This window comes from Pedococcus sp. P2_E4, assembly GCF_056403935.1.
In genome coordinates this window covers 1-56009 of sequence record NZ_JBFUEO010000001.1, presented here as the reverse complement: position 1 = coordinate 56009, position 56009 = coordinate 1, and the positions used below count along the sequence as shown (strand labels likewise).

Annotated in this window: 54 protein-coding genes (1 of these 54 running past the window's edge); 25 read left to right on the top strand and 29 right to left on the bottom strand. The window is 71.4% G+C overall.

Features of this window, described 5'->3' with window-relative positions; all coding sequences use genetic code 11:
* On the bottom strand, positions 1-291 hold the 5' portion of the coding sequence (gene hutU / locus AC1DV7_RS00270; RefSeq protein WP_477593407.1) for a urocanate hydratase. Its footprint begins 1368 nt before the window's first position; 291 of the gene's 1659 nt are visible here — the first part of the coding sequence; it begins with the start codon at positions 289-291; its stop codon lies off the left edge, out of view.
* Positions 292-351: 60 nt separating this feature from the next.
* Complete coding sequence (gene hutH / locus AC1DV7_RS00265; RefSeq protein ID WP_477593405.1) at positions 352-1917, bottom strand: histidine ammonia-lyase; 1566 nt, start codon at positions 1915-1917, stop codon at positions 352-354.
* A gap of 167 nt (positions 1918-2084) precedes the next feature.
* Between hutH and AC1DV7_RS00260 the strand changes: the two genes are divergently transcribed.
* Both AC1DV7_RS00260 and AC1DV7_RS00255 read left to right on the top strand, forming a co-directional pair.
* Positions 2085-2573, top strand: a complete 489-nt coding sequence (locus AC1DV7_RS00260) for an RNA polymerase sigma factor (RefSeq protein WP_477593403.1) — start codon at positions 2085-2087, stop codon at positions 2571-2573.
* Positions 2566-3627: a hypothetical protein gene (locus AC1DV7_RS00255; RefSeq protein ID WP_477593401.1), complete on the top strand. Its 1062-nt coding sequence runs from the start codon at positions 2566-2568 to the stop codon at positions 3625-3627. Before AC1DV7_RS00260 ends, AC1DV7_RS00255 begins: the two co-directional genes overlap by 8 nt.
* A gap of 30 nt (positions 3628-3657) precedes the next feature.
* Here AC1DV7_RS00255 and AC1DV7_RS00250 read toward each other — a convergent pair whose 3' ends face one another.
* The 5 genes from AC1DV7_RS00250 to AC1DV7_RS00230 are packed head-to-tail and all read right to left on the bottom strand — an operon-like array spanning position 3658 to position 7990.
* A complete protein-coding gene (locus AC1DV7_RS00250; protein ID WP_477593399.1) occupies positions 3658-5073 on the bottom strand; it encodes an aldehyde dehydrogenase family protein in 1416 nt (471 codons plus the stop codon).
* A complete protein-coding gene (locus AC1DV7_RS00245) occupies positions 5070-5504 on the bottom strand; it encodes a cupin domain-containing protein (RefSeq protein WP_477593397.1) in 435 nt (144 codons plus the stop codon). The genes AC1DV7_RS00250 and AC1DV7_RS00245 overlap by 4 nt, the downstream gene beginning before the upstream one ends.
* Positions 5497-6573, bottom strand: coding sequence for an isocitrate/isopropylmalate dehydrogenase family protein (locus AC1DV7_RS00240; RefSeq protein ID WP_477593395.1), 1077 nt, complete (start codon positions 6571-6573; stop codon positions 5497-5499). The genes AC1DV7_RS00245 and AC1DV7_RS00240 overlap by 8 nt, the downstream gene beginning before the upstream one ends.
* Positions 6570-6884, bottom strand: a complete 315-nt coding sequence (locus AC1DV7_RS00235) for a putative quinol monooxygenase (RefSeq protein ID WP_477593393.1) — start codon at positions 6882-6884, stop codon at positions 6570-6572. The genes AC1DV7_RS00240 and AC1DV7_RS00235 overlap by 4 nt, the downstream gene beginning before the upstream one ends.
* Positions 6881-7990, bottom strand: coding sequence for an Ldh family oxidoreductase (locus AC1DV7_RS00230; RefSeq protein WP_477593391.1), 1110 nt, complete (start codon positions 7988-7990; stop codon positions 6881-6883). Before AC1DV7_RS00230 ends, AC1DV7_RS00235 begins: the two co-directional genes overlap by 4 nt.
* Before the next feature lie 82 nt (positions 7991-8072).
* Between AC1DV7_RS00230 and AC1DV7_RS00225 the strand changes: the two genes are divergently transcribed.
* Entirely contained in the window at positions 8073-8738 is a 666-nt protein-coding gene (locus AC1DV7_RS00225) for a GntR family transcriptional regulator (RefSeq protein WP_477593389.1), read from the top strand.
* 16 nt (positions 8739-8754) lie between these two features.
* Here AC1DV7_RS00225 and AC1DV7_RS00220 read toward each other — a convergent pair whose 3' ends face one another.
* The gene (locus AC1DV7_RS00220; RefSeq protein ID WP_477593387.1) at positions 8755-9432 is read right to left on the bottom strand and encodes a response regulator; all 678 of its coding nucleotides are present in this window, start codon (positions 9430-9432) and stop codon (positions 8755-8757) included.
* Positions 9429-11063 (bottom strand): sensor histidine kinase, encoded by a 1635-nt coding sequence (locus AC1DV7_RS00215; protein ID WP_477593385.1) that lies wholly within the window; start codon positions 11061-11063, stop codon positions 9429-9431. The genes AC1DV7_RS00220 and AC1DV7_RS00215 overlap by 4 nt, the downstream gene beginning before the upstream one ends.
* A 145-nt stretch (positions 11064-11208) precedes the next feature.
* Here AC1DV7_RS00215 and AC1DV7_RS00210 point away from each other — a divergent pair, with 145 nt between their 5' ends.
* The 7 genes from AC1DV7_RS00210 to AC1DV7_RS00180 are packed head-to-tail and all read left to right on the top strand — an operon-like array spanning position 11209 to position 16797.
* Positions 11209-12213, top strand: a complete 1005-nt coding sequence (locus tag AC1DV7_RS00210) for a Bug family tripartite tricarboxylate transporter substrate binding protein (RefSeq protein WP_477593383.1) — start codon at positions 11209-11211, stop codon at positions 12211-12213.
* Positions 12213-12725: a tripartite tricarboxylate transporter TctB family protein gene (locus tag AC1DV7_RS00205; RefSeq protein ID WP_477593381.1), complete on the top strand. Its 513-nt coding sequence runs from the start codon at positions 12213-12215 to the stop codon at positions 12723-12725. Before AC1DV7_RS00210 ends, AC1DV7_RS00205 begins: the two co-directional genes overlap by 1 nt.
* Positions 12725-14290 carry a tripartite tricarboxylate transporter permease gene (locus AC1DV7_RS00200; protein ID WP_477593379.1) on the top strand — a complete coding sequence of 522 codons (1566 nt, stop codon included), beginning with the start codon at positions 12725-12727 and terminating at the stop codon, positions 14288-14290. The genes AC1DV7_RS00205 and AC1DV7_RS00200 overlap by 1 nt, the downstream gene beginning before the upstream one ends.
* A 2-nt stretch (positions 14291-14292) precedes the next feature.
* Positions 14293-14700 carry a universal stress protein gene (locus AC1DV7_RS00195; RefSeq protein WP_477593377.1) on the top strand — a complete coding sequence of 136 codons (408 nt, stop codon included), beginning with the start codon at positions 14293-14295 and terminating at the stop codon, positions 14698-14700.
* Positions 14697-15185, top strand: a complete 489-nt coding sequence (rraA, locus tag AC1DV7_RS00190) for a ribonuclease E activity regulator RraA (RefSeq protein WP_477593375.1) — start codon at positions 14697-14699, stop codon at positions 15183-15185. Before AC1DV7_RS00195 ends, rraA begins: the two co-directional genes overlap by 4 nt.
* Before the next feature lie 59 nt (positions 15186-15244).
* The gene (locus tag AC1DV7_RS00185) at positions 15245-16006 is read left to right on the top strand and encodes an IclR family transcriptional regulator (RefSeq protein ID WP_477593373.1); all 762 of its coding nucleotides are present in this window, start codon (positions 15245-15247) and stop codon (positions 16004-16006) included.
* Between the two features lie 53 nt (positions 16007-16059).
* Complete coding sequence (locus tag AC1DV7_RS00180) at positions 16060-16797, top strand: D-alanyl-D-alanine carboxypeptidase family protein (protein WP_477593371.1); 738 nt, start codon at positions 16060-16062, stop codon at positions 16795-16797.
* A gap of 30 nt (positions 16798-16827) precedes the next feature.
* Here the strand turns inward: AC1DV7_RS00180 and AC1DV7_RS00175 are convergent, their stop codons facing one another.
* A complete protein-coding gene (locus AC1DV7_RS00175) occupies positions 16828-18294 on the bottom strand; it encodes a PhoX family protein (protein WP_477593369.1) in 1467 nt (488 codons plus the stop codon).
* Positions 18295-18393: 99 nt separating this feature from the next.
* On the opposite strand from AC1DV7_RS00175, the gene mobA reads away from it, so the two are divergent.
* From mobA to AC1DV7_RS00140, 7 genes are all read left to right on the top strand, one after another.
* Positions 18394-18978, top strand: coding sequence for a molybdenum cofactor guanylyltransferase (gene mobA / locus AC1DV7_RS00170; protein WP_477593367.1), 585 nt, complete (start codon positions 18394-18396; stop codon positions 18976-18978).
* On the top strand, positions 18975-19952 hold the full coding sequence (locus AC1DV7_RS00165) for an NAD(P)H-quinone oxidoreductase (RefSeq protein WP_477593365.1): 978 nt from the start codon (positions 18975-18977) through the stop codon (positions 19950-19952). The genes mobA and AC1DV7_RS00165 overlap by 4 nt, the downstream gene beginning before the upstream one ends.
* A gap of 100 nt (positions 19953-20052) precedes the next feature.
* Positions 20053-20415: a DUF1304 domain-containing protein gene (locus AC1DV7_RS00160; RefSeq protein ID WP_477593363.1), complete on the top strand. Its 363-nt coding sequence runs from the start codon at positions 20053-20055 to the stop codon at positions 20413-20415.
* A 144-nt stretch (positions 20416-20559) separates the two neighbouring features.
* Positions 20560-21168 (top strand): PadR family transcriptional regulator, encoded by a 609-nt coding sequence (locus tag AC1DV7_RS00155; RefSeq protein ID WP_477593361.1) that lies wholly within the window; start codon positions 20560-20562, stop codon positions 21166-21168.
* Positions 21165-21890 carry an ABC transporter ATP-binding protein gene (locus AC1DV7_RS00150; protein WP_477593359.1) on the top strand — a complete coding sequence of 242 codons (726 nt, stop codon included), beginning with the start codon at positions 21165-21167 and terminating at the stop codon, positions 21888-21890. The genes AC1DV7_RS00155 and AC1DV7_RS00150 overlap by 4 nt, the downstream gene beginning before the upstream one ends.
* Before the next feature lie 8 nt (positions 21891-21898).
* Positions 21899-24739, top strand: a complete 2841-nt coding sequence (locus AC1DV7_RS00145) for an FtsX-like permease family protein (RefSeq protein ID WP_477593357.1) — start codon at positions 21899-21901, stop codon at positions 24737-24739.
* Between the two features lie 62 nt (positions 24740-24801).
* Complete coding sequence (locus tag AC1DV7_RS00140) at positions 24802-25410, top strand: bacterial proteasome activator family protein (protein ID WP_477593355.1); 609 nt, start codon at positions 24802-24804, stop codon at positions 25408-25410.
* A gap of 1 nt (position 25411) precedes the next feature.
* On the opposite strand, the gene AC1DV7_RS00135 is transcribed toward AC1DV7_RS00140, so the two are convergent.
* Complete coding sequence (locus tag AC1DV7_RS00135; RefSeq protein ID WP_477593353.1) at positions 25412-26050, bottom strand: RNA polymerase sigma factor; 639 nt, start codon at positions 26048-26050, stop codon at positions 25412-25414.
* Positions 26051-26327: 277 nt separating this feature from the next.
* Positions 26328-27971, bottom strand: coding sequence for a PucR family transcriptional regulator (locus AC1DV7_RS00130; RefSeq protein WP_477593351.1), 1644 nt, complete (start codon positions 27969-27971; stop codon positions 26328-26330).
* 115 nt (positions 27972-28086) lie between these two features.
* Here AC1DV7_RS00130 and AC1DV7_RS00125 point away from each other — a divergent pair, with 115 nt between their 5' ends.
* The 5 genes from AC1DV7_RS00125 (at position 28087) to AC1DV7_RS00105 (ending at position 32535) form a co-directional block, all read left to right on the top strand.
* Positions 28087-29406 (top strand): alpha-hydroxy acid oxidase, encoded by a 1320-nt coding sequence (locus tag AC1DV7_RS00125; protein WP_477593349.1) that lies wholly within the window; start codon positions 28087-28089, stop codon positions 29404-29406.
* Positions 29403-30329: an ABC transporter substrate-binding protein gene (locus AC1DV7_RS00120; RefSeq protein WP_477593347.1), complete on the top strand. Its 927-nt coding sequence runs from the start codon at positions 29403-29405 to the stop codon at positions 30327-30329. The genes AC1DV7_RS00125 and AC1DV7_RS00120 overlap by 4 nt, the downstream gene beginning before the upstream one ends.
* 11 nt (positions 30330-30340) lie before the next feature.
* The gene (locus AC1DV7_RS00115) at positions 30341-31258 is read left to right on the top strand and encodes an amino acid ABC transporter permease (protein WP_477593345.1); all 918 of its coding nucleotides are present in this window, start codon (positions 30341-30343) and stop codon (positions 31256-31258) included.
* Positions 31255-32019 (top strand): amino acid ABC transporter ATP-binding protein, encoded by a 765-nt coding sequence (locus AC1DV7_RS00110; RefSeq protein WP_477593343.1) that lies wholly within the window; start codon positions 31255-31257, stop codon positions 32017-32019. Before AC1DV7_RS00115 ends, AC1DV7_RS00110 begins: the two co-directional genes overlap by 4 nt.
* A gap of 135 nt (positions 32020-32154) precedes the next feature.
* The gene (locus tag AC1DV7_RS00105) at positions 32155-32535 is read left to right on the top strand and encodes a RidA family protein (RefSeq protein WP_477593341.1); all 381 of its coding nucleotides are present in this window, start codon (positions 32155-32157) and stop codon (positions 32533-32535) included.
* Here AC1DV7_RS00105 and AC1DV7_RS00100 read toward each other — a convergent pair.
* Positions 32532-33857, bottom strand: coding sequence for an MFS transporter (locus tag AC1DV7_RS00100; protein WP_477593339.1), 1326 nt, complete (start codon positions 33855-33857; stop codon positions 32532-32534). The two genes, AC1DV7_RS00105 and AC1DV7_RS00100, sit on opposite strands and share 4 nt — an antisense overlap.
* An 80-nt stretch (positions 33858-33937) precedes the next feature.
* Between AC1DV7_RS00100 and AC1DV7_RS00095 the strand changes: the two genes are divergently transcribed.
* Positions 33938-35590 (top strand): DUF885 domain-containing protein, encoded by a 1653-nt coding sequence (locus AC1DV7_RS00095; protein ID WP_477593337.1) that lies wholly within the window; start codon positions 33938-33940, stop codon positions 35588-35590.
* Positions 35591-35599: 9 nt separating this feature from the next.
* Here the strand turns inward: AC1DV7_RS00095 and AC1DV7_RS00090 are convergent, their stop codons facing one another.
* The 6 genes from AC1DV7_RS00090 to AC1DV7_RS00065 all read right to left on the bottom strand — a co-directional run bounded on the left by AC1DV7_RS00090 (position 35600) and on the right by AC1DV7_RS00065 (position 41971).
* Entirely contained in the window at positions 35600-37048 is a 1449-nt protein-coding gene (locus AC1DV7_RS00090; RefSeq protein ID WP_477593335.1) for an LVIVD repeat-containing protein, read from the bottom strand.
* Positions 37049-37198: 150 nt separating this feature from the next.
* Positions 37199-38854, bottom strand: a complete 1656-nt coding sequence (locus tag AC1DV7_RS00085) for an FAD-binding dehydrogenase (RefSeq protein ID WP_477593333.1) — start codon at positions 38852-38854, stop codon at positions 37199-37201.
* A gap of 38 nt (positions 38855-38892) precedes the next feature.
* Entirely contained in the window at positions 38893-39690 is a 798-nt protein-coding gene (locus AC1DV7_RS00080) for an amino acid ABC transporter ATP-binding protein (protein WP_477593331.1), read from the bottom strand.
* Positions 39687-40310, bottom strand: coding sequence for an amino acid ABC transporter permease (locus tag AC1DV7_RS00075; RefSeq protein ID WP_477593840.1), 624 nt, complete (start codon positions 40308-40310; stop codon positions 39687-39689). The genes AC1DV7_RS00080 and AC1DV7_RS00075 overlap by 4 nt, the downstream gene beginning before the upstream one ends.
* Before the next feature lie 52 nt (positions 40311-40362).
* Positions 40363-41154 carry an amino acid ABC transporter substrate-binding protein gene (locus AC1DV7_RS00070; protein ID WP_477593329.1) on the bottom strand — a complete coding sequence of 264 codons (792 nt, stop codon included), beginning with the start codon at positions 41152-41154 and terminating at the stop codon, positions 40363-40365.
* 136 nt (positions 41155-41290) lie between these two features.
* Positions 41291-41971 (bottom strand): HAD-IA family hydrolase, encoded by a 681-nt coding sequence (locus AC1DV7_RS00065; protein ID WP_477593327.1) that lies wholly within the window; start codon positions 41969-41971, stop codon positions 41291-41293.
* Positions 41972-42099: 128 nt separating this feature from the next.
* Between AC1DV7_RS00065 and AC1DV7_RS00060 the strand changes: the two genes are divergently transcribed.
* Positions 42100-43650: a metallophosphoesterase family protein gene (locus AC1DV7_RS00060; protein ID WP_477593325.1), complete on the top strand. Its 1551-nt coding sequence runs from the start codon at positions 42100-42102 to the stop codon at positions 43648-43650.
* A gap of 33 nt (positions 43651-43683) precedes the next feature.
* On the opposite strand, the gene AC1DV7_RS00055 is transcribed toward AC1DV7_RS00060, so the two are convergent.
* The 4 genes from AC1DV7_RS00055 to AC1DV7_RS00040 all read right to left on the bottom strand — a co-directional run bounded on the left by AC1DV7_RS00055 (position 43684) and on the right by AC1DV7_RS00040 (position 46748).
* Positions 43684-44625 (bottom strand): sucrase ferredoxin, encoded by a 942-nt coding sequence (locus AC1DV7_RS00055; protein ID WP_477593323.1) that lies wholly within the window; start codon positions 44623-44625, stop codon positions 43684-43686.
* Entirely contained in the window at positions 44622-45863 is a 1242-nt protein-coding gene (locus AC1DV7_RS00050) for a cupin domain-containing protein (protein ID WP_477593321.1), read from the bottom strand. Before AC1DV7_RS00050 ends, AC1DV7_RS00055 begins: the two co-directional genes overlap by 4 nt.
* A 26-nt stretch (positions 45864-45889) precedes the next feature.
* Positions 45890-46213: a hypothetical protein gene (locus AC1DV7_RS00045; RefSeq protein WP_477593319.1), complete on the bottom strand. Its 324-nt coding sequence runs from the start codon at positions 46211-46213 to the stop codon at positions 45890-45892.
* 139 nt (positions 46214-46352) lie between these two features.
* Positions 46353-46748, bottom strand: coding sequence for a YkvA family protein (locus AC1DV7_RS00040; protein ID WP_477593318.1), 396 nt, complete (start codon positions 46746-46748; stop codon positions 46353-46355).
* A 136-nt stretch (positions 46749-46884) separates the two neighbouring features.
* Between AC1DV7_RS00040 and AC1DV7_RS00035 the strand changes: the two genes are divergently transcribed.
* Complete coding sequence (locus AC1DV7_RS00035; RefSeq protein ID WP_477593316.1) at positions 46885-47937, top strand: SGNH/GDSL hydrolase family protein; 1053 nt, start codon at positions 46885-46887, stop codon at positions 47935-47937.
* A 94-nt stretch (positions 47938-48031) separates the two neighbouring features.
* Here the strand turns inward: AC1DV7_RS00035 and AC1DV7_RS00030 are convergent, their stop codons facing one another.
* The 6 genes from AC1DV7_RS00030 to AC1DV7_RS00005 form a co-directional block, all read right to left on the bottom strand.
* Positions 48032-49309, bottom strand: coding sequence for a sugar ABC transporter permease (locus AC1DV7_RS00030; RefSeq protein ID WP_477593314.1), 1278 nt, complete (start codon positions 49307-49309; stop codon positions 48032-48034).
* Complete coding sequence (locus tag AC1DV7_RS00025) at positions 49306-50133, bottom strand: ATP-binding cassette domain-containing protein (protein WP_477593312.1); 828 nt, start codon at positions 50131-50133, stop codon at positions 49306-49308. The genes AC1DV7_RS00030 and AC1DV7_RS00025 overlap by 4 nt, the downstream gene beginning before the upstream one ends.
* 91 nt (positions 50134-50224) lie before the next feature.
* A complete protein-coding gene (locus AC1DV7_RS00020; protein WP_477593310.1) occupies positions 50225-51319 on the bottom strand; it encodes a substrate-binding domain-containing protein in 1095 nt (364 codons plus the stop codon).
* Between the two features lie 89 nt (positions 51320-51408).
* Complete coding sequence (locus tag AC1DV7_RS00015) at positions 51409-52605, bottom strand: ROK family transcriptional regulator (protein ID WP_477593308.1); 1197 nt, start codon at positions 52603-52605, stop codon at positions 51409-51411.
* 25 nt (positions 52606-52630) lie between these two features.
* Positions 52631-54484, bottom strand: coding sequence for a glycoside hydrolase family 3 protein (locus AC1DV7_RS00010; protein WP_477593306.1), 1854 nt, complete (start codon positions 54482-54484; stop codon positions 52631-52633).
* Positions 54481-56009, bottom strand: a 1529-nt coding sequence (locus tag AC1DV7_RS00005; protein ID WP_477593304.1) for a glucoamylase family protein, incomplete at its 5' end; no start/stop codon positions are given. The genes AC1DV7_RS00010 and AC1DV7_RS00005, both read right to left, overlap by 4 nt.

Here is a 56009-nt window from a genome sequence, read left to right as displayed (position 1 = left end):
CACCCGCGGCGCCCACTCGTGGGTCTGCATGACCCCGACGGGGCGTCCGCTCTGGACCAGCATGGTCTCGTCCTGCTTGAGCGTGCTGAGGGTCCGGACCATCGCATCGAACGACTTCCAGTCACGAGCCGCTCGTCCCGTGCCGCCGTAGACGACGAGGTCGTCGGGACGCTCGGCGTTCTCGGGGTCGAGGTTGTTCATGAGCATCCGCAGCGGAGCCTCGGCACCCCAGTGCGTGGCGTGGGCGAGCGAGGTGCCGCGGGGGGCGCGGACGGGGCGAGCGCCTTCCATGTCGTTCTCCTTCAGTGCCTTGGTCGGACGGTTCAGTGACGAGGGGGTATGACGGGTGGTTCAGCTGAGGGGGCCGGTGACGGCCTCTGCTGCGGCGACCGCTGCGCCGCTGGCGACGAGCTGCACGGCGGTCTCGATCTCGGGGGCGAGGAACCGGTCCCTGCCCGGCTCCGGTGCCCCTGCCGCGCGCAGGGCCGCCACGACAGCAGCGGTCGCCGGAGCGGGGGTCAGCGGCGCCCGCAGGTCGAGCGCGCGAGCCGCGGTCAGCAGCTCGACGGCCAGGACACGGGTGAGGCCGTCGATCGACCGGCGCAGCTTGCGGGCGGCCGACCAGCCCATCGAGACGTGGTCCTCCTGCATCGCGCTCGACGGGATGGAGTCGACCGACGCCGGGGCCGCCAGCCGCTTCATCTCGGAGACGATCGCCGCCTGGGTGTACTGCGCGATCATGTGGCCGCTGTCGACACCCGGGTCGTCGGCCAGGAACGCGTGCAGGCCGTGGTTGCGCGAGACGTCGAGGAACCGGTCGGTGCGGCGTTCCGAGATGGAGGCCAGGTCGGCCGCGACGATTGCCAGGAAGTCGAGCACGTAGGCCACCGGGGCGCCGTGGAAGTTGCCGTTGGACTCGACCCTGCCGTCGGGCGTGACGACCGGGTTGTCCACCGCTGAGGCGAGCTCCAAGCCAGCCACCGTCGCGGCGTACTCGACGGTGTCCCGGACACCGCCCGCCACCTGCGGCGAACACCTCAGGGAGTAGGCGTCCTGGACGCGCGTGCAGGCCTCGGGGTCGCGGTGGCTGTCACGGATGCCACTGTCCTGCATGATCTTTCGCAGGTTGGCAGCAGAGATGGCCTGACCGGGCTGGGGCCTGAGCGCGTGCAGGTCGGCGGCGAACACGTCATCCGTGCCCAGCTGCCCCTCGACGCTCATCGCGGCCGTGATGTCAGCGGTCTTGAGCAGCTGCCGCAGGTCGGTGATGGCGAGGACCAGCATCCCGAGCATGCCGTCGGTGCCGTTGATGAGGGCCAGACCCTCCTTCTCGCGCAGCTCGACCGGAGTGATCCCCGCCGCGGCGAACGCGTCCGCGGTCGCCATGCGCTCCCCCGCCGCGTCGCGCACGACGCCCTCGCCCATGACGGCCAGCGCACAGTGCGAGAGCGGGGCGAGGTCGCCCGAGCAGCCGAGCGAGCCGTACTCGTGGACGACCGGGGTGATGCCGGCGTTGAGCATCGCGACATAGGTCTGCAGCGTCTCGGCGCGGATGCCGGTGCGCCCCGTGGCCAGCGTCGAGATCCGCAGCAGCATCAGGGCCCGGACCACCTCCCGCTCGACCTCGGCACCCGAGCCAGCAGCGTGCGACCGGACGAGCGAGCGCTGCAGCTGGGCGCGCAGCTCGACGGGGATGTGCCGGGTCGCGAGCGCCCCGAAGCCGGTGGAGACGCCGTAGTGCGCGACCGAGTCGTCGGCGAGCGCCTCGATGACGGCGCGGGTCCGCTGGACCTCGGCCAGCGACTCCGCCGAGATCTCGACCTGTGCGTCGTGCCGCGCGACCGCGACGACGTCCTCGAACGAAACGGGACCGGTGCCGACGGTGACCGTCGGTGCGGAGGTGGCAGTGGTCGTCATGCCTCCATTGCAGCGGACGTATGCCGGGTGCGCGCCTCGCGCACCCGGCATACCGTCTGGGATGCGAGACGGGATGACCACCCGTGAAGGGGCGGATGCGAACCGAACCCGCCCCTGAGGTGTCGTCCAGGTGTCAACATCGCACTGAGGGCAGAGCCGAGGTGGCCATGGAGCGTCACGAGGTCGTGGGTCGGGTATACGACGCGTCGTACCGGCGGCTCGTCGTGCAGCTGCTCGGTGTCTGTGGCGACGCGGCCGAGGCCGAGGACGCCGTGCAGGAGGCGTTCATCAAGGCCATCCGGCAGGGCGCCCACTTCGCCAGCGTCGAGAACCCCGAGGCCTGGCTGCGCACCGTCGCGGTGAACCACGTCCGCAACAGGTGGCGCCACCTGGGTGTCGTCCGCCGAGCCCGGGTGCCCGCCCCCGGTGGCGTCCGGGAGGTCGAGCTGTCCCCCGACCACGTCGCCCTGGTCACCGCGCTCGCCCAGCTGCCCCACGACCTGCGGCTCACCGCGGTCCTGCACTACATCGCCGACCTGTCGACGGCACAGGTGGCCGCCGAGCTCGACGTCCCCGAGGGCACCGTGAAGTCCCGGCTCTCCCGGGCGCGGGCCGCCCTGGCAGACCTGCTGAGGGAGGAGTCCGAACATGTCTGACCTCATGGACCTGCGACGGGTCGCGGACCAGCTCACGCCTCCGGACTTCGCCGACCTCGTGGCCGTGGCAGGCCGGCGCCGACGCCGGACGGCAGCCGCGGGATCGCTCGCGCTGGCTGCCACCGTCGCCGTCGTGGCGGTGCTCACCGCGCAGTCGGGTCGGCCGGACGCCACCCCTCCCGCCCACAGCGCCACGCCGCCCGGCGGGTCAGCGACCGCGGGTCCACTCACGCTCGAGGACCTCGTCCAGAACCCCGCCGCAACGCGCGGCGACACCCTGAGGTCACCCGACGGCGCCGGGGCCACCGCGACGTTGTGGAGTCGTTGCCGGCCGTGGGGAGGGCCAGCCGCGCCGGGGAGCACGACCTGTGCGCTCGCCATCGAGGTCGTGCGTGGCACGCACTCCTCGAACCACCTGCTCCCGCTCACCGGCTACACCAACGTCGAAGCTCTCCCCGATGGCTGGTTCTACGTCGACCCGAACGTCGGCGACCCCAGCCCCGACGGCCGAGGCGCAGTCGCCTTCGGGTCGGCGCCGGCGCTGCTCACCGCCGACGCGCCCGACCCCGCCGACCTGCGTGACCTCCGCTCCAGCACGCTGCTGCCGGCGCGGGTGGGCCACGACGTGGTCGTCTGCGGCCTGAACCGGCTGTGCGTCGTCGATCTCGACCGGTTCGCCCTGATGGGGATGGACGCGCCGCCCCTGCAGTGGTCCGACCAGCAGGACAGTCTCCTGTGGGGCATGGGCGACACCGCGGCCGTGTGGCTCGACTCCACCGGGAAGGTGCACAGGCACCCGTTCCCGGAGACGACGCGCAACGGCTTCGGGGACGGCCTCGTGCGGCAGACCACCAACGGGACCATGGCGTTCTACCGGGTGCCCGCTGACCTCGAGCTGGAGAAGCCGTGGTCAGGCCGTCAGGTCCTGCTCACCGTGAGCACCGACCGGGGCGCGACCTGGCGCGTGCTCCGAGCACCCGAGTCGGCCCGGTCGTTCGTGGCCCAGAGCCTGCTCCCGGACGACTGGACGCAGTGGCCCGTCGCCGCGGGCTGACGACATCCCGCTCCGGCACCTGACGAGGCCCTACTCCACCACCCAGTAGGTGCGCTGGTTGGTGAACTCGAGGACGCCCGCGTCGGCGAGCTCGCGGCCGTAGCCACTGCGCTTGGTCCCGCCGAACGGCACCCGCGGGTCCGATGCGACGACGGAGTTCACGAAGGCGGCCCCGGACGTGATGCGCCGGGCGACTGCCACGGCCCGCTCGGTCGAGCGGCTCCAGACGCTGAGGCCGAGTCCGTACTGCGTGGCGTTCGCCAGCTGCACTGCCTCGTCCTCGTCCCTGGCCACCGCGACCGCTGCCACCGGGCCGAAGGTCTCCTCGTCGAACGCAGGCATCCCGGGGCGGGCGCCGAGCAGGACCGTCGGCTCGTAGAAGCACCCCGGCCCCTCGGGGCTGCGGCCCCCGGCAGCGAGGGTGGCCCCGGCAGCGACGGACTCGTCGACCTGCCGCTGCAGGGCGTCCCGCAGGTCGGCGCGGGCGAGGGGGCCGACCGTGGTCGCGGGGTCGGTCGGGTCGCCCATCACCAGCGCGGCGACGCCCTCGAGGAAGAGCCGGGTGAACTCCTCGGCGACCGGCTGCTCCACGACGAACCGCTTGGCGCAGACACAGCTCTGGCCCGAGTTGGTGAACCTGGCACGCACGGCTGCCGCGGCCGCTGCGGGCACGTCCGCGTCGGACAGCACCACGAACGCGTCCGAGCCGCCGAGCTCGAGCACCGACTTCTTCGACGCCCGCCCCGCTGCGGCACCGACCATCTCGCCGGCGCGGTTGCTGCCGGTCAGGGTGACCGCGGCGACGCGCGGGTCGTCGATGAGCCGACCGACCGTGGCGGGCACCTCGGACTCGGTCACGACCAGCGTGGTCACGAGGCCCTCGGGGAAACCAGCCGCCACGAACGCCTCGGCGAGGGCCAGAGCGGAACCGGTGACGTTGGGTGAGTGCTTGAGCAGGACGCCATTGCCGGCGGCGAGGGTGGGGATGGCAAAACGCATGACCTGCCAGACCGGGAAGTTCCACGGCATCACCGCCAGGACGAGTCCGAGTGGCTCCGGCTGGACGAACGCGGAGACCCTTGCGGGAGAGTCGATCTCGACGGTCCTCGCGGCCAGGATCCGTGGCGCCTGCGCGGCGTAGTAGTCGGCAGTGGTCGCGGACTTCTCGACCTCGCCCCTCGCCTCGGCCAACGGCTTCCCCATCTCGGCGGTGACCAGCGCGGCAAACCGCTCGGAGTCGGCGCGCAGGTGCGCGGCGAGGCGGGCGAGGGCGGCGGCCCGGTCGGCCACCGGGACCTGCCCCCAGGTGATCGCCACCTCGTGGCCACGTGCCACGGCCGCCTCGACCTCTTCCGCGGACATGGCGGCGTAGGTCGCGAGGACCGTGCCGTCAGTGGGGTTGCTCGTGGTCACGCTGGCGCTGCTGGTGACGGCGGAGGCACTCATGGCGTGCTCAACCCTCCCCGGTCGCTCTCGGAGAGGTGCTCGAAGGTCTCGCCCGTCGCAGTGATCGTGCGGGTCACGTCCCGGCCGCCGTAGACCCAGTAGATCCGCATGAGCCCCTCGCCGCGGTTGAGGAACCGGTGCGGGACGCCCGCGGGCACCCAGGTTGCCTCACCCGCGACGAGGTCGAAGGTCTGCTCGCCGATCTCGGCGACCGCCTCGCCCTCGAGGACCAGCACCGACTCCTCGACGTTGTGGCTGTGCAGGGGCAGACCCGTGCCGGCCTGGAACTGGGTCTGGCCGGTCGTGACGTGGTTGGTCTCGCAGTTCCACTTCCCGACGTAGGGGATGGTGACGACCCCGTTGCCACGGTCGAACGGGATCACCTGGTCGGGGCGGACCAGCAGGTTGGGCGCGAGTGGCTGGTCAGGCATGGGTGAGCTCCTGGGTCAGGGTGCCGATGAGGGCGCTGGTGAAGTCGGCAGTGCCGAGGGTGCCGCCGAGGTCCCGGGTCCGGGTGGCCGGGTCGGCGATGGTGGCGGACACGGCGGCGTCGAGGAGTCGCCAGGCGTCGCGCAGGTCCGACCGTCCCGCGCGAGCGCCGTACCAGTCGAGCAGCATGCCCGCCGAGAGGATCAGCGAGACGGGGTTGGCCACCCCCTGGCCGGCGATGTCGGGGGCGGAGCCGTGCTGGGCCTGCGCGAGGCAGTGGTCGGTCCCGGCGTTGATCGCCCCACCGAGCCCGAGGCTGCCGCACAGCTCCGAGGCCTCGTCGCTGAGGATGTCGCCGAACATGTTGGTGGTGACGAGCACGTCGAACGAGCCCGGGTCCCGGATCAGCCGAGCGGCGGCCGCGTCCACGATGAGCTCGCGCAGCTCGACGTCCGGGTAGTCGGCGGCCACCGCCCGCACGGAGTCGAGGAACAGGCCGTCGGACAGCTTGAGGACGTTGGCCTTGTGGACGGCGGTGACGTGCCGGCGCCGGCCGCGGGCCAGCTCGAACGCGGCGCGGGCGACCCGCCGCGAGGCCCGCGCCGTCACCTTGCGGATCGAGAACGCGGACTCCGGGTCCGGCATGAACTCACCGCTGCCGGCATGCATGTTCCGGTCCGAATAGAAGCCCTCAGTGTTCTCGCGGACGATCACGAGGTCCATGGGACTGCGCAGGACGCTGAGGTCCCCGACCGACCGGCAGGGCCGGATGTTCGCGAACAGCTCGAACCTCGTGCGCAGCTCGGCCGACGGGTTGATGCCGCCCTCGGCCCGGGGCGGGTAGTCGTAGTGGGACACCGGTCCGAGGATCGTGCCGTCGACCTGGGTGACCAGGGTCAGCACGTCGTCCGGCAGGGTCGCCCCGGTCGCGGCCAGGGAGGCGAGGCCGATGTCGCGCTGCTCGAGCTCGAGGCCCAGCCCCAGCCTCTCGTCGAGGACGGTCAGGACCTGGACGGTCGCGTCCGTGATCTCCGGACCGATGCCGTCGCCGGGCAGGACGAGGATCCTCATGACTGGCTCCCCGGGTGGTGGATGCGTTGTCTGGCAAGGGTGTTCAGCTGGCTGCCCGGCACGACGCACCGGTCGGCCGCCGCGCGCCATACGGCGAAGTGCGGTGCCGCGCGATGGGCGACGACGGCCGCCTCGTCGGCGTACAGCTCGTAGAACACGAAGTGGTGGTCGTCGTCGAGGTCCTCGGTGACGTCGAAGTGGAGGCAGCCGGGCTCGTCGGTGAAGGTCCGCTCGGCGTTCTCGCCGATCGCGGCGAGGAACTCCTCGCGCCGACCCGGCTGCACCTGCAGGGAGACGACGAGGGCGATCATGCGGGGACCTCCGGTCCGGTGGGTCGGTCGTGGCCGGGCAGGGGGACGCCCGTCTGCGTGGACAGCACCTCGAGTGCCTGCCACGTCGTGGCCGCAACCGGTATGCCGTCGGCGGACAGCCGCGCGCGGGTCCGGTCCTCGAGCTCGCCGGGGACGAGGATCTCGTCGGCCCACGCGGCGAGCGGGCCCCCGCGGGTCTGGTCGACCAGGGCCTCGATGCGGGTGGCGAACTCGGCCGGCTCGGCGAGGGCTGCGACGTCGATGGTCAGCAGCAGGTGGCCCGCGCCGCTGCGCCGGTCGGGCTCGTAGGGACCGGCGACCTGGTCGCCGAACGCGCTGCCCGTGAGCACCCCGGCAAGCACGTCCATCATGAACGAGATGACGTACCCCTTGGGCCCTGCCATGGGCTGGATCAGCCCGGCGATCGCCTCGGCGGGGTCGGTCGTGGGCGCCCCCTGGGCATCGGCTGCCCAGCCGTCGGGGATCGACTCCCCGCGCTCGGCGGCCAGATAGACCTTGCCGCGCGCGACGGCGGTGTTGGCGAGGTCCATGACCACCACGCCGTGTCGTCCCGCCGGGGCGGCCACCGACCACGGGTTGGTCCCGATGCTCTTGACCCGCCCGCCCCACGGGGCCATCGCAGGGCTCGCGTTGGTGGCGAGCAGGGCGACGCACCCGGCCTCGGCGGCCTGTCGGGTGAAGTAGGCGGCGGTCCCGAAGTGCCCGGAGCGGCGGACGGCCACGCCGCTGATCCCGTGGGCACGGGCCCGCTCGATGCCCAGCTCGACCGCGCGCTGGGTGACGACCTGGCCGATGCCGTCGCGCCCGTCGAGCACGACGACCGCGCCCTGGTCGCGCACGACCTCGGCCGACGTGACCGCATTCATCGCGCCGGTCCTCAGCCGAGCGACATACCAAGGCAGTCGGAGCATCCCGTGCGACGCGTGGCCCCAGAGCTCGGCCGTGACGAGCGTGTCGGCGAGCAGCGCGGCGTCAAGCGGCGGGACCCCCTCGGCCTCGAGGACGGCCTGGGCGAAGGCCGAGAGCGCGCCGGCGTCGCGATCGGTCGGCTCGACGCCGGCGACGGGCGACTCGACACGGGTCACGGTGGCCTCCGGGGGATGGTGGTGTGCAAGACTGGGATCAGAGAAGCATACTTGTATACAAGTATGCAAGATGGGAGATCAAATGGTGGACCGTCCACGTCGGGCGTCGGCCGGGCAGCTCGTGTACGCCGAGCTGCGCCGCCAGATCCTCGACCTCGAGCTCACGCCGGGCGAGCGCCTCTACGAGCCCGAGCTGTCGACCCGCCTGCAGGTGAGCCGCACCCCGCTGCGGGAGGCTCTGCGGCTGCTGCTGGCCGAAGACCTGCTCGACCAGCTCCCGACCGGCGGCATGGTCGTGCGGGGGCTCAGCGCGCGCGAGATCGAGGAGCTGTACTCGGTCCGCGCCTCCCTCGAGGGGCTCATGGCCGCCGAGGCCGCCGTCCGGCTCGACGACGCCGGCGCCCGGACCCTGAAGGGACTGGTCCAGCGCAACGAGGCACTCGTCGACCTGCCGGTGGATGCCATGAACGCCGGGCACGACTTCCACCTCGCGATCGCCGAAGTCGCCGGCCACGGCTGGGCCTCCCGGCTGCACGCTCAGGTCGACGGCCAGATGGCGCGGTACCGCGCGTACACGAACCAGTCGCAGGACCGCCGCCGGGCCGCACTCCGCGAGCACACCGAGATCCTCGACGCCCTCGTGGCCCACGACGCGGAGCAGGCCCGCGGCCTCGCGGAGCGACACGTCCTCGCAGCCAGGGACACCGCCCTCGCCGCCATCGCGGACCGCCTCGACGCCCCGGCCTGAGGCCCAGCCGGGAGCCTCAGCGCAGGCGGTACCGGCGCTCTGGCCGGCCGGCGGCGCCATACCTCGGGCGCATCTCGGCCGTGCCCACCGCCACGAGGTGTTCGAGGTAGCGCCGCGTGCTGCTGCGCGACAGGCCCGTCGACTCGGCGCACTCGGTGGCTGACAGCCCGTCCTCGTCCGACGCCTTCAGGGCCTGCAGCACCAGCGCGGTGGTCTCCTGGCTGATGCCCTTGGGCAGGCCACCGCCGGCCCGGGCGACGGCACCAGCCCGGAACACCCGGTCCACGTCGTCCTGGCCCACCTCGGTGAGCTCGTCGAGCTCGGCCCGGTGCACGGCATACTCGCGCAGTCGGTGCTGGAGCGACTCGATCTCGAACGGCTTCACGAGGTAGTGGAAGACACCACCACGCAACGCGGTTCGCAACGTGTCCAGGTCGCGCGCGGCACTGATGACGATCACGTCGAGGTCCTCGCTGGCACCCTCGCGGAGCTGGCGCAGCACCTCCAGCCCCGTCATGTCGGGCAGGTAGATGTCCAGCAGCACGAGGTCCGGGCGGGTGGCCTCGACCGCACGCAGGGCGTCCTTGCCCGTGCTGGCGATGGCGGCGACCTCGAAGCCCTCCTCGCGGGCGACGACGCTGGAGTGCAGGCGCGCCACCATGAAGTCGTCGTCGACGACCAGCACCGAGATCACGAGACACCCTGACCGACCAGCACCGGCAGGGTCGCCACGAAGACGGCCCCGTCGTCGTTGCTGACCACGATGTCCCCGCCACGGTTGCGGCAGATCACCCGGACGATCGCCAGGCCGATCCCGCGCTCCTGCGCGGTGGCCGTCGACTTGGTCGTGAACCCGCGGTCGAAGACCATCTCGCCGATGGTGGAGTCGACGCCCGGGCCGCTGTCACGCACCGTCACGGTGACGGCCTCGCCGGTGTGCGCCAGGGCCACCCGCACGGTCGGTGAGGCCCCGCCGGCGGCGGCGTCGAAGGCGTTGTCGATGAGGTTGCCCATGACGGTGTTGACGTCGGCTGCGAGCGCGTCGTCGAGCTGGGGCACGTCGCTGGACGGGTCGACGACGAGGTCCACCCCCCGTTCGGTCGCCTGGCTCGCCTTGGCGATGAGCAGCGCCGCGACGGCCGGATCCTGGACCCGCGTCACGACGTTCGTGGTCAGGGTCGTCGAGTCGTCGGTGATCTGGCGGACGTAGTTGCGGACCCCGTCGTACTCCTCCAGCGCGATCAGGCCGCTGACGACGTGCATGCGGTTGCTGAACTCGTGGGCCTGCGCCCGGAGCGTGTCCGTCGTGCTCTTGGTGAGGTCGAGCTCGCGCTGGAGCTCGAGCATCTCGGTGCGGTCGCGCATGGTGGCGACCCAGCCGATGTGCCTTCCCCGGCTGCGCACCGGCATCCGGTTGACAGTCAGCACCCGCCCGCGCACGGGCATGACGTGGTCGGTGAGCTCGACCTCCTCGGTGAAGATCAGGGCCGCTCGTCCCGTCGCGTCGACCTCCCGGAGCGTGCGCCCACCCGAGGTGAGCGGTATGCCGAGCAGGTGCGCCGCCTCGTCGTTGACCATGGTGATCCGGTGGTCGAGGTCGACGGCCAGGACGCCCTCCTTGATCCCGTGCAGGAGGGCTTCGCGCTGCTCGACGAGCCCGGCGATCTCGCGCGGCTCGAGCCCGAGCGTCTGTCGCTTGACCCGACGGGCCAGCAGCAGCGACCCGACGACACCGAGCAGGCTCGCGATCCCCAGGTAGGTCAACAAGTTCGGGAGGGCGGCCTCGAAGTTGTCGAGGACGGAGGGATAGGCCCGCGCCACCGCCACCACCCCGTCCGTCTGGCGGTTGTCGACGTTGATGATCGGCGCCATGGCGAAGGCTGCGCCGGTGCCCTGCTCCGTGCCCACCCACGAGCGACCGTCGAACGCGTCGGTGGGCTGCAGGTAGAGCGGAGCGCGCGGCAGCGCATCACTCGACGCGATCACCTGGCGGTCACGCAGGGCCAGCAGCACGGTCGTCGAGCTGGAGAAGGTCCGCCCGGACTCCACCACGGACTGGGCCTGCCCGAGGTACTCCCGGCCACCCGAGGCGGCCGCCTCGCGTACGCCCGCAGTCACGGCCAGGCGCTCGGCGATCGCGAGCGCGCGACGCCCCTCCGTGTCCCGAGCCCTGGCGTCGGACTGGGCGAGTGAGACCGCCGCCACCCCCACGAGGACCACGCACACGATGGCCAGCTGCATCGCGAGCATGCGGCTGGCCAGCGTCCAGCGACGCTGCCAGGGCCATCGCCGGGCCGCGTACCAGGCGCGCCATCGAACCTCCACACCCTGATTGTGTCGGGGGCACCGCCGTCGGGCCAGCGGCCCGTGAGCAGAAAGAACGAAACGGAGTTTGCGCACCTAACCGTGACAGGCCGTCCACGGCCCGGCACGGTTGGCGACGAACACACCTCAGACAAAGGAGTCTCCCGTGCGTGTACGGACCCCCCTCAAGATCGTGGCAGCCGCCACGGTCGCCGGTCTCGCCCTGAGCGCCTGTGGCGTCAGCGGCGACGACACCTCGTCCGACGCCAGCAGCTCGTCGGGCCCCGTCAAGGGTCTGCGGATCCTCGTCCCCAACTCCCCCGGCAGTGGTTACGACACCACCGCCCGCCTCGCGGCCAAGGCCATGCAGGACGCCAAGCTCGCCGAGAGCATCGAGGTGTTCAACTCAGCCGGTGCCGGTGGCACGGTCGGGTTGCAGCGACTCGTCAACGAGAAGGGCAACGACGACATCCTCATGCAGATGGGGCTCGGCGTCGTCGGTGCCGTCTACACGAACAAGTCGAAGGCCACGCTCAACGACACCGTCCCGATCGCCAAGCTGATCGAGGAGTCGGAGGCCATCGTCGTGCCCAAGGGATCGCCCTACGACACCCTCGACAAGCTGGTCGCCGCCTGGAAGGCCGACCCGGGCAAGGTGCCCGTGGGCGGCGCGTCCAACCCCGGTGGTCCCGACCACCTCACCCCGATGCTGCTCGCGAAGGCCGTCGGCGTGACACCCAAGGACGTCAACTACGTGGCGTACGACGGTGGTGGCGAGCTCCTCACCGGCGTGCTCGGCAAGAAGGTCGCGTTCGCAGCGACCGGCATCGGTGAGGTCGCCGAGCAGGCCAAGGCCGGCGACGTGAAGATCCTCGCCGTGACCAGCGCCAAGCCCGTCGAGGGCGTCGACGCCCCGACCCTCAAGAGCCTCGGCGTCAACCTCGAGTTCACCAACTGGCGCGGCATCGTCGGCCCTCCCGGACTCAGCGAGGCCAAGACGAAGCAGTACATCGACCTCGTGACGGCGATGCACGGCAGCCAGCAGTGGAAGGACACCCTGGCCAAGCAGGGCTGGACGGACGCGTTCCAGACCGGTGACGAGTTCAAGACGTTCCTCACCGCCCAGAACGACAGCGTCTCCAGCATCCTCAAGGAACTGGGCCTGGCCTGATGTCCACCACGGCATCGGCAACGGCCACGCAGAAGGGGGGCCGCTCCGAGTACGGAGTGGCCCTCCTCCTGCTGGTCCTCGGCGCCTGGGCCATCGTCGACGGGCTCAGCCTCACCGACACCGCCTCACGCGGTCCTGTCAGCGCCCGCACCATGCCGATCGCGGTGGGCCTGCTGCTGGTCGCGATGGCCGTGCTGCTCGTCGTCGACCTCGTCCGCGGAGGCCGCGGCGAGGCTGAGGGCGGCGAGGACATCGACCTGACGCAGGGCAGCGACTGGCGCACCATCGGTCTTCTCGTGGGCTCGTTCGTGGCCAACGCCCTGTTGATCGAGCGCGTGGGCTGGCCCATCTCCGGGGCGATCCTGTTCTTCGGCACCACCTACGCCCTCGGCGCCCGGCACTACGTGCGCATGGCCCTCATCTCCGTGGTGCTCTCCGTGGGGTCCTGGTACCTGTTCTTCCTCGGGTTGGACATCAAGCTCCCCGTCGGTCTGCTGAAGGGAGTCCTGTGATGGACGGCATCAACGCGCTCATCGACGGGTTCGGCACCGCGCTCACGCCCGTCAACCTGCTCTACGCCGTCATCGGCGTCGTGCTCGGCACCGCCATCGGCGTGCTGCCCGGCATCGGCCCGGCGATGACCATCGCCCTGCTGCTGCCGCTGACGTTGCGCCTCGAGGCGACCCAGGCCTTCATCATGTTCGCCGGCATCTACTACGGCGGGATGTACGGCGGCTCGACCACCTCGATCCTGCTCAACACACCGGGAGAGAGCGCCTCGGTCATCACTGCCATCGAGGGCAACAAGATGGCCAAGAAGGGGCGCGGCGCGGCCGCCCTCGCGACCGCCGCGGTCGGCTCGTTCATCGCAGGCACCATCGGCACCCTCGGTCTGGCGCTCCTCGCGCCGGAGATCGTCAAGCTGGCCATCAAGCTCGGGGCTCCAGACAAGTTCGCCGTCATGCTGCTGGCCTTCATCGCCGTCACCACCGTGCTGGGGTCGTCCAAGATCCGCGGGCTCGCCTCGCTGGGGATCGGCCTGCTCATCGGCACGATCGGTATCGACCGGTCCGCCGGCGGCCAGCAACGGCTCACCCTGGGCATCCCGCAGCTGGCTGACGGCATCGACGTCGTCGTCGTGGCGGTCGGCCTGTTCGCCGTCGGTGAGGCGCTGTGGGTCGCGGCCCACCTGCGCCGCAGCCCGGCCGAGATCATCCAGGTCGACGGCGCTCGGATGAACCGCGAGGACTGGCGCCGCTCGTGGAAGCCGTGGCTGCGCGGAACCGCGATCGGCTTCCCCTTCGGCGCGATCCCCGCTGGTGGCGCGGAGATCCCGACGTTCCTGTCCTATGCGATGGAGCGGAAGCTCAGCAAGCACCCCGAGGAGTTCGGCCACGGCGCCATCGAGGGCGTCGCCGGGCCCGAGGCGACCAACAACGCCTCCGCCGCAGGTGGGCTCGTCCCGCTGCTGACGCTCGGCATCCCGACCACCGCGACCGCGGCCGTCATGCTCGGCGCCTTCCAGAGCTATGGCATCGACCCCGGCCCGCGGCTGCTGAGCGACCACGCGGACCTGGTGTGGGCGCTCATCGCGTCCTTGTTCATCGGCAACACGATCCTGCTGGCGCTCAACCTGCCACTGGCGACCGTGTGGGCCAAGCTGCTGAACATCCCCCGCCCCTACCTGTACTCAGGGATCCTCTTCTTCGCCAGCATCGGGGCCTACGCCACGAACACGTCGGCCTTCGACCTGTGGTTGTTGCTCATCATCGGCATCCTCGGCTTCTTCATGCGCCGGTACGGACTACCCGTGGTCCCCGCGATCATCGGGATCATCCTGGGACCGGTGGCCGAGTACCAGCTGCGCCAGGCCCTGCAGATCAGCGACGGCCAGCTCTCCGGGCTCATCAACACCCCGTTCGCGAAGACCGTCTATGCCATCGCGGTCATCCTGGTCGTGGCGCCCGTCGTCATCGACCGCATCCGCTCGCGCCGCGCCGGGGACGACGACCAGGGCGACGGCACCCACCACGTCCCGCACCTGACTCCCCAGCCCAGCAACACCGAAGGGAACTGACCATGGCGATCGTCGTGGGCTACGTGCCTCGTCCCGAGGGCCAGGCGGCCCTGGACCGCGCCATCGAGGAGGCGCGCCTGCGTCATACCCGTCTCGTGGTCCTCAACGTCAGCCGGGGCGACGCACTCGTCGACTCGCGCTACGCGACGGCGGCGGACTGGGACGCCGTCACCGCGAAGCTCGAGGCCTCGGGGGTGGATCACGAGGTCGCCCAGCACGTGGAGGCCCGGGACCCCGCCGAGCAGCTGCTGCGCGTCGCGCAGGAGACGAACGCCGAGCTGATCGTGATCGGGCTGCGCCGGCGCACCCCGGTCGGCAAGCTCATCATGGGCAGCGCGGCCCAGACGATCCTGCTCGACGCGGAGGCGCCGGTGCTCGCCGTCAAGGCAGGACCGGACGAGGGTCGGTGAGCGCCGTTCCGCAGCTGAGCACTGCTGACCTCTACGACGAGCACGGCGACGACCTGCAGTCGTGCTCGGTGCAGTTCCGGCAGCTCGGTGGGCGCACCATCTTCGAGGGCGTGGTGAGCACCATCCGGTGCCACCGCGACAACGCCCTCGTCAAGGCGGCGCTCGCCGAGCCCGGGGCCGGCCGCGTGCTCGTCGTCGACGGCGGTGGGTCCCTCGAATCCGCCCTGATGGGCGACCTCATCGCCGCGAGCGCGGTGTCCGGCGGCTGGGAGGGCGTCGTGATCCATGGCGCCGTCCGCGACGTCGCCGCCCTCCGCGAGCTCGACCTCGGGGTCAAGGCGCTCGGCTCGAACCCCCGCAAGAGCGCCAAGGACGGCGTCGGCGAGCGCGACGTGGTCGTGTCGTTCGGCGGCGTCGACTTCGCCCCGGGTCAGCACCTGGTGAGCGACGACGACGGCATCGTGGTGACGCGCGCCGGTTCCTGACCTGGGGCGGGACGCGCGCCGCGTCCTGACCGGGGTCTCATCCCTGAGACACTGGGCGGGTGGCCAACGCCCCCGCCGCCCGGCACGCCCTCGCGCTGCTCACGCTGCTCGCCCGGCACGCCGAGCCCATGCCGGCCGGGTCGATCGCCCGTGAGCTCGGCCTCCCGCGCTCGACGACCTACCACCTGCTCGCTGTCCTGCGCGATGCCGGCTTCGTGACGCACCTCGAGGAGGAGCGGCGCTACGGGCTGGGCGTGGCCGCCTTCGAGCTCGGCTCGGCCTACCAGCGCCAGGCTCCCCTCCAGCGCATCGCCCGCCCCCTGCTCGGACGGCTGGTCGACCAGACCACCCACAACGCCCACCTCGCGGTCCTGCACGGCCGTGACGTGCTGTACGTCATCGAGGAGCGTGCCCCCGGGCGGCCGCTGCTGGTCACGGATGTCGGCGTCCGGCTGCCGGCCACGCTCACCGCCAGCGGGCTCGCGATGCTCGCGGCCCTCCCACCGGCCCAGCTGCGCGCGCTGTTCCCGCACCGCGACACCCTCGTGCAGCGCGACGGCCACGGGCCGACCAGCGTCACCGAGCTCAAGCGGGCGCTCACGTCGGTCCGCGCGCGCGGCCACGCCACCGAGGACGGGTCGGTCAGCGCCGGGCTGTCGTCGGTGGCGCAGGTGGTCGTCGACCACACAGGACACCCCGTCGCCGGTGTGGCAGTGACGTTCCCGACGGACGCCGTGGGCGACGAGGAGCGTTCGGCCCTGGCCGCGGCCGTCACCCGGGCCGCGACGACCCTGACGGCGCGGATCCGCGGCGTCCGCTGATCGGGCGCCGCTTCCTGCCAGAATCGGCGGGGCGGGTCGAGGAGGTGCGGGCGGTGAGCACGACACACGTGTCGGCAGGTCGACGGCGACGCCGTCGGCTGCGTCGCACCGTGGTCGTCGCCACCTTGGTCACAGCCCTCGGAGCCGGAGCCACCGGGTATGCCGTGTGGGCCGGTCCCGACGACGCCGCCTCTGCTGATGCGGGGGCCCACGGTGCCGCGGCGTCCGCGGGTCAGCGCTCCGCCCCGGGGGCGAACGAGTCGGCGTCCCCGTCGCCCGGGTCCAGGACGCCCGAGACGTCCACGACCTCGAGCATCTCCCAGAGTGGCGAAAAGCCTTACGGCACAGGGAGATTCGGGCCGGTGGTGACCGACCGCGTCCCGGCGCCCACCACGAGCCTGGCCCTGTCGGCGCCCGTTCCGGGGACCACCAACATGCAGGTGCCTGCAGCCGCGGCCTTCGAGCAGGCCTTCGCCGACGCCCGAGCCCGCGGTCTGTCGCCGCAGATCCGGTCGGCCTGGCGCAGCGAGGCCTGGCAGCAGGTGCTCTTCGACCGGGCGGTGGCGCGGTACGGCTCGGCCAGCGAGGCGGCGAAGTGGGTGCTCGCGCCCGAGCGCTCGGCGCACGTCAAGGGCTACGCCGTCGACGTCCACCCCCAGGCGATGGCGACGTGGCTGCAGGCGCACGGCGCGGCATACGGCATCTGTCGCACCTACGACAACGAGTGGTGGCACTTCGAGTACCTCGCCACCGCCACGTGCCCGCCGCGCGAGCCCACCGCCGCCGGCTGACCCTCGCAGGCCAGCCGACGGCGGACGGGGTCAGACTCCGATGGTCTGCCAGGGCCCCCAGATGGCGAAGGTGAGCCCGGCGCTGGCCTGGATGTTGACGAACAACGTCGACTTGTCCGGGCTGAACGTCGAGCCGGCGAACTCGTCGTCGAACCGCGGGGTGCCGTTGGCGTTGGCCGCACGGTTGAGCGCGATGTCCCAGAGCTGGCCGCCCTTGTTGAGGCCGCGGACGTAGTTGTCCTGGTTGCTGTCCTCACACACGACAAGGGTGCCGCGGTTGCTGACGGTGATGTTGTCGGGGAAGTCGAACGTCTCCTTGCCCGGCGACTGGTAGACGAGGCGGAGCTTCTCGGAGCGGGTGTCGTAGGCCCACACCTGGCCGAACCCGTTGCCGTACCCCGCAATGAGCTCCGGCCCGGTCTCGGGGTCGCCACCGCCCTGCGTCGAGGTGAAGTACACGACGCCGTTGTCGTAGATCTGGCCCTCCAGCCTCGAGAAGCCGGCGGCCCCCAGCGCCCGACCCTGGTCGCCGACGTAGACGAGGGCATCGTCGTTGCGCGTCGGCGCGGGCTGGCCCGGGGTGTAGGGGAACGTCGGGTCGGGGTCGGCGATGTCCACCCACTCGACGTCGTAGACGGCGCCCTTGGCCTGGTGCCCCTCGAGGTGGGCGTTCGGCTGCCCCTTGACCGCGAGCATCTGCAGGTGGCCGTCGTTGTCGAGGTGCCCGCTCTCCATCGGGTTGGTCGCCGGCGTGTAGCGGTAGAAGCCCGACGGGAACGCGAAGTTGTCCTCGGTGAGGTAGAGCCGGCCCTCGCGCGGGTCGAACGACACCGCCTCGTGGGAGAAGCGACCGGCCCTCGTGATGGGCGTCGCCGCCGAGCGGCCGGTGACGGGCACCTCGAAGACGAAGCCGTGCCTCTTGGTGAAGGGCACGTTGGACGCGCCGGTGAAGTCCGGTCCGACGTCGGGGCCGTTGACCGTCTCCTCGCAGGTCACCCAGGCACCCCACGGCATCTGGCCGCCCGAGCAGTTGTTCGCGGTCCCGTTGATGGCGGTGAACTCCCCCAGCACCTCGCCCTGCCCGGTGACGTCGACGTGGATGCACCCGCCTCGGGCGCCGGTGTCGTAGGTCCACGACCCGATGGCGCCGAAGGGCGTCCCGGTGCCGGCGACCTCGTGGTTGCGGATCAGCGTGACGGCGCCGTCCGGGCCCTCGAAGGCACCCATGCCGTCGTGGCGTCCCGGCATCGGCTTGCCGTCGACGAGGGGCGGTGGCTGCGACTGGGTGTCGTGGAACGACCGGTAGCTGAAGCCCTCGGGCAGGTGCAGCCGCACCTTGCCGTCACGCAGGTCCGGCGTCGCGCGCAGGCCACGGAACGGCGCTGCACCGATCGCCGATGCAGGCCCCGCCACCAGTCCGGCGAACGGACCGGCCATCGCCACCCCGCCCGCCACGGCTGCGCTCCCCTTCAGAAACGTCCTTCTTTCGAGCGTCATCACTTCTCCTCCGAGATCGTCGAATCTCGTCAACCTAGACCCGACCGGCACCCTCCCGGAACCCCCCACAACAGGCCCTTCCACCCCCACAATGGGCCGGTGACCTCGGACGACACCCTCATCGGCCCCGCGACGGCGGTCGTGCTGTGCGGTGGCGCGGGCCGGCGGTTCGGGAGTGACAAGACCCGGGCACTGCTCGACGGCGTCCCGATCCTGGACCGCGTCCTCGGCGGCCTGCCGGGCGACTGGACGGTCGTCTGCGTGGGCGAGCAGCGCCCGGTCGCGCGCCCCGCGGCGTGGTGCCGTGAGGAGCCACCCGGCGGTGGTCCGGTGGCGGCGCTGGCCGCAGCCCTCCCCCTCGTGTCCTCCGACGTCGTCGTCGTCCTCGGCGGCGACATGCCGTATGCCGCGGGGCCGGCTCCCGGCCTCGTCGACGAGCTCCGCGCCGCACCCGACCTGGAGGGCGTGGTGGCGCGCGACGGCGACGGCCGCCTGCAACCGCTGCTCGCGGCATACCGGACCGCGGCGCTGCGGGCAGCGGTCCCGGAACCCGCGGCAGGCGCCCCGCTGATGGCGCTGCTCGACCGCATCCGCACCCTCGTCGTCCCGCTCGCCGAGCCGGCGACCCTGGACGTCGACACCCCTGCGGACCTCGACCGGGCCCGCCATAGGCTCGAACCATGAAGGCGATCACGATCCCCGAGCCCGGTGACGCCTCGGCCCTCGCCGAGGCCGAGGTCCCGACTCCCGAACCGGGTCCGGGCGAGGTCCGGGTCAAGGTCGCCGCGGCGGGGGTCAACCGCGCCGACGTGATGCAGCGGATGGGCCACTACCCCCCACCGCCCGGGGCCCCGGACTACCCGGGGCTGGACGTCAGCGGGACCGTCGACGCCGTCGGGGAGTCGGTCAGCGACTGGTCCGTCGGCGACGAGGTCTGCGCCCTGCTGTCGGGGGGCGGCTACGCGGAGTACGTCTGCGTCGCCGCGGGGCAGCTGCTCCCCGTGCCCGACGGCGTCTCGCTCGTGGATGCGGCAGCGCTGCCCGAGGTCGTGAGCACCGTGTGGTCGAACGTCTTCATGACCGCGAACCTCTCGCCGGGACAGACGATCCTGGTGCACGGGGGCTCGTCAGGCATCGGCACCATGGCGATCCAGCTGGCCCGTGAGGTCGGGGCCCGGGTCGCCGTGACCGCGGGGTCGGCCGACAAGCTCGAGGTCTGCCGCTCGCTCGGGGCCGAGATCCTCGTGAACTACCGCGAGCAGGACTTCGTCGCGGAGCTCGAGGCCGCCACCGGTGGCGCCGGCGCCGACGTCATCCTCGACAACATGGGGGCGAAGTACCTCGCCCGCAACGTCTCCGCCCTCGCCGCGAACGGCCGCCTCGTGGTCATCGGGCTGCAGGGCGGTGTCAAGGCCGAGCTCGACCTCGGGCAGCTGCTGCGCAAGCGTGGAGCCGTCATCGCCACCTCGCTGCGGGCGCGCCCGGCCAGCGAGAAGGCCGCCATCGTCGCCGCGGTGCGCGAGCACGTGTGGCCCCTCGTGGCCGCCGGGCGGGTCCGACCGGTCGTGCACTCGCGGTACCCGCTGGCGCAGGCCGCGGACGCGCACCGCGAGCTGGAGTCCAGCGCGCACATCGGCAAGATCCTGCTGACCACCTGACCCTCGCACTGTCGAGTCTTTGACGGATCCGCCACGCCAGGGCGTCGTACATCCCTCAAAGACCCGGGCGGCCGGGGCACCGCTCTGGGACGCTGGCCCCATGACCGCCCTCGCCACCGTGCTGGTTGCCCTCGTCGCCCTCATCCACGTCTACATCGTCGTGCTCGAGATGTTCCTTTGGACGACCCCGCGCGGCCGGGCCGCCTTCGGCCTCACGCCGGAGTTCGCGGAGCAGACCAAGGCGCTGGCTGCCAACCAGGGCCTCTACAACGGGTTCCTCGCTGCCGGCCTCGTGTGGGGGATCGTCGGACCTGACCACCTGCGGTTCGGCTTCCAGGTGTTCTTCCTGCTCTGCGTGATGGTGGCAGGGGTGTATGGCGCGGCGACCGCGAGCCGCAGGATCCTGGCCGTCCAGACGCTCCCGGCCACCTTGGCCCTGGTCGCTGTGCTGCTCGCCCGCTGACCCCGGGGCGGTCGGACGTCCCACCACGCCGGGATCCTTGACGAACCCCGTGATACTCGGTATACATCTCCCACCGGGGTCTATACCGGGTATGTAGGGGACGCACGGACCGCACGCGCGGTCGGGGAACGGGGGTGGCCGGCGATGTCGGTGAGACAGGGGCTGCTGGCCCTGCTGGCGACCGAGCCGATGTACGGCGCGCGCCTGCGGGCCGAGTTCGAGGCGCGCACCGGGGGCACGTGGCCGCTCAACGTCGGGCAGGTCTACACGACGCTCGCCCGGCTCGAGCGTGACGGGCTCGTCGAGTCGGTCGGCGAGGACGACGAGGGCCGGATCAGCTATCGCCTGACGCGCACCGGCCGGGCCGAGGTCGCCCAGTGGTGGCTCTCCCCGGTCAACCGCGAGACCACCCCTCGCGACGAGCTGGTCATCAAGCTCGCGCTCGCCGTCACCGTCGAGGGGGTCGACGTCCCGCGTGTCGTCCAGACGCAGCGGACCGCCACCCTGCGCCACCTGCAGGACCTCACCCGCCTCAAGCAGCGGGCCACTGCGCACCACGAGTCCGGCGACGACGGGGGCAACGTCGACCTCGCCTGGCTGCTCGTGCTCGAGAACCTCATCTACGCGGGCGAGGCCGAGGTCCGCTGGCTCGACCACGTCGAGGCGCGGTTAGTCCGCGAGGCGAACCGGCCACGCCGGCAGGCCGCCGTCAAGACACCAGCCACCACGACGACCACGGGGGTCACCACATGAGCACCGACGCGATCCTGCGCCTCGACAACGTCACCCGCGTCCACGGCACGGACGGGACCGCTGTCCGGGCCCTCGCCGGAGTCACCCTCGAGGTGCACCCCGGCGAGCTCGTGGCCGTCATGGGACCCAGCGGCTCCGGCAAGTCCACCCTCCTCAACCTCGCGGGCGGGCTCGACGCCCCCACCACCGGGCAGGTCCTCATCGAGGGCCAGAGCATCGGCGCCCTCAAGGGCGACGGGCTCGCCCGGCTGCGTCGGCGCCGGGTCGGGTTCGTGTTCCAGGACTTCAACCTCATCCCGTCGCTGACCGCGGTCGAGAACGTCGCCCTGCCACTCGAGCTCGACGGACAGCGCACCGGCAAGGCCCGTCGCCAGGCCATCGACGCGTTGACACGCGTGGGGGTGCAGGAGCTCGCCGACCGCTACCCCGACAAGATGAGTGGCGGTCAGCAGCAGCGCGTCGCCATCGCCCGCGCCCTGGTGGGCGACCGCCGCCTGGTGCTCGCCGACGAACCCACCGGGGCACTCGACTCGCACACCGGCGAGGGCGTGCTGCGGGTGCTCCGCGAGCGCTGTGACGCCGGGGCGGCCGGGCTGCTCGTGACCCACGAGGCCAGGCACGCCGCGTGGGCCGACCGGGTCGTGTTCCTGCGCGACGGCGTCGTCGTCGACAGCACCGGGTCGGCCCAGACGGCCGAGTCGCTGCTCGACCCCGCGGTCTGAGGCCCGCCGTGAGCACCCTCACCGAGGAGAAGACCACCGCCGGTGTGCCGGGCGGCCCGGTCCCCGACGAACCCCGCGCCTCGCGCTGGTCGCGGTGGAAGGCCTCGTGGCGCGTCGCGCTGCGGATGGCGAAGCGGGATGCCTGGCGCTACAAGGGACGCAGCATCCTCGTCCTCGTCATGGTCGCCCTCCCGGTGGGCGTCCTCGTGGCGACGACCGTGTTCGCGACGAGCTCGAGGGTCTCGACGCTGGAGCGCCTGCCCACCTCGCTCGGCAGTGCCCAGGCGATGATCCTGGGACCTGAGGAGAACGCCACGTGGCAGACCGCCGACCCTGACGAGGGCTGGGCCACCGACGGGGACCACGAGCCCTCGAAGGCCACGCCGATCCCCGGGTTCGACCGTGACCAGAGCCTCGGGTCCGCAGCGAACGTCGCTGCGCTGCAACGGATCACGGGTGGCAGGGTTGTTCCCGTCGGGGACCTGTACATGCGCCGCGTGCTCGATGCCAAGCGTTCCCGAGGGCTCCAGGTCACGACGGTTGACGCTGGCCCCGTGGACCTCGGCAGCAAAGCCGAGCTGGTCTCCGGGCGATGGCCCACGGGCGACCACGAGGTCGTCGCCACCCCCTACGGCATCAGCCGGGGACTGGCCGACCACGGCACCGTGACGCTGCGCCACCAGGGCCGGACGGTCGAGGTGACCGTCGTGGGGGTCGCCAACGTCTTCAACGGCTGGGGCGGCCAGCCGGACGCGGTGTCATCGCGGCCTCTGGACCAGGAAGCCACGTTGGACTGGCACTACCTGCTGCTCCGCGACACCGGGGTGCCGTACTCCGAGGTGAAGCAGTGGAACACCTACGGGCTGCGGGTCACCAGTGCCGAGGCGCTGCGCCACCCACCGTCGGCCTCGGAGCTGCCCGCGACCATGCAGCGGATGAACGACTACCAGTCGCGCGACCTGCAGGCCACCGTCGCCATCGGCGGCGTGATGCTCCTCCTGGTCACGACGCTGCTCGTGGCGCCGGCCTTCGCGGTCAGCGCCTCCCGGCAGCGCCGCACCCTGGCCCTGGCCGCCAGCAACGGCGCCGAGACCCGACAGCTGCGGCGCAAGGTGCTCGCCCAGGCGCTGCTGCTTGGTGCGCTGGCCGCGGTGGCCTCGGCCGCGCTCGCGGTGGCGGGGGTCCGGGTCGCCATGGGGGTCGTCGCCTGGCGGCACCCGTGGACGACGTTCCGCTACTTCGAGGTGCCCTGGTGGGCCCTGGGCGCGGTCATCCTCATGGCCGTCACGAGCGCTCTCGTCGCTGCGCTGATCCCGGCCCTGCGGCTGCGGCGGCTCGACATCGTCGGCGTGATGAAGGGGCAGAGCGTCTCACCCCGGGTCAACCGGGTCATCCCTGTCATCGGGGCCGTGCTGGCCGTGGGTGGTGGAGTCGGACTCGTCGCCGCGGTCGCGACCCGCCAGCGTGAGCTCGCCATCGCTGTGCTGGCGGTCGCGCTGACCCTCGGGGCCCTGATGCTCGTGCCGATCGTCCTGGTGCTCGCCGGCATCCTCGCCTCGCGGCTGCCGGTCGCGGCACGCATGGCGACCCGCGACGCGGCCCGGCACCGCACCCGGTCGGTCCCCACAGTGGCCGCGATCATGGCGGGCACCATCGCCCTCACCATCTTCAGCATCGGGCTGGCGAGCGACAGCGAGCAGCAGCGTCGTGAGTACGTCCCCCAGCAGCTGGCGGGCGAGGGCATGGCCTTCGGGGTCTACGAGGGACCGACGTCGCAGGACCCGGGGCCCCAGATCGTGGAGCCGGTCGAGGAGCTGGTGCGGTCACTGACCCCCGACCTCGTGACCAGCCGACTCGCGTCGGTCACCGTCGCCTACCCCTCCAGCTCGACCGACCCCACGCCGTTCGTCACGGCGGTCAAGCCCGGCTGCACGGTCGCGCGAGCCGTCATGGACACCCAGTTCGGCCCGCGGGGGCCGGTGTGCACCATCGTGGGCACGAACGGGCAGACCTCGATCGCGGTGCTGGCCGCGGCCGACATCGTGCGGATGGCCTCGCTCGAGGCCGCCGACGCCGCAGTGGTCTCCGGTGGCGGGATCATGGTCCGGGACGCGTCACTCATCGCCGGCGGCAAGGTCACCATCGCCTCGGGCAACGCCACACTCAAGCAGAGCGACGGCTCCGTGCAGTCGGTTGCCGACACCACGCTGCGCACCCTCCCGGCAGTGGTCGGCAAGCTCCCGCTGCAGCCGGGGCAGTTCGGCGCCGCGGTCACCCCGGAGACGGCGCAGCGCCTGGGCTGGAAGGTCGGGAACTACAGCCTGCTGCTGCGCAACCCAGACGGCCCGATCAGCGAGGCTGACGAGCAGGCCCTGGGTGACCAGCTCACCGAGGACGGCGGCATGTTCGTCGAGCGCGGCTTCCAGCGCGAGGACAAGCTCATCATGCAGATCATGTTCGCGGCGTTCGGGTTGCTGCTGCTCATCGTCACGCTGATCTCGACGGCGCTGGCCCTCGCCGAGCAGCAGAGCGACATGGGCACCCTCGCGGCCGTGGGCGCGACCAAGGGCACCCGGCGACGGCTCGCGGCCGCCCAGGCAGCCACGGTGGCGTTCATCGGGGTGCTCGTGGGGATCGCCGTCGGGCTCGCCCCCGGCATCGCCGTGACCTACCCGCTCACCGGGTTCTCCTACGACCAGGAGACCGGCCGCGAGCTCACCCCCGACCCGATCACCATCATCCCGTGGCTTCCCCTGTCACTGCTGCTCCTCGGGGTCCCCCTGGTCGCCGCCCTGCTCTCGGCAGCGGCCATCCGGCGGGCGCCGACGATGACACGCCGGGCGGACTAGCGGTGACCCCCACGGGCGGCCGTGTCGAGGCTGCGACGGCCGGGTGGGGCAGGATGGGAGCCATGACCCAGCAGCCTGACCAGCACGCCACCTCGACGCCGGACGAGTTCCGAGGCGACCAGCCCGAGCAGCAGCGGGTCGTCGTCGTCACCCAGGACGGCATGGGTGTCGCGCCGCACTCCCGCGACGAGGACGGCCCCACGAACCCCGCCGACCTGGTCGAGCAGCCTGCCAAGGTGATGCGCATCGGGTCGATGATCAAGCAGCTCCTCGAAGAGGTCCGCAACGCCCCCCTCGACGAGGCCGGCCGCGCCCGGCTCGCCGAGATCCACCGTCGTTCGATCAAGGAGCTCGAGGACGGCCTCGCGCCCGAGCTGATCGACGAGCTCGAGCGGATCGCGTTGCCCTTCAACGAGAACGTGGCGCCGACCGACGCCGAGCTGCGCATCGCCCAGGCACAGCTGGTGGGTTGGCTCGAGGGTCTCTTCCACGGCATCCAGACCGCGCTCTTCGCCCAGCAGATGGCGGCCCAGCAGCAGCTCCAGCAGATCCGCCGGGCGCTTCCCCCGGGTCACCCCGCCGGGGGCGAGACACCTCACCCCGGTATGCCGGGCGGCCCGGGCCCGATCGCCGGTGACGACGAGTCAGGGCCGACGGGGCAGTACCTCTAGGTCACCCGGCGCGGACGTCGGGCTGGGGCTGGGTCGTTGCCACGTATGCCGCTTTCAGGGCACGGCGGGCCCGGTAGGACAGCGCCCGGAAAGCCTCCGGAGTGATGCCTAGCCGGTGCGAGGCCTCGGAGACGCTGAGCTCCTCCACGTAGATGAGCAGGATCGCCTCACGCCAGCTGGGCTGCAGGGTGTCGAGGGCGGCGCGCACATCGCGCCGCGCCTCCTCGGTGAGGAGCTGCTGGTCGAGTCCGGGGCGGGCGTCCGGTACCCCGTGCAGCGCCTCGTCCGGGGCGACCGCGGGAGAGTGACGATGCCCCGCACGGCGGGCGTGCCCGGCCGACAGGTTGCGGACGCTCACAGCCAGGTAGGCCATTGCGTTGTCGTCGGGGCCGTGACCGTTGGCCAGCGCTCGGAGCAGCCTGGCGAAGGCTTCCGAGACGAGGTCCTGCGCGGCGAAGTCGGGGAAGGCGTGGCGCCGAGCCACCCTGGTGAGCGCGGCGAGGTGACGGGAGTACAGCTCGGCGACGGCGTCGGCGTCACCCCGGCGGGCCGCGGCGAGCAGCGGCGCATCGGACGGGAAGGGTTGTCGGGCAGGCGGGCGGGAGGGGGCAGCGACAGGTGTGAGGACAGACGTGGGCATGGCGGTATGGCTCCAGGTGCTCGGTGAGGTGACTTCACGGCCAGGGGGACTCCGTGCGGAGTCGGCCCGTTCCGGCCGGTGACTGGTCAACAGCCCTGCGTGGCCGAGCCACCTGTTGCCTGCAGCCGTCGATCGGCGCAGGAAGAGAGTGCCAGCGCGCCAGACCGCATTCCTTGGGCAGTCGTACGGATTTCGCCGATGCCCATTGGCCGGACTGACAGGAGGCGCGGGGTCATTCGGGACACCGCCGGGCATTCCGCCCAGCTGGGGCCGCGTCTCAGGTGGTCGCGTCGACCGAGTCCGCGAGCTCGGAGCCGGCGACCCGCAGGGCGAGCCACAGCCGGACATGGGGGTCCTCGATCGCGATCTGGAACTCGTCGACCAGTCGGGTCAGGCGGTAGCGAACGGTGTTCTTGTGGACGTGGAGCAAGGCCGCCATCTCGGAGATGTTGCCGTTGGTCAAGGAGTACGCCCGCAAGGTCTGGAGGTAGTCCGTCTGGTGCTTGAGGTCGTGCGCGCTGATGACGGTGACGGCGTCCCCCTCGCCCAGCTCGTGGTCGGCGATGAACTGCTGGATCCGCAACAGGTTGAGGGGAATCCGGTGGTCCTCGAAGAGGGCGACCGAGGACGATCCGGAGGCCCGGCGCCACAGGTAGGAGAGGGTGCTCAGCGCTTCGTCCTTGGACTTCGGGAGCGCGTCGACCGACGCGGCGACGCTCCCCACCGCGGCCACCATGGGGAACTCGCTGATGGTGTGCGAGTGGGACTCCACCTCGCGCAGGATGCGCCGGTGCCTGTCTCGGGCACCCTCCCCCGACCCGGTCAGCACGGCATACACGGTGGACTCGATGAGCGCCGTGGCGCTCTGGCTGACGTAGACGTTGCACACGGTGGTCACCAGGTGCAGGAGGCGGTGTGCCTCGCGGGCCAGGTCGAGTCGTGCCGACTCGGGCCTGACGACCGCGAAGGCTGCGACGGCGAGGCCGCCTCGTGGGTCGAGCCCCAGCTGGGCAGCGGCAAAGGAGGCGTGGACGGGATCCTCCATGAGGGTCCGTATGAGGTCGCCGTTGCGACGTTCTCCGAAGTCCGACGCCGACCGCGCGTGGAGCATGTGCAGCCCGATGAGCGGAGCGATCCTGTCGAGCGCCTCGAGCGCGGCAGCGCGACGCTCCTCGCCGGGGTCGATGAGCCAGACGGACCCCAGGAGCTCGCCACCGGCCCGGACCGCGAGCGCGAGCCGGTCCGAACCGCCTTCGTCCAAGGGGATGTGGACCGCCCGGGGTGAGGCGTAGACGACCTTGTAGTCGTCGTCGAACGCCGGCGGCGTCGTCTCCCGGAGCGCGAGGGTGGTCGCCCTGCGCAGCTCGTCGATCTCCTGGCCGGGGAGAGTGGAGTAGCCGACGATCTGCCCGCGGGGGTCGACGATGCTGGCGGCAGCGTTCGTCATCGATGCGATCGCGTTCGCGAAGGCGTAGAGGTCACCGAGCCGGGCGCCGGAGACCGAGTCGGCCGCCGCTCCCATGACGGACGCCCGCGCGACCGTCGCGAGGCGCGACCAGTCGGCCGAGTCGGGCGCGATGAGCAGCGCGAGGCTGTGGTGGACGCCTGCCGCACGGAGCTGCTCGACCGAAGCGCCGTGCGCCTTCACGATGACGGCCGCAGCCCTGCTGTTGGCGGCGCGGTGGAGCAGCTGGTCGAAGTCCGGCGTCCCGGCCGAGATGCCGACCGCGAGGATGATCCGGTCGTCGATGTTGGTCCAGTCGTCCAGCGGGTCGTACATGAGCACGTCGGAGACGGGATGCTCGAGGTTGGCCGTGGTCGGGTTGGCATGCACCAGCTCGGAGTGTGTGAGCTCGATGAAGTCCGCGAGCCGGGCGACTTGCGCCTCTGGATCCCACTGCCCGCCGGTGGCCGCGTCCACGATTGGACGTTACCACCAGAGCCCGCCGGTTCTTCTGGCCTTTCCTCCATGCCCTCGCCCGGCGATCTGGGCAACGATCTGAGCCAATCTCCGATCGACGAGGATGGGAACAGCAGTGAGAGTCAGCGATGTCAGGGCACTGGTCACGGTGCGGCGACCCGCCACGTCGGCGTCGGATCGCTTGTCGCGCAAGTACTTCAGCGTCGACGACCTGAGGCGCGCTGCCGACAGGCGCCTGCCCCGGAGCGTCTTCGACTACCTCGAGGGTGGCGCTGAGGACGAGGTGTCGCTCCGGCGCAACCGCACGTCCTTCGACGACTGGACGTTCCTCCCCCGCTGGGGGTCGGTGGCCGACCTCGCGCTGGGTTCACAGCTCCTCGGCGGCCCCGTCGCGATGCCACTGACCCTGTCCCCGACAGGCGGCACGCGGCTCTTCCACCGCGACGGCGAGATCGGCGCGGCCCGCGCGGCAGCGGGCGCGGGGATCCCCTACGGCCTGGCACACCTCAGCACGACCGCCATGGAGGAGGTCACAGCAGCGACCCCTCGCCTGCGCCGGTGGTTCAACCTCGAGCCCACGACGGACAAGGTCGAGCTGCAGGCCGTCCTGGACCGCGTCTCGCGGGCCGGCTACGAGGCGTTGCTCGTCAATGTCGACTGTCGCGCCATCGGGCACCGCGAGCGCGACCACCGCAACGGTTTCACCGCGCCCCCGTCCATCAAGCCGCGGACCATCGTGGAGGGCGCCTTGCACCCGGCGTGGAGCCTGGGTTTCCTGACGCAGGACGCGATCGCCTTCCCGAACCTCGACGCCACGATCCCCGAGGGGCCGCTGGCCAGCTCGCCGGCGATGTGGCGCACCCTGCTCGCCGGCACCTACGAGCCCGCCGACTGGACGGACATCGCCGACCTCCGCGACCGCTGGGCCGGCCCGATCGTCCTCAAGGGGTGCGTCAACCCGGCCGACGCCGTCAGGGCTGCCGACCTCGGCATCGATGCGATCCAGGTCAGCAACCACGGCGGCCGTCAGCTCGACCACATGGCGTCTCCCCTGGACGTCCTCCCGGACATCGTCCAGGCGACCGCGGGCCGGATCGAGCTCATCGTCGACGGGGGCATCCGGCGCGGGTCCGACGTCGTCAAGGCCATCGCGCTGGGAGCCACCGCGTGCGCGATCGGCCGGCCGTACCTCTATGGGCTCTCCGTGGCCGGGGAGGCAGGCGTGGCCCATGTCCTGCGCCTCTTCAGCGAGGAGATGACCCGCACGATGGCGCTGCTCGGCGTCTCGACGATCGACGAGCTCCGCGAGCGTGGACCTGAGCTGCTCAGGCACCGCAGTGAGGTCGCCATCCCCACAGCGCGGCGAGTGGACCGTCCACTCGTCGAGAGCCCACGGGCCCGGACGGCCCGCGCGGGCGAGAGGAGCACTGCATGAAGACGTCGCCCCTGCCCGGCGCACCCCGGCGCCTCAGGTCGACCTGCTCGACCGCGGCGGTCGTGGCAGCGCTGCTGCTGACCACCGCCTGCGGGCCGGGGGGTGACGCCTCGGCGGACGCGCAGCCTGCCACCGGTGCGCCGGCCGTCCCCGTCGACACCGCGGCCGCCCAGCTCCTGCCGTCGCCCATCAAGGCGAGCAAGACACTCAGGGTGGCGATCCCGACCAACGAGCCGCCGGTCCAGTTCTACCGCGAGGGCACGAAGGAGATGACGGGGGTCAACCCGGACCTGGCCCGCCTCATCGGGCAGGCCCTCGGCGTCACGGTGGACATCAAGGTCGTCAACTTCGACCAGATCATCCCCGGGATCGCGGCGGGGCGGTACGACCTCACCGTCTCCTCGATGACGCCCACCGCCGAGCGGATGAAGGTGCTCGACTTCGTCGACTACCTGCAGATCGGGACCTCTGTCGCCGTGCCGAAGGGCAACCCGCTCAAGCTCGACCAGAACTCGTTGTGCGGCAAGCGAGTCGGGGTGCTCACCGGCTCGTACCAGCTCACGGTGGACGTGCCGACCCTGGACAAGGCCTGCTCGGCAGCCGGGCAACCGAAGATCGCGACCGGGCAGTACCAGGACACCCGGCAGGCCGTCTCTGCCCTGACGAGCGGCCGGCAGGATGCCGTGCTCGCGGACTCGCCGATCCTCAGCTATGCCGCCAAGCAGAACCCGGCGATCGCGGTGGCGTCGACCTACGAGTTCGCCCCGGTCGGGGTGGGGATGCCGAAGTCCTCGGGACTCGTCCAGGCCGTGGCACCTGCCCTGAAGTCCCTGATCACGACGCCGGCGTACCGGAAGGCCCTGGGCACGTACGGGCTCGAGTCCGGCGCCGTCACCGACGCCCGCGTCAACGCCGCCCAGTAGGAGGAAGTCCCATGCACGATCACGTCGGCGGCGTCGTCCACGCCGGGTCACTCACGGCGCAGGACGCGCCCACCGTGGTGCCGCTGCGGCACCCGGTGCGAACAGCCATCGCCATACTCCTGCTGCTGCTGGCCGCGTTCGCGGCCTGGGACGTCGCCAGGAACCCCGGCTACCACTGGGACGTCGTCCTGGCCTACCTCTTCGCGAAGCCGATCCTCGCCGGGGCGGCGCTCACCGTCATCCTCACGGTGGTCGCGGAGACTGCGGGGGTCGCACTCGGCACCGTGCTGGCCATCATGCGCCTCTCGGCCAACCCCATCGTGAGCACGATGAGCCGCGGCTACATCTGGTTCTTCCGGGGGACGCCGCTGCTCGTCCAGCTGGTCTTCTGGTACAACATCGCCGCGCTCTACCCGACGATCTCGATCGGCATCCCGTTCGGTCCCTCCTGGGCCATCGCCTCCGCGAACTCGTTGGTCACCCCACTGGTGGCGGCCATCCTGGGCCTGTCCCTCAACGAGGCCGCCTACATGGCCGAGATCATCCGCGGCGGGATCCAGTCGGTCGACGCAGGCCAGCACGACGCGGGACGCGCGCTCGGGATGAACGGTCGGCAGCTGATGCGACGCGTGATCCTGCCGCAGGCGATGCGCGTCGTCCTGCCGCCGACGGGTAACCAGGTCATCTCGATGTTGAAGAGCACGTCGCTCGTCAGCGTCCTCGCCATCGCCGACCTGCTCTACCAGGCCCAGATCATCTACTCCAGCAACTACCAGACGATCGCGCTCCTCATCGTGGCAAGCCTCTGGTACCTCGTCATGACGACGGCGCTGACCTTCGTCCAGACCAGGCTCGAGCGTCGCTACGGCCGTGGCTTCGATGCCTCGTCCTCCCGCGGTCCCCGCGCGCGGAAGGGGCTCTCACGATGAGCACCCCCATGGTGGAGGCGGTCGGGGTCCGCAAGGCCTTCGGCGGGACGCAGATCCTCAAGGGAGTCGACCTCACCGTCGGACGTGGCTCGGTGACCTGCCTCATCGGGCCCTCCGGCTCGGGCAAGACGACCTTCCTGCGGTGCATCAACCACCTCGAGAAGGTCGACGCCGGTCGGCTGTCCGTCGACGGGCGGCTGGTGGGCTACACCGAGCGGGACGGGCGCCTGCACGAGGTGAAGGAGCGCCAGACCGCACGAGCACGACTGGACGCCGGCATGGTCTTCCAGCGGTTCAACCTCTTCCCCCACCTGACCGCCGTGGAGAACATCGTGGCCGCCCCCGTGCACGTCCTGGGCCGGCCCAGGGACGAGGTCACCGTCGAGGCCCTGGAGCTGCTCGCGCGCGTCGGTCTGCGGCATCGCGGCGACGCCTATCCGCAGCAGCTCTCCGGTGGCCAGCAGCAGCGGGTCGCCATCGCCCGCGCCCTGGCCATGAAGCCGAAGCTGATGCTCTTCGACGAGCCCACCTCGGCCCTCGACCCCGAGCTGGTCGGCGAGGTGCTCGACGTCATGAGGTCTCTGGCGGAGGCCGGGATGACCATGGTCGTCGTGACGCACGAGCTCGGCTTCGCCCGGCAGGTCGGCGACCAGGTGGTGTTCATGGACCAGGGCGTCGTCGTCGAGAGCGGACCGCCCGAGGTCGTCCTCGGGTCCCCCCGGCACGACCGCACCCGAGCCTTCCTCTCGAAGGTCCTCTAGTCCCGCCGTCCCCGCCGTCCCCGCCGTCCCCGCCGTCGCGCGGCTCTGCCCCACCTTCGGCACCCACGCCGTACCGACCCCTGCACACCCCATACCAACCGCGGCCCTGCCGCCCCTCAGAACGGAGCTCACTGCATGTCCCGCACCCAGGTCACGACCCCTGACGCCCCGGCCCCGGCCGGTCCCTACTCGCACGCGATCGTCGCGAACGGGTTCCTCTTCACTGCGGGCCAGACCCCCCACGACCCCGCCAGCGGCCAGGTCGTCGGCCACGGGATCGAGGAGCAGACCGTCCAGGCCCTGACCAACGTCGCCGCCGTCCTCGCGGCCCACGGCCTGGACTTCACGCACGTGGTCAAGGCGACGGTCCACCTGCACCACCCCGGGAGGGACTTCGACGGCTTCAACGCGGCCTACGAGCGCATCGTCGACCAGCCCTATCCGGCCCGCACGACCGTCGGGTCGTTCCTCGGCGACTTCCTCGTGGAGGTCGACGTCGTCGCCGCCCTCCCCTAGCCGGTGGGCGGCGCGGCACCGTCGGTGGCTGCCCGCGGGGCGGCCTCGGCTGCCGCGGCGACGGCGATCTGGCGCAGCGGCGAGGTCCACGCGAACACCGCGCCGACCAGCCCGATCGCGACCACGGCCACCATCGCGCCCCGCACCCCCAGCGGGCCCGCGAGCGCGCCGGCAACCACTGCGCCGAGGGTCCAGCCGACGCCCCACGACAGCATCCGGCCGGCTGTGTTGACGCGGGAGAGGAGGTGTTCGGGAGTCACCTGCTGTCGATAGTTGAGCGAGTTGATGATCACCACCTGGTAGGCCACGCCCCACACGACCATGAGGACCGTGACGACGGCCCAGTGCGTCGCGGTCGCGACCGCCAGCCCAGCCAGCGCCGACACCGGGATCCACGTCAATGTCAGGCGGGCGGCACTGGCCCGGCGCAGCATCCGGGGCGTGAGCGCAGCCGCGAGGATGCCGCCCAGCCCCCACACGGAGTAGACGAGGCCGAAGCGCCAGCCCGAGGTGCCGATGCCGAGCGTGCGGTCCGACCAGGGCACCAGCAGCGCCATGAACCCGGCACCGGAGACGGACTGGATCATCCCGATGAGCGAGTTGGACCGCACCCCGGCATGGCGCCAGAGGAAGCGCACACCCTCGCGCACGTCGGCCCCCATCGCCGCTGCGCTCAGCGGCGCCCGGCCCTCCCGCGTCCTCGACAGGGCGCGGCCGATCCCCCGCACGAGCAGCGCGGACACCGCGAAGGTCAGGGCGTCGACGACCAGCAGGTCGGCGGGGTGCATCACGGCCAGCAGCAGGCCCACGCTCGCCGGGACGAGGAGGTCGAGCACGCCCCCGAAGCCCCAGATCGCCGCGTTCGCCTCGCCCACGCGGTTCCTGCCCACCAGCACGGGCAACGCACCGAAGTTGGCTCCGTCGAAGAACGTGAACAACGCCTGCGCCACGAACCCGACCACCAGGACCTGTGCCACCGTCAGCACGCCGAGCCACCAGGCCACCGGGACCGACGCGATGACCACGGCGCACGCCAGGTCGGCCGTGACCATCACCCGCTTGCGGTCCCAGCGGTCCCCGAGGGCGCCGGCGAACAGACCCACCAGCACGTACGGGAGGGCCTCGAGCACCGTGGTCAGGGCCGTGAGGGACGGCGAGTGGCTCAACCGGTAGACGAGGACGGGCATCGCGACCGCCGTGGCGAGCGACCCGGAGACCGAGACCATCCGGGCCAGCCAGTAGCGCCGGAAGTCGGCGTCGTCGCGCAGCCTGCCCGCAAGGACACTGTCGTCGACGTCGTCGCCGGGCCGTTCGGTGGTCACGAGATCCGAGTCTGCCGGGTCGGCCGCCGAACACCCCGACCCGGGCCCGCCGTGTCGGGTGTCCACGCTACGTTCGGGTCATGACGACGGATGTGCGCCAGCTGGCCGACGACTACCACGACTACACGATGTCGGTGAGCCCGAGCTGGGCGCACCTGCTCGGTGACTACCGGTTCGCCGACCGGTTCGAGGACGCCAGCCGGGACGCCGAGGACGCCGACATCGCCCGGTCGCGCGAGTTCGCGGCTCGCGCCGCTGCCATCCCCGACGACGGGCTGAGCCTGCAGGACCGCGCGACGCGTGACGTCGTGGCGTTCCAGGCAACCAGCTCGGCCGACGTCGCCGAGGGTCGCACCGCGGAGTTCGCCGTCAACCCCGTGTTCGGCCCGCAGGTCGACCTGCCGCTCACCGTGGCCAACCTCGCGCTGCCCACGGTCGACGTCGCCGAGGCCATGGTCGCCAAGTTCCGGGCGATGGGCCAGTACCTCCGGGACAGCGCCGAGCGACACCGCGAGGGCGTCGCCTCGGGCCGCACCCCGGCCGCCTTCGCGGTGGCAGAGACGGTCCCTCAGCTGGACGCGTGGCTGGCCACCCCCCTCGCCGACGACCCGTTGCTCCAGACCTCCACGCCGCCCTCCGGTCTCGACGTCGACGCGTGGCGAGGGCGGCTGGTCGCAGCGATCGAGGAGTCGGTGCGCCCCGGCCTGCAGGTCTACCGCGACGTCCTCGCCACCGAGGTCGCCCCGCACACCCGCCCCGACGAGCACTGCGGGCTGGTCTGGCTCCCCGACGGCGAGCAGACCTACGCGCGCTCGCTGGCCGCCAGCACCACGACCACGCTGACCGCCCAGCAGATCCACGACCTCGGGCTGCAGCAGGTCGCCTCCCTCGAGCAGGAGTACTCCACGCTCGGCGGCGAGGTGCTGGGCACGTCCGACGTCCCCGCGATCTACGAGCGGCTGCGCACCGACCCCGAGCTGCGTCACCATGACGCCTCCGAGATCCTGGCCGAGTGCGAGACGGCCTTCGCGCGGGCGCGCGCCGAGATGCCGTCGTGGTTCAACCGCCTCCCCGCGGCCGAGTGCGAGATCAGGACGACGAGCCACGGCGCCCTGGGCTTCTACTACCCGCCGTCCGACGACGGTTCGCGCGGTGGCGTGTTCTACGTCAACACGTCCGACCCGACGGCGTGGGGCCGCGTCGAGATCGAGGCCCTGGCCTACCACGAGGGCATCCCGGGCCACCACCTCCAGCTGGCGATCGCGGCCGAGCTCACCGACCTGCCCGCCCTGCGCCGCCACACGACCTTCAACGCCTACGCCGAGGGCTGGGGGCTCTACACCGAGCGACTGGCCGACGAGATGGGCCTCTACTCCACCCCGCTGACCCGCCTCGGCATGCTGACGATGGACTCCGTGCGGGCCTGTCGCCTCGTCGTCGACACCGGTCTGCACGCCCTCGGCTGGAGCCGCCAGCAAGCCATCGACTACATGGTGGCCAACTCACCGATGTCCAGGGCCAACGTCACCAGCGAGGTCAACCGGTATGCCGTGCTGCCGGGTCAGGCGTGCGGCTACATGATCGGGCGGCTCGAGCTCCTGAGGATCCGCCGCGAGGCCGAGGAGCGCCAGGGCGACGCGTTCGACATCAAGGCCTTCCACGACGCCGTCCTCGACGGGGGCAGCCTGCCGCTGGGCGTGCTCGACACGATCGTGCGCGACCGGCTGCCCTGACCCAGGCGGTCAGGGCATCAGCCCCCGCGGCAACGACTGGGTCGTCGGCGTCGCCGCCTGGCCGGGGAGGTCGACCGTGTAGACGTCCAGGCCCCGGACCAGGTCGACCGAGTACGCGATGTTCGTCTTGCGGTCGGTCCTGACGTCCTGGTGGTTGTAGTCGGGCACCCAGTACGAGTCCCACACCTCCGAGGCGCCCCAGACCGCGTGACCGTATGGCGTGATGTGCCGGGGGTTCCGGACGTCGACGAGCTGGGTGCCGCCGCCGTAGAACCCGACGGTCACGATTCCGGACGGGTGGAAGTCGAACCAGTGCGCGGAGCAGAACCCACCGACGGGGAGCGGGAAGGAGCCCAGGTCGGCCACCTCCACCTTGTCGAGCGGCACGATCGCGTCAGGGGTGCCGTCCAGCCGCTTGACCCACCAGGTCTGGAACGAGCCGGCCTTCGAGCAGTCGACCTGCTCGTAGTCCTCCTCGGTCACGAGCAGGACGTTGCCGTTGGCCAGGCTGGGCTCCGCGTCCGGGACGAAGGCCTCGGCGTTCGGCCGGAACGAGTTGTGGTGGATGAAGTCGTTGTAGCCGTTCCTCGTCACACCGTCCGGCTCGAAGCCGCGGCCGGCCAGACCGGTCGTCGTGACCAGGCGAGGGTGCAGCGGGTCGCGCACGTCGAAGACCGAGGAGCCGTTGTAGCCGGTGTGCGTGCCGAAGCCCGCCTTGTCGAAGTTCCACTTGTGCCCGCCCGAGGGTGACGCGAACGGCTGGACCCCGGCGACGGCCGGGTCGGCGTCGACCTCATGGGGCGCGTCCAGGTTGTCGAGGTCCATCAGCGAGAAGTTCGTGCGCCCCCCGGCGGAGTAGGCGAACCGGCAGTCACGGTCGTCGACGCACGCCACCGTGTGGGTGCTGGTCGACGCGGTGGCGCTGGACTGGAGCCGCGGCTTCGTCGGGTCCGTCACGTCGACGACGATGAGCTCTTTGCCACCCAGCGCGGACGCGGTGTGCTGGATGTCGGCGGACACGTCATACGTGTCGACCCCGATGAGGGCGAACCGCTTCGTGCCGGTCTTGGTCCTGCGCTCGCCACAGTTGATCGCCTCGTTCTCGAACACGAGGTTGGGGATGGTGCCCACGAGCTTGGGCGCCACGGGGTCGCTCACGTCGAAGACGCTCAGCGAGTCCAGCGAGGACATCACGAACAACGGTGCCGTCTTGAGGAAGCACCCCGAGATGCCTGCCGTCTCGGGGAAGTTCGCAGCCAGCCGGGTGTTCGGGCTGTTGACGAGCGGCACGGACGTGCCCGCGCTCGAGGCGGCGGCCCGCTTCTCCGCGGCTCGATGGGCGTCGTCCTTGCGGTCGCCGTGGGCCTGGGCACCACCGGCGCCGAGCAGGCTCGCGGTCAGGGCGACGGCAAGGGCTGCGGCGAGGCGTGCAGGGACGAGGGGTGCGGTGCGGCGCATGGGTCCTCCTGGGTGGGCTCTGGTCACTCAACGAGAGGAGGCCCCCCGGGGTCACGCGCGGGATGACCTGCGAGCCCGCGGGGCCGCTGCCGCGGGCAGCGTCCCGTGCGCAGTGGCCCTCAGCGCACGGAGGCCGATCCCTCAGCCGCCTCAGCCGACAGCGGCCGCAGCCGCGCGCCCCGCCGTGCGGCCACCGAAGATGCACCCACCGAGGAAGGTCCCCTCGAGCGCCCGGTACCCGTGCACCCCACCGCCGCCGAACCCGGCGACCTCACCCGCGGCATACAGGCCGGGCACCGGATCACCCGACGCGGACAGGACGCGCGACGAGAGGTCGGTCTCGAGGCCGCCCAGGGTCTTGCGCGTGAGGATGTTGAGCCGCACGGCGATGAGCGGACCGGCCTCCGGGTTGAGGATCTTGTGCGGGCTGGCCGTGCGGATCAGCTTGTCGCCGCGGTAGTTGCGGGCCCCGCGCAAGGCGGTCACCTGGGCGTCCTTGCAGAACGCGTTGTCGAGCTGGCGGTCGCGCTCGACGACCTGGCGCTCCAGGTGCGCGTAGTCCAGCGGCGCGTCGGGCGTGAGGGCGTTCATCTTGTCGACGAGCTCGCGCAGGGTGCCGGCCGACACGAAGTCGGCGCCCTTGTCGACGAAGGCCCGCACCGGTGCGGGCATGTCGGCCCTGGCGCGGCCGATGACGTCCTTGACCGACTTGCCGGTCAGGTCGGGGTTCTGCTCCGACCCCGAGAGCGCGAACTCCTTGCCGATGATCTTGCTCGTGAGGACGAACCAGCTGTGGTCGTGCCCCGTCCTGCGCAGGTGGGCGAGGGTGCCCAGGGTGTCGAATCCGGGGAACAACGGCGCGGGCAGCCGGTTGCCGTTGCCGTCGAACCACAGCGAGCTCGGACCCGGGAGGATGCGGATGGCGTGGTCGGGCCAGATGGGGTCCCAGTTCTCGATGCCCTCGACGTAGTGCCACATCCGGTCGCGGTTGACGATGCGCCCACCCGCGGCTTCCGTGATCGCGAGCATGCGACCGTCGACGTATGCCGGGACGCCGGTGAGCATGTGCTGCGGCGCCTTCCCGAGCCGGTCGGGCCAGTTCTCGCGGACGAGGTCGTGGTTGGCTCCGATTCCTCCGCTGGTCACGACGACTGCCTGGGCCGACAGCTCGAACTCCCCCGCCTCGTCCCGCCGGGAGGGGCGGCCACGCTCGACGTCGTCGGGAGCCAGGACAGTGCCGCGGACGCCGGTGACGGCGCCACCAGAGGTCACCAGCTCGTCGACCCGGTGCCGGTGCCGGAGCTCGACGCGTCCGGTCCTGACGTGCTCGGCGACCCGGCGCAGGAACGGCTCGAGGACCCCCGGTCCGGTGCCCCACGTGACATGGAAGCGCGGCACCGAGTTGCCGTGCCCGGAGGCCGACCCGTCACCGCGCTCGGCCCAGCCGACGACCGGGAACCACCGCATCCCCTGCTCGTGCAGCCAGGCGCGCTTCTCGCCCGCGGCGAAGTCGACGTAGGCGCGCGCCCACTGGATGCCCCACCGGTCCTCGTCCTCGAGCCGGTCGAAGCCGGCCGTGCCCTGCCAGTCCTGCCACAGCAGGTCGGCACTGTCCTTGATGCCCATCCGTCGCTGTTCCGGGCTGTCGGCGAACAGCAGACCCCCGAAGGACCAGTGCGCTTGGCCACCCAGGTTGGCAGCGTTCTCCTGGTCGACCACGAGCACGCGGCGGCCCGCATCGGCGAGCTCGGCGGTGGCGACCAGTCCGGCCAGTCCGGCCCCGACCACGATGACGTCAGCGTCCATGTCGGCACCCTATGGGGCGGCGATCGGAGCGGGGCAGGTTACAGCGGGTCCAGGATCCGGTGCAGGAACTGCCGGGCCCGCTCGGTCTGCGGCTTCGACAGCACCTCGGCCGGGGATCCGCGCTCCACGATCACGCCACCGTCCATGAACAGCACCTGGTCGGCGACCTGCTGGGCGAACCGGATCTCGTGCGTCACCACGACCATCGTCCAGCCCTGTGCCGCAAGGTCCTTCATCGTGGCGAGGACCTCGCCCACGAGCTCGGGGTCGAGCGCCGACGTCGGCTCGTCGAAGAGCATGAGCTCGGGCCGGATCGCGAGGGCCCGGGCGATCCCCACCCGCTGCTGCTGGCCACCGGACAGCTGGAACGGGTAGGAGTCGGCCTTCTCGGCCAGTCCGACGGCCTCCAGCAGCGCGCGGGCCTCGCGCTCGGCCTCGGCCGGCGGGCGCTTCTGCACGACGACCGGTCCCGCGGTGACGTTCTGCAGGACGGTCATGTGGGGAAACAGGTTGTGGGCCTGGAACACCATGCCGCTCTGCGCCCGCAGCCGCACCAGGTCGTCCTTGGCGACCGGTCCCGAGTAGTCGACGTCGACGTGACCGATCCGGACCTGCCCGGCGTCGGGTCGCTCGAGGGCGTTGAGCGAGCGCAGGACGGTCGTCTTGCCCGAGCCCGACGGACCGATCAGCACCGTGACCGTGCCGGCGTGCACCTCGAAGTCGATCGAGCGCAGCACCTGGTTGTCGCCGAACGCCTTGGCGAGACCGCGTACGGAGACCAGCGCGCCCTCGGCCGGGTCCTGCGACGTCGGGGTGTAGCCCAGCGGGTCGGTCATCGCGCCACGTACCTGTTCTCTCGCGCCTCGAGGCGGTTCTGGAGGATGGACAGCAGGTGGCACACGACCCAGTAGTACGCCGCCGCCACCGCGTAGAGCTCGAAGAACTGGAACGTCGGCGCCGCGACCTCCTGCGCCTTGCGCATCAGCTCGCCGACCTGGATGGTCGAGGCCAGCGAGGTGTCCTTGACGAGCGAGATCAGGGTGTTCGACAGGGGCGGGATCGCGTTGCGCGTGGCCTGTGGCAGGACGACCTTGCGCAGGGTGGTGGTGTAGCCCATGCCAATGGTCGAGGCGGCTTCCCACTGCCCCTTCGGGACCGACAGGATCGCCGCCCGGATCACCTCCGCGGCATAGCCGCCGACGTTGAGGGACAACGCGATGATGGCTGCGGGGAAGGGGTCGAACCGGATCCCCACCGACGGCAGGCCGTAGTAGATGAGGAACAGCTGCAGCAGCAGCGGCGTCCCCCGGATGATGGAGATGTAGACACGGGCGACGCCCGACACCACGCGGACCGGCGACAGCCGCATGAGCGCCACGACGAGCGCGAGGGCCAGACCCAGGACGAAGCTCGCAGCAGTGAGCGGGATCGTCCCGAGCACCATGGCCTTGAGCATCGGCCAGAGGCTGTCCCTGACCAGGGTGAGGGTCTGGCCGTTCACCGCCGGACTACTGCTTCACCGAGACGTCGGTGCTGAAGTACTTCTCCGAGATCTTCTTCAGCGTGCCGTCCTTCTGGAGGTCGGCGAGCGCAGCGTTGATGGCGGCCACGAGGTCGGAGTCCTTGCGCGTCGCGACGACCTGCTCGGAGGTCTCACCCGTCTTGGCGGCGATCTTGATCGAGGTGTCGCCGGTGGACTTCTGGTACTCCAGGACGGCGAGGTTGTCGTTGACGGTCGCGTCGACCCGCTTCTGCTTCACCAGCGTGACGGCCTGCGTGAAGCCCTCCACGCCCTCGACGTCCGCACCGGCGTCCTTGGCGACCTTTGCCCAGTTCGAGGTGAGGCTCTGGGCGGTCTTCTTGCCCTTGAGGTCCGCCAGGCCCGTGATCGACGAGTCGTCGGCCCGGGTCGCGATGACCCCCTCGGAGATCGTGTAGGTCGAGCTGAGCCCGTACAGGGCCTCGCGCTCGCTGTTGCGCGTCACCTGGTTGGCGATGACGTCGAACCGCTTCGAGGTCAGGCCGGCAAAGATGGCGTCCCAAGGCGTCTCGACGAACTCCGCCTTCACACCGAGCTTGGCCGCGACCGCCTTGGCCACCTCGACGTCGTAGCCCGTGAGCTGGTTGTTCGCGGGGTCGTGGTAGCTGAACGGCGAGTACGTGCCCTCGGTGCCGATCTTCAGGACTCCGGCGTCCTTGACGCGGGCGAGATCGGTGTCAGCGGAGGAGGAACCACCGCAGGCTGCCAGCGCGGTGGTGGCGGCGAGCAGGAGTGCGAGCAGTGACAAGCGGGTGCGCATGGAGTCGTCCTTGGTGAGGCTGGCATGGGAGCTGCCCCCACGTCGACGAAGGGGCAGTGTCCGACTATAACCTCACCTTTGGGGTGCGATAACACCGAGGTATGCGGAGGGTAAAGCGGGCGCGTGCCCCTCCAGGTCAGCGGGCCTCGACTCGCACCCGGCCGGACTCGACCCTGAACCGCACGGACCCGAGGTCGTCGACCACGGCGTCGGCGATCAGGTCGGCCACCGGGGTCGTCGTGGACACCGCGAGCGTCGCGCACCCGGCGGCGCGGGCTGCCTCGAGCCCTCCCGGGGCGTCCTCGACGACCAGGCAGTCGCGCGGGTCGACGCCCAGGCGCCTCGCCGCGAGGAGGAACGGGTCGGGGTGCGGCTTGCCCTGCGCCACGTCGCTCGCGGTCACGACGACGGTCGGGGCCGGCAGTCCGGTGGCCGCGATCCGGGCCGCCGCGAGGGGCGTCGTGCACGACGTGGCGATCGCCGCCAGGTCGCGGCCGTCCGGGCCGGCCGACCGCAGCGCCGTCAGCGCGTCGAGCGTGCCCGGCAGGATGGTGATGCCGTCGGTGTCGGCCACCTCGATCGCCTCGATGCGCTCGACTGCGGCATCGACCCGCTCGGGCGGCAGGACCGCCGCGGCCACGCCCCGGGCAGGCACTCCGTGGAACCCGACCAGCCGTCGCGGGTCGACCTCCTCCTCCTGCGCCCAGCGCAGCCAGCTGCGGATCACCACCGGGATCGAGTCGATGAGCGTTCCGTCCATGTCGAAGAGGACCGCCCCGAAGGTGCGGTCCTCCAACGTCCCCAAGGCACCCGGCATACGCCTCACCCTAGGTCTCCTCGAGATTGGGGGTGCAGGGGTGACCCCTGCGTCACCCTTGCACCCCCGAAGCCGCTTACGGTGGGAGGGTGACGACCGGTCCGGATCGCCCACGCCGCAGGGGTCGCGTGTCCCGGTGGCTGGTTCGCGTCGCACTGCTCGCCGCACTCTTCGTCGCCTGCAACGCCGGCGGTGTCGCGGCCACCACGCTGTTCCCCAGCGAGGCCGACACCACGAACTACGGCGCGAGCCTGCGCCTGTCGCTGGACCCGAACGACATCTCGGCGATCCAGAGCCCCACGATCTTCGGAGACATCCGCCTCGACTTCGCCGGCCCCCTCCCGGCTCCGGGCGTGGTCACCCAGGTGCACGTCAAGGAGCGCATCACAGACCTGCTCGCGCAGCCGAACATCTCGGTGAGCTCGTTGCAGCCCACTCCGCTCGAGCTCGAGCGGGCGGCGCGCGGCGCCGCGATCGCGCTGGGGTGGCGGTTTGCGGTCGGCTCCCTCGTGGTCGCACTCGCCGTCCTGTCCGGGTATGCCGCGTGGCGACACGGCCGTCCGCGACCCTGGCTCGCCAGCGCGGTCGCCGGCGTGTGGGTCGCCTCGTGCGTCGCGACGTTCGGCGTGGTCGGGCTGACCTACCAGCCCGAGCGGCTCGAGAAGTTCGCGACAACCGGCGTCCTCGGGACGGTGCAACGGAACTCGGACCTGCTGGAAGATGTCGAGACCAGGGCCCAGCAGACTGCGCCCTACCTGAAGAACTTGCTGGCGCTGTCCTCGGCGTTGCAGGACAAGTACGCCCCGCAGGCCCTCAACGCTCCGGTGGCCGCGCGGTTCCTGCTCGTGTCGGACATCCATGGCGGCAACCAGTACGCGTTGATGAAGACGATCGTCGAGCAGGAGCAGGTCGATGCGGTGATCGACTCGGGCGACCTGGTCAACTTCGGCAGCACGACGGAGGCCGACGCGGCGGACATCTTCCGCGGTATCGAGTCGCTGGGAGTCCCGTACCTGTTCGTGAAGGGCAACCACGACGGCCGTTCCGACGTCGACCGGGAGCTGCTGGACCGACTGGCCAAGGTCCCCAATGTCGTTCTGCTGCAACCAGATCCGCAGACCTACGCTGTGCAGTCGATCGGCGGTGTGCGAGTCGCCGGGTTCGACGACCCGCGCTGGTTCGGCGACGACAACCGCAACAACGCAGCCAAGCAGCGACCCGCCACGGACGCCTTCAATGCGGCGATGGCCGACACCACTGTCCCGGACATGGTGGTGTCGCACGAGCCGGCGGCGGTCGAGGGCGTGGAGCGGGCCGGCGTCAAGGTCAACGGGCACCTGCACAAGGCCGAGCTCGAGGGCAACCGGATCGGGGTGGGGACGTTCACCGGCGGCGGGCCGTTCAGCCACTTCCTCACGGCCGAGGAGGGACAGGAGCTCACGGGACAGCCGTCGGCGTTCGACATCGCGGCTTTCGGCGAGGACTGCCGCATCGCGTCGCTCACCCGCTACCAGTTCCGCAACGTCATCGAGGGTCGCCCGGCCTACGACGACGTGACGCTCATCAACGGGTCGCGCATCGAGGAGACCGTGCCCGCCCCGCCATCCGGGGACACCACCCGCAGCTGTGGACGTGGTGTCGAGCCCACGACCGAACGCATCCCGGCCACCCCGCGCTGACCCCGCAGCTCCTGCCGGTGACGGGATGACGGCTCAGTGTCGGGGGCCGACGTCATCGAGCGTGGCGACCCACGCGAAGGCGGTGGTGTCGCCTTCGGCGCGGCAGGTGAGTCGCGCGGACGGCTGACGGGTACGGGTCACCGAGACCTGCGAGCGGGCTGGCACCACGCCGGTCCCGAGGACCTCGACCTGCCAGGAGGTGGTGTCGCGGTGCACGACCTCGCCCGAGCGGACCTCGGTGACGGCCGCAGGCCCGTGTTCGGCCAGGACGGCTGCGAGCGCGGCCTGGACGGCGGGCGGGTGTGCGGAGAACCCGCGCAGGTGGTCAGTGTCGACCTGGCCGCGCAGGTGTCCCTCGATCACGCCGACGGCGGTCTCCTCGTCCAGCCCGCCGTAGACCGTCCCGTCGGGGACGACGAGCACGTTCGCGGCGAACCGGTCGCCCCCGATGTGGGTGCACTCCCACGTGTGGTCGGGCCAGCGGTCGGCGAGCGCGAGGGCGACAGGTCGGCCGCGCACGGCACAGCACACGTCGTGACGGCCGTGCGTGCACACCAGGAAGAGCGGGAGGGGCGGCGCCATCGTGGGTGCGTCGGCGGACCCGCTCGGCTCGACCGGTTCCGCGGGTCCGTCGACGAGCGCCCTCAGTGGACCGGCCAGGTCGTCGCCGGGACGCCACGTCCCCCACTGCTGCCGGCCGCCGATGTCGACCACCGCCCACTGCCGCTCGCCGTCGCGGCCAGCACCCTCTCCTCGCACGGCGGGTCGCCTGACGAGCACCACGCGTCCGCCCACCTCGAGAGCCGCGCGGTGCAGGCGGTCGGCGACCGACGCGTGGATCCCGGCGCTGTCGAGTGCCGCGGGAGCCCAGCCGCCCGGGTGCTCCAGGAGGAGCCACCGCGTGGCCGGAGCCGCGGTCCCCACCAGCGGGTCACCGCGACGCCGCGCGGACGTCGAGCAGCGAGGCGTCGTCATGAAGGGACGACGACGCCGGTGACCAGCAGGCTGCGAGCGAGCTCGAGGCCCAGCTCGTCCGCGTCCGCCGAGCCGGTCGTGAGGAGCTGCTCGACCGCCGCGAGATCGGCCCGGTCGACGGGGAGCGCCCCCACGCGGCTGCGCAGGACGGTGCGACCGCCGGCCGCCGACACCAGACTGGCTGCGACGTGGGCCCGCAGCAGCAGCCGGGTGCCCGGCTCGAGGGCAGCCGCCGCCTCTGCCTGGGCCAGGGGCGCGAGGGGAGCGGGGCGTTGGGCCGCTCTGGCGGGGCCGGCCAGCCCGGCGACGAGGTCGCTCGCGTCGACCTGCGCGAGCGCCTCCAGCAGGGCGGTCCGGACGGCCTCGACGTCGTCCGTCGCCGGACCCGCGCCCACCAGGTCGGTGCCGAGGGGGAGGGCGGAGCGCAGCTCCCGTGAGCTGCTCGCCCGGTCGACCGCCGCGCGGACCAGCTCGTCGGCGAGGTGCCGGCGCGTCCAGGTGTGGACCCCGATCGTGAGGTGGATGCTCGTGCCGCCCAGAGCTGTCGCGGCGTGGAGGTAGCCGCGCGGCAGGTAGAGGCAGTCGCCCGGCGCGAAGGTCTCCTCCATCAGTGGCGGCTCCTGCGCGGCCTGCTCGACCGCGGTCCGGCGATCGGTCCAGGGCTCGTCGCGCAATGGCAGCTCGAGTACCGGTGGCCGGATCCGCCACCGCTTCTCCCCCGCCACCTGGAGGACGAACACGTCGTGGACGTCGTAGTGGTCGCTGAACCCGGTGCTGCCCGGCGGGGTGACGTAGGCGTTGACCTGCACGGGGTGACCGAGCTCGGCGGCGAGCTGCTGGGAGAAGTCGACGATCGGGCGCCACGTCCGGTGCAGCCCCTGCAGCACCAGGGTCGCCCCGTCGGTGAAGTGGTGCAGGACCGCGTCGTCACTGGCCTGGTCGCCGATGGAGGCACCGATCCCCCCACCACGCGTGAAGCTGCGCGCCTCGAGGGTCGCGCCATCACGCGCCATACGCAGGAACGGGGTCCGCAGGCCGCGACTGGACACCAGCTCGTCGACGGCCCCCGCGGAGAACAGGTCGTCGAATGACCCGCGGAGGTCCCGGGCGCGGCTGAGGAGGGGTTCCCGCGACCAGTACCGCGCCGCGAACTCAGCCGGCGGCACGGCGACCAGGCGCGACTGCGCCGGGTGCCCACCACTGGGGGCGGGCACCCGGTGCGGTGACGTTGCGGTCACGTGGGGGACCTGGTGGTCACCGACCTTCAGCTGCCTGCTGCGCCGTCGGCACCACCGTCGCGGCCGCTCGGGTCGGCCCCGCCGTCCGCCGGTCCGTCGCCTGCGTCACCGTCGGCGCCACCGTCAGCTCCACCGTCGTGGCCGCTCGGGTCCGCGCCGCCGTCGGCCGAGCCCCCACTGGCACCGCCGTCGGCACCGCCATCCGCGCCACCGTCGGAGCCACTGCCAGCCCCGCCGTCGGCGCCGCCGTCACCGCCTTCGGCGCTGGCCGGCATACCCGCGGCACCGCCGTCAGCGGGGCCGATGCCGCCCTCGTCGTCGCTTGCTTCGTTCAGGGGGGTTTCGGTCATGACTGGTTCTCCCTGTCGTCGAGCGACGCCGTGTCACGCCGCTCCCCCCTTCCTATGCCACCCGGTCGCCGACCGCCACTCAGAACTGGGGCGTTTGCGCAGGTCAGGCCGCCTCTCGCGGCGGCCGCGGAGGATGGCCTCAGATCCCGGTGACCGTCCGCAGCGCCGCGAAGCCGTCATCCGTGCCGCGCCAGTGCCGACGCACCTCGTCGACGCCGACCGTGCGCACGACCGACCGCAGCACCCAGACGGCCACGATGACGTCGTCGGCATAGCCGATCACCGGCAGGAAGTCCGGGACCAGGTCGATGGGGAAGGCGAGATAGACGAGCAGCCCACCGAGCCGCCAGCGGACGCCTCTCGGCTGCGACGAGTCGGCAGCGAGGTCGCGCAGCAGGCGCAGCAGGTCGGGCAGCAGGCGCATGGACTCCCGGAGCGATCCCCTGGACGGCCGCAGGGCCAGCAGCGTGACGACGAGGGCCAGCCACGCCGCGAGCAGACCCACCAGCAGACCCAGGACCACCTCGCGCCACATGGGGCCATCCTCGCAGTACCCCGGCTCGAGGTGACCGAAGGTAAGAACTTGGCATGCATTCGGTTCCGCATCGCGTCGGCCGATGGTCACGCCCCTACTGTGCGACCACCGTTCCTTCGGACTGCAGGAGTGATCAATGGCGACAACCCGCACGTTCGGTGCAGTGGCGACCCTCGCGGTCGCGGGTGCACTCACCCTCACGGCAGCACCCGCACTGGCCGCGAACTCGTATGTCGCACTAGGCGACTCGTACTCGTCCGGCACCGGCACGAGGACCTATATCAACGACGGCACCTCCTGCCAGCGGTCGGTGTACGCCTATCCGTCACTCATCGCGGCGAGCAAGGGACTGACCCTCAACTTCCGAGCCTGCTCGGGCGCCAAGGTCGCCGACGTGACCAGCACGCAGCTCTCTGCCCTCAGCGCCTCGACGACCCACGTGACCATCTCCGTCGGCGGCAACGACGCAGGGTTCGCCGACGTGCTGACCGAGTGCGCGCAGCCCGGCTGGATGAGTGACTGCAACGGGGCCATCGACACGGCACAGGGACTCATCAACAACACCATCCCGGGCCGCCTGTCCACGCTCTACGCGTCGATCAAGACCAAGGCCCCGAACGCCAAGGTGGTCGTCGTGGGCTACCCGCGCATCTTCCAGGGCGAGGACTGCAACGCCTTCACGTGGTTCTCCCCGGCCGAGGAGACCAGGCTCAACCAGACGGCCGACCTGCTCAACTCCAAGACGTCGGCGCAGGCCGCGGCCAAGGGCTTCACGTTCGCCAACCCGACGAGCCGGTTCGTCGGCCACGCCGTCTGCGACGACGTCGAATGGCTCAACGGCCTCTCGAACCCGGTCGGCGAGAGCTACCACCCCAACGTCGCCGGGCACCGCGACGGCTACACGCCCACCGTCAGCACCCCGCTGACCGGCAGTGCGGTCACCGTCAGCAAGGCCACTCTCACCGCGGCAGCCGCCAACCGGGACGCCATGGCTCGCCAGCAGCGCACGTATGCCGCGGCCGACTCCTCGATCAGCCCCGAGCGCGTCCTCGCGCCCGACCTGACCAGCGCCAGGGCGAAGGCCGCTGCGGCGCGGGCCGGTGTCGACCTCGGCTCGCGGGCCAGCATCGACGCCGCCGACCGCCTCTGGTCCCAGCGCCAGGCCGCGGAGCACGCCGCCACCCACTGAGGTCCCGGCCAGGCACAAAGGGCGGGGTATGCAGGGTGGTGACCACCCGGCATACCCCGCCCTTTCGTGCGGAGAGCCCTCTGTGCGGTGAGTCTCAGGCGCGGCCGTGGGCAGCGCGGCTGCGGCGGCTCAGGGAGTCGACGATGACGGCCAGGAGGAGAACGCCACCGGTGATCATGTAGCGCTCCGGCGACCCGAGGTTGACCAGGCTGAGCCCGTTGGAGATCGACTGGAGCACGAGGATGCCGAGGAGCGCCGAGTACGCCGAGCCGCGACCACCGAACAGCGACGTGCCGCCGATGACGGCGGACGCGATCGCGTTGAGGTTGATGTCGACGCCACCGCTGCTCTGGTTGGCCGACGCGAGCCGGCCGGCGGCCAGCAGTCCCCCGAGCGCGGCGAGCATCGAGCAGAGCACGAAGACCGTGACGTAGACGCGGCGCACGTTGATGCCGGCGCGGCGGGCAGCCTCGACGTTGCCCCCGATCGCCATGACCGAGCGGCCCCAGCGGGTGCGCCTGATGACGAAGTCGAAGACGACGACGAGGGTGACGAACAACAGGAACATGTACGAGACACCCCGGTCCCGGTTGAGCACGTAGACCGGGATGCCGAGCAGCAGCGCCAGTGCGGCCGCCCGGACCACCAGCGTGACCACGGGGATCGTCGAGAGCCCCGCCGCGCTGCGGCGCTGGTTGGTGCGCAGCCTCGTCGCTGCATAGACGCCCACGACGACCGCGACCAGGGTGTAGGCGAGGGCGTCGGAGATGAAGCTGGCCTGCGCGAACTTCACCAGTCCGGAGTCGAACGGGATGTTGATCGAGCCCTCGTCACCGAGGACCTTGAGCTGCAGCCCGAGGAAGCCGAGCAATCCCGCCAGGGTGATGACGAAGGACGGCACGCCGAACCTCGTGTAGAGCAACCCGTAGACCGCACCCGCCGCGGCGCCGGCGGCCAGTGACGCGAGGATCGCCAGCGGCAGCGACCAGCCGTGGCTGACGAAGGCGACGGCGAGGATCGAGGCGGACAGGCCCGAGACCGACCCGACCGACAGGTCGATCTCGCCGAGCAGGAGCACCAGGACGATGCCGAGGGCGATGGTGCCGGTGGCCGCGCTCTGCTGGGTGAGGTTGACCAGGTTGCGGCTGGAGAGGAAGGCGTCGTTCTGTGACTGGAACACGCCCCAGATCACGACGAGGCCGACGACGACCGGCAGCGAGCCGAGGTCGCCACTGCGCAGTCGCGACAGGAAGGCGCGGACGAAGCCACCAACTCCCTGGCTGGCGATGAGGCGCTCGTCCTGCAGGTCGGCCGGGAGGGCGGCGGTCGCGTCGGCGGGCTGCACCTCCGGGGTGGGGGCGGGGGCGCTCATGACTGCTCCTCCTGGGCGTCCGTGGCGGGGCTGTCGACGCTGGAGCGTCGGGCCGCGCGCTGGGAGACGGCGTTGGTCGTCGCGCCCGTGATGGCCGCGATGATCTCCTGGCTGGTGGTCTGGCTGACGGTGAAGACACCGTTGTTGCGGCCGAGCCGCAGGACGCTGACCCGGTCGGCGACGGCCATGACGTCGGACATGTTGTGGCTGATGAGGATGACGCCGAGGCCGTTCTCGCGCAGGCGTTCGACGAGGTTGAGCACCTCGGCGGTCTGGGCCACGCCGAGAGCCGCCGTGGGCTCGTCGAGCATCACGACCTTGGGTTGGCCCAGCAGCGAGCGGGCGATCGCGACGGTCTGCCGCTGGCCACCGGAGAGGCTGGCGACGGGGATCCGCACGGAGGGGATCTTGGCACTCAGCTGGCGCAGCAGTCGCCACGACTCGTGCTCCATCGTCACCTCGTCGAGCGCGCGCCCGAGGTAGAGCTCGCGACCGAGGAACAGGTTGGCGACGACGTCGAGGTTGTCGCACAGCGCGAGGTCCTGGAACACCGTCGCGATGCCCAGGTGCTGCGCCTCGGCGGGGCTGGACACCGAGGCGGCCTTGCCGTCGAAGTGCATCTCGCCCTCGTCGGGCGTGTAGACGCCGGCGATGGTCTTGACGAGGGTGGACTTGCCGGCGCCGTTGTCGCCCACGAGCGCCACGACCTCCCCGGCATGGACGTCGAAGTCGATGTCCTTGAGGGCCTGCACCGCGCCGAAGCGCTTGGAGACTCCGGCCAGCGAGAGCACCGACGTCGTCGGCGGCGAGAGGGTGGCGGTCATCGTTGTCCTTTGGTGGGTCGGGTGCCGGGTGCACCCGTGGCCGGGAGGGCTGCCGCGCGGCGGCCCTCCCGGACTCGGGTAGTGGGGTCCGTCAGCTCAAGCCTGCCGCCGTGCACGCCGCGGCGAAAGCCCCGGAGCAGAGGTCGGTGATCTTGTAGACGTTGTCCTTGACGATGGTGTCCTTGATCGTGTCCTTGGTGACGGCGATCGGGTCGAGGATCGTGGAGGCGACCCCGTCGGTCGTGGTGGTCGACGCGGGCTTCTGCTTGTTGGCCAGCGCGATGGCCGCCTTGGCGGCTGCCTCGGCCTCCGGCGGAATCGGCTTGTAGATGGTCATGGCCTGGTCACCGGAGAGGATGCGCTGGATGGCGGCGATCTCGGAGTCCTGACCCGTCACGGGCGGAAGCGGCTTCACACCGCCGGCCTTCAGCGCCGCGATGGCGCCGCCGCCGGTGCCGTCGTTGGCGGCGTAGACGCCGACGAGGTTGCCCTTGACCGCCGAGATCTGGCCCTCCATCCAGGCCTGGGCCTTGTCAGGGCTCCAGTCCGGGGTGTCGTACTCGGCCGCGATCTTGAAGCCGCTGGAGTCGAGGACGCTATGCGCGCCCTTCTTGAAGCTGCCGGCGTTCGGGTCGGTGGGCGAGCCGTTGATCATGACCAGGTCGCCCGAGGTCTTGCCGCCCTTCTTGATGATGTCGACGAGGGTCTGCGCCTGGAGCTTGCCGACGGTCTCGTTGTCGAACGACACGTAGTAGTCGGCCCCGGCGATGAAGCGGTCGTACGCCACGACCGGGACGCCCTGGCCCTTGGCACTGGCGACGACCGAGGCAGCGGCCTTGCCGTCGACCGGGTCGAGCACGAGGACGTTCGCGCCCTGCGTCAGCGCGGCCTCGGCCTGCTGCTGCTGCTTGGCGGGGTCCTGGTCGGCGTTGCTGTAGATGATCGTGCAGTCCGCACAGTCCTTCTTGACGGCGGCCTCGAACAGCGGCCGGTCGAAGGTCTCGTAGCGGGTGGTCTTGGACTCGGGCAGGAGCAGGGCGATCTTCTTGCCGCCGCCCCCACCGCCGCCGGAGCTGCTCGAGCTGGAACCGCTGCCCGAGTCGGAGTCGCCGCAGGCGGCGAGGGAGGCGATGCCGAGGCCAGCCACGAGAGCGGCCCCGGCGAGACGAGTTGAACGGGTGCGCATAGCTGAACTCCCTTGGTCAGCCGCAGCCACGGTGGTGCGGCGGTGTTCCGAGTTAAGTACCGAACCACCCTTGGCGTCAAGAGTTGAATTCAAGAAATGGACGCGAGTGCGGGGGCCACCCCGGCGTTGGCCGGCAGCAGCGCCGCGGCGCAGACGAGCGCACCGACCACGTCGGCGTCCAGGTCGAGCAGGCTCTCGCGCACCTCGACGGAGGCGGCCGCGCTCGGGATCGCACAGCGCTCGAGCGAGGCGCGCATCGGGACCGCGATGATGTCGCCCACCTTGGCCAGCTGCCCGCCGAGCACGATGACCTCGGGGTTCAGCAGGTTGACCAGACCCGCCACGGCCACACCGAGGTGACGTCCGGCGTCCTCGAGGACCCTGCGGCACCCGGCGTCGCCGTCCATCGCCCGCTGGATGACGTCGCGCAGGCTCAGGGGGCCGTGGGACGACGCCAGGGCGTCGAGCAGCCCGCGTGCCCCGATGTAGGTCTCGAGGCAGCCCCGGTTGCCGCACCGGCACACCGGGCCGTTCTCGTCGATCGTCAGGTGGCCGATCTCGCCAGCCGTGCCGGCAGCACCCCGGAACAGCTCGCCGTCGAGGATCAGGCCGGCACCCACCCCATAGGACAGCTTGATGTAGACACCGTGCTGGACTCCTTGCAGCACACCGCATCTGAGCTCACCCAGCGCCGCCAGGTTGGACGTGTTGTCGACGGCGACCCGGGCCTTGAGGCGGCCCTGCATCTCCTCGGCCACGGCCACCCCGCGCCAGCCCGGCAGGATGCTCTCGCTGCCGACCTCGCCCGAGAGGCTGTCGACGGGAGCCGGGATGCCCACCCCGACGGCCTTGACGTCGGACATCGTCTTGCCGGACTTCTCGACAAGGTCGAGCAGCAGGTGCGAGGCCCGGTCCATGCCCTCGTCGGCGGCGTGGTCCGCAGGCAGCGGCATGCGCTGCCGGCCGATGATGTCGCGCGGACCCGTGCCCAGCGCGACACGGACGTCCCGGTCGCCGAAGGCGATGCCCGCGATGAGCGTGCTGCCCGTCGCCAGCGACACCAGGGTGGCTCGCCGGCCGTTCCGGATGCTCGGCTCGAGGTCGACGGCGCCGGCCGAGTCGAGCTCCTTGACCATGTTCGAGACGGTCGCCGGGCTGAGCCCCGTGAACCCCGCGATCTCGACCTGGGTCATGGCCCCCTGGTCCCGCAAGGCGTCGAGCACGCGGAGGCGGTTGGCTTCACGCAGGGATGCCTGCGAGCCGGGAGCCGCCTGGGATGGATTCACGGCCTAAACATAAGGGCTGTCTCGGTCAAACGGTAGGGATGAGTTCAAGGCCGTGCCCGAACGCAAACAGCGGGTCGTCGAACCCGGGCACGTCCTCGCCGTGACGGCGGACGTCCTCCATCGACCGCGGCAGGTCGAACGGCAGCCGACCGCGCGGGGCGATGCGGCCGGTCAGGGCGTCCGCGAGCGCCTCGTCGTTCGTGCCGTAGCTGCCGACCAGGGCACTCGCGAACGGCAGCAACGGGGTCAGGACGGCAGGCCTGTCCAGCACGACGTCGACGACGAGGGGGCAGTGCGCCGCGATCCGCGCCAGCCGCGACACGAGGCCCGGCGGGAACTCGAGGGAGCCCTGGTGGAACCACGACTCGAGGAACAGGTCGGACCGGGGGTCGAACGGCGCCAGCAGCCGGACCACCGCGTGGTCCGCGTCCTCAGGTCGCTCGACCACCTCGCCGAGCGACGCCGCGGCCTCGGGCGACATGTTCTCGACGTAGACGCGCCGACCCGGCTCCAGCGGCAGGGCTGGTGCGAGGTCGGCCGAGCCGTTCTGGAGGATCGTCACGGAGGCTGCCTGCGCGGCATACCCGGCGTCACGGAAGTCCTGGCGACCCACGGTCTGCGCCGCCTCCTCCTCGTCGACGTAGGGGTTGTCGAACAGACCCAGGCGGAATTTCACGGCGAGCAACCGGCGGGCGGACTCGTCGACGCGCGCCTCGCTGACCCGGCCGGCGGCGACGAGGTCGAGCAACAGCTCGACGCACTCCTCGCCCCCGAACTGGTCGGCCCCCGCGTCGATGATCTTCTGCATCCGCGCAGGCGGGTCGAGGTGCTCGACGCCCCACGCCCGTGCAGGCAGCACCTGGTCGCCCACGTGGTTGTCGTTGACGAGCTCCCAGTCGGTCACGACCACGCCGTCGTAGCCGAGCTCCTCGCGCAGCAGGCCGGTCACGATCTGGCGGTTGTAGCCGAACCCGACCTCCTCGATCGGCTCGCCGTCGACCTCGAGCGCGATGGGCATGCCGTAGTAGGGCATGATCGCCGCGGTCCCGGCCTCGATGATCGGCGGGAACGGCTTGAGGTGGTCCGCGAAGCGGCCACCGGGGTAGACCTGCTCCCGGCCGTACGGGAAGTGGGCGTCCTCGCCGTCCTTCTGCGGTCCGCCGCCGGGGAAGTGCTTGCTGGTGCAGGCCACGCTCGTCGGCCCGAGCGTCTCGCCCTGGAAGCCCTTGAGGTAGGCCACCCCGAGCTCGGTCACGAGGTCGGGGTCCTGCCCGAAGGTGCCCGACTGCCGGGCCCAGCGCGGCTCGGTCGCGAGGTCGAGCGTCGGGTGCAGGGCAGCCCGGATGCCGACGGCGCAGTACTCCTGGCGCGCGATGTCGCCGAACTGGCGCACCAGCGCGGCATCCCGCAGGGCCGCGAGGCCCAGGGCCTCGGGCCACTGCGAGAACGCCTTGGCGGCGAAGGACGCTCCCGCGTTCTCGATGAAGGCGTGCCGCGGGTCCGTGGAGATCGTGACCGGTATGCCGTGCGGTGACTGCTCGGCGATGGCCTGGAGGGCGTTGTGCCACCGGGCCGCGATGCGGGCGTCGTCGAGCGCGTGCACGTTGAAGTGCGTCAGGTGCTTGCGCAGGACGACGTCCGATGTCGGCGACTTGCTGATGGCGCCGGCCGCCTCCTTGACGGTGCCGTCGACCCCGGCCTCGATGACCGTCTGGAACATCAGCCCGGCCTTCTCGGGCAACGACATCCGCGTCAGCAGGTCCTCGACCCTCTCCTCGACGGACAACCGCGAGTCCTCGAAGGGGTCGAGCTGGCCGTTGCCGTTGAGGTCGCGGTACCGGTGGCCGTCCGGGGCAGTGGCGAAGGTGGGGATGCTCACGCCAGTCCTGCCCCGAACTCCTCCGCACCGATCACTGGTCGCAGGGCCCGCTCGACCTCGCGGGTGCTGAAGGCGCGACGGATCACGTTGTCGGACAACACGTTACCGATCGCGCCCATGACCATGGCCTGGTCGAGCGAGAGGTAGCGCTCGGCGATCTTGCCGGACTTCACCGCGACCGCGTCGTAGAAGCCGCCCTTGCCGTAGGCCTTGAGCTCGTCCTGGATCTTGGCGAGGTTCTGGTACGCCTGCTGGGGCTCGTGCATCATCGCCAGGAACGCCGCGTGCGGGGTGACGACGCCGTCGCGGTAGGCGGGGTTCGGGTTCTGCCCCGGCCGGCACTCGCCGAAGCCGGCGTCGTAGTTGGTGCCTGCGAACGTAGGGTCTGAGGTGTCGATGTCCGAGAGGTAGCCCGTCGGGTTCAGGCCGAGCTGGTCGACGCCGAACTCGCGGTACCCACCATTGGGGTTGCTCGAGGGCGAGAAGCCCCAGTAGCCGTAGCCGGCCTCGATGAGGCCGTGCTCGCGCTGGGCGCGGACGTGCAGCGGGTGGTTGAGCCCCCAGCTGCGCGGCGCCCAGCTGGACTCCGGCACGAACATGTCGGGCATGAGCTCCTCGAACATGCTGCCGCCCCAGCCCGGGACGATGTGCATACCGCGGTAGGTGTAGGCGCCCTCGAAGACCGGGATCCCGAGGTACTCCTTCTGCTCGCCCACGGGCTGCATCTCGTGCCACGACCAGTCACAGGACGCGGGGAAGGTGCGCCACATCGCGAAGTACTGCTTGGCCGGGATCTGTCCGGTGATGATGCCGAGGTAGCTCGTGATCCGCGTCTCCGACACCGTGGTGTCGTAGTGGTGCGTGGTCAGCCAGACCGGGTCGCCACCGATGTGGGTGCCCTGGTAGACCCCGCCGGGACGGTTGTGGTCGAACGGGAAGAAGCCACCGTGGATGAGGCCACCGGGTCGCACGGGATGGGCCGGGTCGTCACCGGGGTTGTAGAAGGCGTCCCAGCGCATGCGGCCGAACAGCTTGCCTGCCAGGACAGCGGCGGCACGGTCCGAGGCCATGACGACCCGCAGGGCTGCGCCCAGCCAGCCGTTGTCGACGCTGGAGCAGAACGGGAAGACCTTGTCGCCGTTGTCCGGCCAGATGACGACCGGCTTGCCGGTCGCCTCGTCGTACCAGTTGTAGTACATGCCACTGGGGGTGTGGTGCTCCATGCGGGAGAGCGTCTGCAGGGTCTGCAGCAGCCGCTTGGTGCACTCGCCGCGGTTGATGATCCCCAGCTCGCGGGCGACGATCGCCGACCACAGGTAGCCACCGATGTTGGTCGGCGAGGTGTAGCCCGAGCGGGCACCCGCCGAGAGCGACCCGGGGATGTTGTCGGCGGGCAGACCGGTCTTCTCGTCCGTCATGGCGACGAGGCTGCGCCACGTGTCAGTGGCCCACGTCCGCACGCGGGCGGGCTCGAGTGCATCCGGGCCCGCGGAGAGGTATGCCGGCGCGGCGGGCGCCGCGGGGA

What these genes read in the sequence shown, in the direction of transcription:
- hutH (WP_477593405.1), bottom strand. Translation starts at nt 1,917, where the DNA reads ATGACGACCACTGCCACCTCCGCACCGACGGTCACCGTCGGCACCGGT.
- AC1DV7_RS00260 (WP_477593403.1), top strand. Translation starts at nt 2,085, where the DNA reads ATGGAGCGTCACGAGGTCGTGGGTCGGGTATACGACGCGTCGTACCGG.
- AC1DV7_RS00255 (WP_477593401.1), top strand. Translation starts at nt 2,566, where the DNA reads ATGTCTGACCTCATGGACCTGCGACGGGTCGCGGACCAGCTCACGCCT.
- AC1DV7_RS00250 (WP_477593399.1), bottom strand. Translation starts at nt 5,073, where the DNA reads ATGAGTGCCTCCGCCGTCACCAGCAGCGCCAGCGTGACCACGAGCAAC.
- AC1DV7_RS00245 (WP_477593397.1), bottom strand. Translation starts at nt 5,504, where the DNA reads ATGCCTGACCAGCCACTCGCGCCCAACCTGCTGGTCCGCCCCGACCAG.
- AC1DV7_RS00240 (WP_477593395.1), bottom strand. Translation starts at nt 6,573, where the DNA reads ATGAGGATCCTCGTCCTGCCCGGCGACGGCATCGGTCCGGAGATCACG.
- AC1DV7_RS00235 (WP_477593393.1), bottom strand. Translation starts at nt 6,884, where the DNA reads ATGATCGCCCTCGTCGTCTCCCTGCAGGTGCAGCCGGGTCGGCGCGAG.
- AC1DV7_RS00225 (WP_477593389.1), top strand. Translation starts at nt 8,073, where the DNA reads ATGGTGGACCGTCCACGTCGGGCGTCGGCCGGGCAGCTCGTGTACGCC.
- AC1DV7_RS00205 (WP_477593381.1), top strand. Translation starts at nt 12,213, where the DNA reads ATGTCCACCACGGCATCGGCAACGGCCACGCAGAAGGGGGGCCGCTCC.
- AC1DV7_RS00200 (WP_477593379.1), top strand. Translation starts at nt 12,725, where the DNA reads ATGGACGGCATCAACGCGCTCATCGACGGGTTCGGCACCGCGCTCACG.
- AC1DV7_RS00195 (WP_477593377.1), top strand. Translation starts at nt 14,293, where the DNA reads ATGGCGATCGTCGTGGGCTACGTGCCTCGTCCCGAGGGCCAGGCGGCC.
- AC1DV7_RS00175 (WP_477593369.1), bottom strand. Translation starts at nt 18,294, where the DNA reads ATGACGCTCGAAAGAAGGACGTTTCTGAAGGGGAGCGCAGCCGTGGCG.
- AC1DV7_RS00165 (WP_477593365.1), top strand. Translation starts at nt 18,975, where the DNA reads ATGAAGGCGATCACGATCCCCGAGCCCGGTGACGCCTCGGCCCTCGCC.
- AC1DV7_RS00160 (WP_477593363.1), top strand. Translation starts at nt 20,053, where the DNA reads ATGACCGCCCTCGCCACCGTGCTGGTTGCCCTCGTCGCCCTCATCCAC.
- AC1DV7_RS00155 (WP_477593361.1), top strand. Translation starts at nt 20,560, where the DNA reads ATGTCGGTGAGACAGGGGCTGCTGGCCCTGCTGGCGACCGAGCCGATG.
- AC1DV7_RS00150 (WP_477593359.1), top strand. Translation starts at nt 21,165, where the DNA reads ATGAGCACCGACGCGATCCTGCGCCTCGACAACGTCACCCGCGTCCAC.
- AC1DV7_RS00140 (WP_477593355.1), top strand. Translation starts at nt 24,802, where the DNA reads ATGACCCAGCAGCCTGACCAGCACGCCACCTCGACGCCGGACGAGTTC.
- AC1DV7_RS00135 (WP_477593353.1), bottom strand. Translation starts at nt 26,050, where the DNA reads ATGCCCACGTCTGTCCTCACACCTGTCGCTGCCCCCTCCCGCCCGCCT.
- AC1DV7_RS00120 (WP_477593347.1), top strand. Translation starts at nt 29,403, where the DNA reads ATGAAGACGTCGCCCCTGCCCGGCGCACCCCGGCGCCTCAGGTCGACC.
- AC1DV7_RS00115 (WP_477593345.1), top strand. Translation starts at nt 30,341, where the DNA reads ATGCACGATCACGTCGGCGGCGTCGTCCACGCCGGGTCACTCACGGCG.
- AC1DV7_RS00110 (WP_477593343.1), top strand. Translation starts at nt 31,255, where the DNA reads ATGAGCACCCCCATGGTGGAGGCGGTCGGGGTCCGCAAGGCCTTCGGC.
- AC1DV7_RS00105 (WP_477593341.1), top strand. Translation starts at nt 32,155, where the DNA reads ATGTCCCGCACCCAGGTCACGACCCCTGACGCCCCGGCCCCGGCCGGT.
- AC1DV7_RS00095 (WP_477593337.1), top strand. Translation starts at nt 33,938, where the DNA reads ATGACGACGGATGTGCGCCAGCTGGCCGACGACTACCACGACTACACG.
- AC1DV7_RS00090 (WP_477593335.1), bottom strand. Translation starts at nt 37,048, where the DNA reads ATGCGCCGCACCGCACCCCTCGTCCCTGCACGCCTCGCCGCAGCCCTT.
- AC1DV7_RS00085 (WP_477593333.1), bottom strand. Translation starts at nt 38,854, where the DNA reads ATGGACGCTGACGTCATCGTGGTCGGGGCCGGACTGGCCGGACTGGTC.
- AC1DV7_RS00080 (WP_477593331.1), bottom strand. Translation starts at nt 39,690, where the DNA reads ATGACCGACCCGCTGGGCTACACCCCGACGTCGCAGGACCCGGCCGAG.
- AC1DV7_RS00075 (WP_477593840.1), bottom strand. Translation starts at nt 40,310, where the DNA reads ATGCTCAAGGCCATGGTGCTCGGGACGATCCCGCTCACTGCTGCGAGC.
- AC1DV7_RS00070 (WP_477593329.1), bottom strand. Translation starts at nt 41,154, where the DNA reads ATGCGCACCCGCTTGTCACTGCTCGCACTCCTGCTCGCCGCCACCACC.
- AC1DV7_RS00065 (WP_477593327.1), bottom strand. Translation starts at nt 41,971, where the DNA reads ATGCCGGGTGCCTTGGGGACGTTGGAGGACCGCACCTTCGGGGCGGTC.
- AC1DV7_RS00055 (WP_477593323.1), bottom strand. Translation starts at nt 44,625, where the DNA reads ATGACGACGCCTCGCTGCTCGACGTCCGCGCGGCGTCGCGGTGACCCG.
- AC1DV7_RS00045 (WP_477593319.1), bottom strand. Translation starts at nt 46,213, where the DNA reads ATGACCGAAACCCCCCTGAACGAAGCAAGCGACGACGAGGGCGGCATC.
- AC1DV7_RS00040 (WP_477593318.1), bottom strand. Translation starts at nt 46,748, where the DNA reads ATGTGGCGCGAGGTGGTCCTGGGTCTGCTGGTGGGTCTGCTCGCGGCG.
- AC1DV7_RS00035 (WP_477593316.1), top strand. Translation starts at nt 46,885, where the DNA reads ATGGCGACAACCCGCACGTTCGGTGCAGTGGCGACCCTCGCGGTCGCG.
- AC1DV7_RS00030 (WP_477593314.1), bottom strand. Translation starts at nt 49,309, where the DNA reads ATGAGCGCCCCCGCCCCCACCCCGGAGGTGCAGCCCGCCGACGCGACC.
- AC1DV7_RS00025 (WP_477593312.1), bottom strand. Translation starts at nt 50,133, where the DNA reads ATGACCGCCACCCTCTCGCCGCCGACGACGTCGGTGCTCTCGCTGGCC.
- AC1DV7_RS00020 (WP_477593310.1), bottom strand. Translation starts at nt 51,319, where the DNA reads ATGCGCACCCGTTCAACTCGTCTCGCCGGGGCCGCTCTCGTGGCTGGC.